Raw genomic sequence first — 57,671 nt, forward strand, 5'->3', positions numbered from 1 at the left:
TCAGGTTTCATCGCATAAGCGAGTGCTTTAGCTTCAAGTGTATGTTCAGGTAAATAACCCGATGCGCCACGATGGGCAATAACAAGCGGATTTGCAATCACCCCTGCTGATAAACTAAGTGCTAAAAAAGTTAAGCCTGCTGAGATTTTTTTCATCTTATATCCTTGATAAATAGTGAGGGGCCATCCACCCCTCAATACGGTTATTGTGCTAATGCTGCTTTTTCTTTTGCTTTACGTTCATGCATTGCTCGTTCACCTAATAGTGCATAAATAAAGCACACAATAGATGTCACACAAGAACCAACCAGAATAATAAAGCCACCATCCCAACCATAAAGATCAACGGTATAACCAAGTACAGCGTTTGCCGCAACCGCACCACCAAGATAACCAAATAGACCCGTTAAACCTGCCGCAGTACCTGCTGCTTTCTTAGGAGCAAGCTCAAGCGCATATAAACCAATTAACATCACTGGCCCATAAATTAAAAAGCCAATAGCAATAAGCGCTAACATATCAATGGTTGGATTACCCGCAGGGTTAAACCAGTAAACCAATACCGCCAGCGTTACTAGGACCATAAACAAAATACCGGCAGGTGCACGACGTCCTTTAAATAACTTATCGGAAATCCAACCACACAATAAGGTGCCAGGAATACCTGCCCACTCATATAAGAAGTAAGCCCATGATGTTTTATCAACAGAAAAACCTTTCGCTTCTTTTAGATATACTGGCGCCCAATCTAGCACTCCGTAGCGGATCAGATAAACAAAGGCATTAGCAATCGCAATAGACCAAAGTAGCTTGTTATTAAAGATATACTTAAAGAAAATTTCTTTCGCCGTCATTTCCGTTTCGAACGACTTATCGTAACCATCAGGGTAATCATCTTTATATTCTTCGATTGGTGGTAAACCACATGACTGAGGCGTATCACGCACGGTTAACCAAACAAAAAATGCGACTAGCAGAGCAAAAAGGGCAGGGACATAAAAAGCAGTACGCCAGTCGTCATTAAATGCCCAAAGGCCAAGAATAAACATGGGGCCGATTAAGCCGCCACCCACGTTATGAGCAACATTCCACACCGACACTATTTCGCCGCGTTCTTTACGAGACCACCAATGCACCATGGTACGTCCACACGCAGGCCACCCCATTCCTTGGAACCAACCATTTAGAAATAATAAGATGAACATAGCAGCCACACTACCCGTTGCCCATGGCATAAAGCCAAAGCAGAGCATGACTAACGAAGACATAACCAGTCCAGCCGTTAAAAAGTATCTTGGGTTAGAACGGTCTGAAACATTCCCCATTAAGAACTTCGATAAACCATAAGCAATAGACACCGCAGCCAAAGCAACACCAAGCTCTCCGCGGCTGAAGCCTTCATCAATTAAATATGGCATCGCCAAACTAAAGTTCTTACGGACAAGGTAATAACCTGCATAGCCGAAGAAAATGCCGAAAAATAACTGCCATCGTAGGCGAGAATAGGTGCTATCGACCTTACTATTTGATAAAGGTGCGATATGCGCCTTCGGTTTGAACATTCCAAACATCAGAGCCTCATTGTTATCCATACATCATTAAAAACGAACATTTTCGCTCATAAGCGAAATTTTGGTGAATTCTATGGACATCAAATTAAATTTCTGTGACAAAGGTTTAGTTAGTGTTAATAAATTGAATATCTGACCAGATAAATATACTCAACAGGAACAGAATCACGCTTTCAACAAATAGAGTAATCATAGCTACTCTGTTGATAACGAAAAATATCGCTCATAAAACAATCAAAGGCGTGGGATAGAAGTTGTATTTCAGGAAATAGATGAACAAGAGAAAGAGAAAGAGAAAGAGAAAGAGAAAGAGAAAGAGAAAGAGAAAACGATACGATAGAAATCAGAATAATAAATAAAGTTAGTGTTCACATAATAGAATAAAGCGATAACAGTAAATGTAATTATCGCTTCGTAACATATCAAGACGTAAGTAAATGTTAATAGGCTTTAATATCAAATTTAAGTAGCAATCTTGGCAATACATCATCTAAATTTTGCACATCATCATCCTTCAACTCAATTAAATTAAATTAAAACCATATTTTTATAGAGATCTTGTTTAATTTTCTTTCTATGTGCATATTTCGGATCATCTTCCAATCCCCAAAATTCGATATATACCTTGCCTGTCGGTAAATAGAAATCACAGTACAGATCTTCTTCAATCGGTAATTTACGCTCATAAGCATGAACGATGCCTGCCATATATAACCAATTATCGATCAGCATCTCAGCTTTTGAACGCACATAGTGCCCGTCTGCGGCGCGGTGTTTTGCCTCAAATTTCTGACGAAAATTCGAGACAGAATTATCGGTGCTTTTCGCTTCAGCATTCGCTCATGTAATTTAATTTACGGAATGAATGAGACTCTTATTTTTTAACACGCTATCGTCCCAGACCACATAAGGTACGCCCGTTCGGAAATCTTCTTTTTGAACACCACCAAGACGAAGCCCTGAATTATTGACTTTCCAACCTTTGACTGCTTTATTAATCCAGCCTAACTCATCTAAAATCTGATTAATTTTATCCGAGGTTAAATTGAAATGGATGCTGATTTGTGTCACTGATAACTTTTTTCCTTCAAACTTAAATTGTTCAACAGTCTCTAATGAATCAGGCCACACAATGTATTGTCCAAACTTAGACGATTGTTTGTATTCACCTTGTGCTTTTTTGCCAACTTCTGTTAAATGCCATTCAGCGTTATCTCGAATAATATAGCCAGCATCGGCTAATTGATTAAACAACTATTTTGCGACAATACCACGTGCTTTAGCCAACTGTGAGGTTGGAATTTTAATCGTCATGTAAGGCTCTCTTAGTAACCTGTCACCTGGTGATATTAACTTTATTAACACTAAGTTATATACATAAAAAAGTTAATACAATGCATAAAAACCCTTCACAAAATAAGATGTATCTCTGATTTTATCAACACATAAACAGCAGTATAAAAAGATGAGGGCATCCCTAGTGGCAATGCCGCTGGTGAGGTATATGACAGTTAGGCTTTAGAGTATGCCTAAATTTGAAAAAAACATGAATCACAATTATTTAGGTTGACTGATAATTGAAGATTCATCAAAATGAATTTAGATAAATATTTAGAATGGATACTAGTTTTTCATGCTTAAAAAGTTTATATCTAGCATATTAAATAGAAGGGTAAATAAATTATCATCTATAAATAGCCTTCCAGAAAAACCGAATGTATTTATTAATGCCACATTTCAGATAGGTGATTACTTCGCAATGTCACCTATAATTGAAGCTGTTAAAGCCAAGTGGCCAGAAGCCAATATGGTTGTTTTATGTACGAAGAAAAATGCAGATGTTGTAAAATATGATACTAGGGTTAATTACATTTGCTTACCAAAAGAAAGGGAATGGTATAAATACCCTACGATATTAAAAGAGAAGATCAATTGTAATGTAGATTTACTAATAGAAGTGTCTTCTATAGAAAAACCATACCGGAGTATCGTCGGATTTACATTAAAGCCCGACTTAACTATCGGTCACGATTGTTACAAACATAGTTGTATACAGAACCCACCTATACAATTAGATAACGATAACATAAGTAAGCCTGAATGCTGGTCAAAACTAATGGCTGCATATGGTTTTGCTCAGCCCCCTGCTCTGTTTAAGGTTTTTGATAAAGAAAACGATAAAATGGAAATGCTGATTAATAGTAAAAACCTTAAAGACTATTTGATTTTTAATCCATTTGCTTCTCGTAACAGTAGATCACTAAATATAAAGAAGAGTATAGATATACTTACAAAATTAAAAAACGATGGATTTAATTGTGTATTTATTTTGCCTTCCTATATAAAAAATAAAGATGTATGGGAAAGTCAATTAGCGCCAGTTTCTAGTGTTTGCTGTGTGGATTCTATACAAGATGCTATCTATTTGATTAAAAAATCAAAAGGCGTTATCTCTGTGGATACTGCGATAATTCACATAGCTAGTGCTTATAATATACCAACAATAGGTTTATTTAAGGAGTCACAACTTGAATGTAAGCTGTGGCATCCTCAGAGTTCAAAAAAACATGTAGGAGCATTAACCGGCAATGTTGAAGATATAATTAATAGTCGAATTTTCACTACTAATGAATAATCTAGTTAAGCTATGTATCTCAATATAACATTGTTATAACACATGTAATTTATAAACCGATTAAGCGCTCTCAAGTTATGAATCGGTTTACCATTTCTTCAATACTCATTGAATTTTTCATAAAAAGCGATTCAATCCCATCGTTCAAACCCACGACATATCATCAAAAGACGGCCACATGTCTAAGCAACGTAGCACTCATCAATCGTTTTACTTTAGGGGTCTCATATTTGCTAAAATATAAACATATATTTGACACATATCGCCCATCTCTAATCTTGATTAAGGATGCTACGTGATGAAAAAACTTCTTTTTACTGTACTCTCTTTTTTACTATTTTCAGCTCCATCATTCGCTGCATATACAAACTATACAGTGTTAAACAGTGCGCTAGGTACTGTTGACCTTGTTTTAGAAAAACCATTTTGTGAATAGCACTTTCTCGGCGAGATACAACCTTCTGAATTAAGGCAGGATAACGTAACCAGAGGAATTTGCATGCTTGCAAGGATAAATGGAGCGATCCATATGGATGATAGTGTTGTAGCCCACTTAAAATACAGATCACCTGGTACAACATATGGTCAATTCATTGTTATAACAAAACAAGAAGATGGTAAGTGGAGCGGGAAAATAATGCCGTTCGATGATTTTGATAGGTTTCCAGACCCAAAATAGATCAAATATTAATAACTAAATAATGTTTAATATAGCATCAAAAAATGCAATTAAAGGGCCCACACAAAAGCCAGCATATACCATTTTAAAATTAATAGTTAATTAAGTCGCTCTGAGCTTTCTATCTTCTCTTTCATAAAATCAATAAAGCATCGGATCTTTAATGAAACATAACGATTGTTAGTATAAATAGCATGAAAAGGTAATGGTTGAGTTTTATAAGACGGCATTAACTGTTTTATTCGACCAGCGTTTATTTCATTTTCTACCATCCAAACAGGTAATAACGCAATGCCAACACCATCAAGTACAGAGCGTAAAATAGCATCACAACTATCGCTCTTAAAATTGCCACTTACCGAGACTGATTTTTTGATCTTTTTATTATAAAAATTCCAATTATTCATGGTCGAAGAAAGGGAATAAATAATGCAATTATGTTGATTAAGATCTTCTGGTGTTACGGGCTCTCCGTATTTCGCAATATAAGCGGAAGAGGCAACGAGAATATTAGGGTTATCAAATAAATGTCTCGCTATTAATGAAGAGTCTTCTAATTCTCTGGCTCGAATTGCAACATCAACACCTTCACTAATAATATCGACATGTTTATCACTTAACGTTAAATCCACGCTTATATCAGGATAACGCGCTAAAAACTCAGAAATAATAGGCGCAATAAAAATATTACCGAAGGTAATAGGTGCTGCGATTTTAATTACCCCTTGAGGTAATGCTCGATGTGCTCGCACATTAGATTCCGCCTCATCTAATTCACTGATAATAGCAACACATCGTTCATAATATTCAGCGCCAACCTCAGTTAAAGCAAGGTCTCGACTGCTTCGTGTCAACAATTTACCTTCTAGCTTATGCTCCAACGCAGCTATTTTTTTACTTATTGTTGCTTGAGTTGTATTTTGCTCACGCGCAGTAGCAGAAAAGCTCTCGGTTTGTACAACACGAATAAAGGCTCGCATTGCGCCTAATTGATCCATTGCCTACCCCATGCATTAAACCCTTATTCAAGATAAAGACATAATGGCACATTTCCTGACTCTTTTGCATTCTAAAATGGAATAGATGGTATTCATTTTATCGGTCTGACATTCCATTTTGTGTCGGTATATAGTCACACCCTCACGCAGTAACCACACTAAATCATCACCCAACATAAAACCGATGTGCCTACTGTGAACCATATAAAAGCGAGAAAGGTAACCTGTAATGACACAAGATATTTTATTTAGCCCCTATCAACTTAGTCAGGATCTGATCTTAAAAAATCGTATTGTTATGGCGCCAATGAGCCGATGCGTGGCGACAGACGATTTCATCCCAACACCTGAGATGGCTGACTATTATGCTCGTCGAGCCAGTACGGGATTGATCATTACTGAATGTACAATGATATCGCCAACCGCGCAGGGTTACCCTAATTCGCCCGCTATTTTTAACGAAGAACATGTTGCAGGCTGGAAGCAAGTTACACAAAAAGTGCATGAAAATGGCGGTAAAATATTTGCCCAATTATGGCATACAGGCCGAGTGTCACACCCTATTTACCTAAATGGAAACAAGCCATTAGCCCCTTCATCGGTTGGTCTTACAGGGCGTGTAAAGCGTACTGATAATTTACAGTATGAAGAGCCTAAAGAAATGACACCTTCTGATATTCAGACTGTAATCAACGATTTTGCGAAAGCCGCAAAATATGCCAAAGAAGCAGGGTTTGATGGCGTTGAAATACATGCAGCTAATGGCTATTTATTAGATCAATTTCTACATTGGGATACGAATCGTCGTAACGATAATTGGGGACAAAACCCTGAAAATATGAGCCGTATTTTATTTGATGTCATCAATGCCGTTAAACAGCAAATTCAATTCGTGGGTGTACGCTTATCGCCTGTTGCTTATTTAAATATTGAACATGACGATCGCGATAAACCTGTTTTTGATTATGTATTAGAGCAGTTAAATCAATATGATTTGGCATACGTACATACAGGTATGTTTGATGATAGTTATCAAGATCATTTAAAAAGAACTGTTACACAATATATTCGTCAACATTATCATGGCAGCGTTATTGCCTGCGGCGGCTATAACTCAGAGAGTGCGAGAGAGGCACTATTAAATAACGATGCTGATTTAGTGGCTATCGGTCGCCCATTCATTGCTAACCCTGATTACGTTGAAAAAACACGTCAAAACAATAATCTAACACCGTACGATGCAGGTATGTTAAATGTACTCTTCTGAATAATATCGGCAGCATAGTACACATAAAACACTAAACCGTTCATACCACCAGATTGACGACAAAAACAAAAAAGCCAGCACATAACATGCTGGCTTTTCGTTTATTTAGCTATTGGCAAGCTTATAGCTTACCCATGCTTCAGCCCAATATTGGCTTAAACCCGGTGCGTCGGTCACTGGAATCTCATCCGTATTTTGCTCTTCTAGAATGCAGACTGGTGTTTAGATTCTATTTTCTGAACTATTAAGCGGCTGAACTGTACCTTTTTTAAAGAGTTTCAGGGTTTCTTTAAGCCCCAGTTGCAACGCTAAACAAATAGACGCGGTAACAACAATGGTTGCCCCTGACGGTAGGTTCATCTGGTAAGAGAAAATCAACCCCGTTAACGTAAAGCCAAGACACCATAAAATACTTTGGCACATCATGGATAACATGGATTTTGTATATTGAGCCGCCATATACGCAGGCATAGTTAGCAGCGCCATCACCAGTACAATACCCACCACTTTCACTAAGATCACGCTAGCAATTGCCACCAGCACTAATAATGATAAGTACATGCGTTTTACTTTGACGCCTTTACTCTGCGCAAAATCAGCATCAAAAGACATCAAGACTAGCGAACGATAGTTATAAATCGTGTAGGCACCAATGATCAGGACACTGCCCCCCATTAGGTATAACGTCGAGACTGGAACGGTGAGAATGCTACCAAATAGGTAACTGCTTAAATCTGCGCTATACCCTGGCGTTAACGCCATTAAGATGATGCCGATTGCCATGCCTAACGACCAAATCAGACCGATAAAAATATCTAACTGCTCTAGTTTACGCTGACTTAGCGCCCCTAATAACAAAGCATTAATCGAAGTAAACACCAAGGTTGTTGGCATTACCGCTGTACCTGCATAGAAAGCTAACCCCACACCGCCGTATGCCGTGTGAACAATACCACCAGAGAGAAAGACTAATCGATTGGTTACGACTAATACGCCAATAATGCCGGCAACAATGCTAACAAGCACTGCTGCAATTAATGCGTGTTGAATAAAGTTATATTGTAAGAGCTCGATCATACTAAAGCAGGACTTGGTTCGTTATTGGATGTGGTTGACTGAACAAGATCTTTAATAAAATGGCTGTTCACGCCGTATAAGTGTTGCAACATATCAGACGTTAATGCCTTACTCTGCTGCACTTTCATGGTTTGGTTTAGCCCTAAAATCACATCAATCTGATACTCTAAAATACTCATGTCATGACTCACCACCAATACCGCAACATCTTTGGGCAGCGCTGATAGCAAGGCAAAAAATTGTGCCGTCATGCTTGGATCAACATTACTGGTTGGCTCATCAAGTATTAATAGCTTAGGTTGAGCAATTAACGCTCTAGCTACTAACACACGTTGACGCTGTCCGCCTGAAAGATCTTTAAACAGCGTATTCTCTATATGCTCGATATGCATTTGTTGTAATGCTTGGGTTAATAAGGCTGATAGCAATCTCTTATCTTTTAGCTGCTCAGCATTTGCCCCCATTAATACAACATCTTTTACTGTGACAGGTAATATTGGATTCAATTTATATTGTTGAGGAACATACCCAATAAGCGCTGGATGGCGACCGGGATGGTCGCCAAACAGTGCTAGATTGCCCTGATAACCCGATAATATACCCAGTAGTAGTTTGACTAATGTCGTTTTACCACCGCCATTGGGTCCAAGTAATGCACAACGTTGACCTTCGTAAAGCTCGAAGTTTATATCAATTAATGCTTGATGGTTCTTATAAGCAAAACTGACATTCTGTACATCCACAATCTTTTTCATTTTTTAACTCTTAGTGATTCACGTTAGATTCAAACGCGTTCGCAACAGTTAGCAAGTTATTACCCCAATCTTCTGCAAGTGGGTTAATTGCTACCACTTTGCCGCCAATTGCACTCGCAATAACTTTTGCTTGTTCTTTCGAGAATTGCGGCTCAATAAAGATAACTTTAATGTGCTGTTTCTTAGCTGTATCAATCAGTGATTTTAGACGTTGAGCGCTTGCTTCTTTACCTTCATCTTGAATAGGAAGCTGACGTAAGCCGTAATCTGTCGCGAAGTAACCCCACGCTGGGTGGTAAGTCATAAATTGATTGTGTGCTGCTGGGATCTTTGACGTGATATCAATTAAAGCATCATCAATTTGATTGATCTTTTTAGAGAACTTTAGGTAATTTTCGCGATATTCTTGCTGGTGCTGAGGATCAACGTTAATTAATGCATCACGAATGTTCATTGCTTGAATACGCACAAGTGCTGGTGATAACCAAATGTGTGGGTCTTTAATGCCAGACGTCGCAGGAATACGCTCACCATCGTCGTTGTAAGCCATTGGCATGCGCTCAACACCTTTCTGAGTATCAACAATCGTTAGATCTTTTGCTGAGCTTTTAAATTTGTTTAACCAGCTTTTTTCAAATGGCACACCGATAGAAAAGTAAAGTTTACTCTTGTTAAGTAACACAACTTGGTTTGGTGTTGGCTCGTAGTCATCTGGCTCAGCTCCTGCTGGCACCATTACATTGACATCAACGTTTTGACCGCCAATTTCTTTCACAAAATACTTTTGTGGCGCAATACTTACCGTTACATCAATTGGCGCTTCTGCAGCCATTGCTTTTGATACTGAAAACAAGACGCACAGCGTTGTCATCAATGCTACAAATGAAGACTTCTTTTTCATCGATCTATTCCTAATCATGACATTATTAATCCTGAGTGAATCACTCGGGATTGTTATGTTATAACATTTCCTTATTTTTAAAAGTTCGAATATATCTAAGAGAAGCAGTATTAATTAATTAATGACAATTAATTACCATTAAACATAAAAGCATTAAATAACAGTCAATCTTTCTCTATTTTATTTTTTAATTGAATATCAATTAGATGGTGTTTTAATAAAATTAAAATCACTCACAACACAATTAAAAAATGGAATCTTAATTATCAATATTAACATGCCAGATTACTACTTCGATCTAATTTAGTTATTACTATGCACTATCAAAATAAAAATTAATCAGTACTAAATTAAAACAATATAAAAACACTGCATTTACATTGACAGTAAAAATAATCCACCTTCCTGATATTGATATAACAAATGAAGCAAATTATTCCTATAAAGTAACAACTCATTATTAAATAACTTCAGGATGAGGGGTTGATGAGTTGAAACACTCTAATTTTCACAATGGATATTTATTCCTACTTTTAAGTATATTATTTTTTTCTTTAAGCTCAATTTCAGGTTGTGATCGCTCTGGTAACAGTGAAGATTCAGCTAAAACAAAAGTATTGGAAAAAATAACAGTCGAAACATCAAACAAAACAATATTGAAAGGCATAAACACTAATGAGGAACGTGCTATTCCAATAGGTTATAGCCTAGAAATGACAGCTATTGGGCACTACTCAGATGGAAGTACTCAAGATATTTCAGACCAAGTATCATGGCAATTATCAAACCAAGAAGTTGGGCAATTAAACAAAAATAGTTTTATTTCAAAGCTGCAAGGTTCAATTTTTGTTAAAGCCAATCTAGATGATATAAAGAGCCAAGATTTCAGTATTGAAGTCACTAATGCCCACTTGGAAAACATTGTAGTTTCTCAATCTCAGCCTCGCTCCGGTAAAGCAGATATCACTTTTGCAAAAGGCATAAAAACAGCTTTAATTGCCACGGCCTATTATTCAGATGGAACTGCAATTGATGTCACTCACTTAGTCTCTTGGCATTCAAATAACCCAAATATTGCTGACGTTGAAGATGGTGTATTACAAATTCTTGCTAATTTTGGAGAGGCTTCAATTCACGCTAAACTTGAGAATATTGAAAGTGAAGAATTAAGTGTTGAAGCTACACAAGCTGAACTGCTTAGCGTTAGTATCTCTTCAAAAATAGCAAAAACCGCAAAGTCTGATTTAACTTTAGCTAAAGGCATGCAAGCAAAACTTTTAGCCACTGCTCACTATAGTGATGGATCTTCACCTGATGTCACTGACCAAGTGAAATGGATATCAAGTAATCCAGGAGTTGCCTCATTCAAAGGGCAACTTCTAGAAGCGAATCATTCTGGTAACACAAACGTTATTGCATCTTTTAAAGGTTTAGATAGTCAACCTCTTAGTGTCGAATCAACTGCAGCAACAGTAACAAGCATCAACATTACAGCCAACGCATCTTATACCGGTGATGCCGATTATACTCTCGCCAAAGGTGTCTCTATACCATTTACAGCAACTGCATACTTTTCTGATAATTCAGTTTTAGATGTGACAGATGTCGTTACTTGGGTATCTGATTCTCCAGTCAGCGTAGAGTTCTTCAATAACCAATTAAAAGCTCTATCAGATTCAAGCGAAACCAACGTGCATGCTATATTTAAGGGACTTCAAAGTAATAGTAAGCAGATTAAAACCACATCAGCTGAATTAATTAGCTTGAGTATTAATACAAATACCTCTAATTCGTCCGCAGATGCTGATATCAGCTTGGCAAAAGGACTAAAAGTAAACTTCACAGTGACAGCTCATTACTCAGATAACTCATCATTAGATGTGACTAATCAAGCAGCTTGGAATTCAGACACTCCTGCTGTTGCAAGTTTTACTGAAAATACGATAAAAATTAATTCATCCTCAGGCGTTGCAAATGTTCATGCCTTATATGGTGGATTATCAAGTGATATCAAGACCGTTTTAGCAGCGGACCCCGAACTTATCAGCGTCAGTATTTCTACTGATACACCTAAAAGCAGCAGTGAGAATATCTTGTTGCCTAAAGGGATAACACTTGCGTTTAAGGCCTTTGCTTACTATTCCGATGGCTCATCATCAGATGTCACAAATGAGATAGCATGGAGCTCTAGCACACCAGATGTGGCAGACTTCAATGCTAATATTTTAAAAGCAAATTCAGATATCGGTACGACAATTGTTCATGCAACGTATGCCGGCGTAAAAAGTGATTCAAAAGTCATTGAAACAACAGCTGCAACAATAGAATCGCTGAGTATTTCAGCACAAGCTCCTCATACCAGTAACGCAGATATTACACTACCTAAAGGCGTTAACGTGTCGTTTATTGCCTATGCCCATTATAGCGATGGCTCAAGTAAAGATGTCACTGCTCAATCATCATGGCTATCTGATAAACCAAGTATTGCTAATTTTACAAATAATACTCTCGAGGCGAACTCCAATAGTGGTTCAGCAAAAGTTTATGCTTTTTTTGACGGGATAAGCAGTAACACAAAAAGTATCATTGCGACAAATGCAAAAATAGAAAGTGTCAGTATTAAAACAGAGAAGACACCGAATGCGTTAATACTACCAAAAGGAACTCAAATTTCCTTTGTCGCAACCGCTCACTACAGTGACGGCAGTACACAAAATGTTACTGAATTAGCATCATGGATTTCTAATCAGACTCACGTAGCTAACTTCTCAAGTAACAAACTCGACGCTAAAGCCGATTCAGGTAATGTTGAAATATTTGCTTCATTTGGCAACGTAAAAAGCAATACCAAAACAGTCATGGTTACTGCGGCACAATTAACAAAAATCGTTATCAGTAAGACTGGCGATGGAAATATGTTACCAAATGGAACCAACTCAGAATTTAAAGCTATTGCTCATTATTCAGATGGGACAACAACTGACATTACTAATGATGCTTCATGGACTTCAACAACTCCAGAAGTTGCTAATTTTACCAAAAATATTCTTGAGGCAAAGGCTGAACAAGGAACCACAGAAGTAAGTGCCAATTTTAATGGTGTTCAAAGCAACAAGATAATAATTGAAACCTCTCATGCCTTATTAACGCAAGTCACTATCAGTGCCGATACGACTCAATCACCTCTTCGCCTTCCAAAGGGCATTTCTTTGTCTTTTAAAGCTATTGCACACTACTCTGATGGGGAATCTGTCGATATTACAAATAGTGCATCATGGAGATCAAGTGTCAGTAATATCGCGAACTTTACTAAGAATAGGCTGGAGGCAAAAGCTGATACTGGATCCACTCAAGTTAGCGCGTTGTATGCTGGTATTAAAAGTGAACCCATTAATATTGAAGTTATCAGTGCAATACTAGAAAGTGTTTCGATCGAAACAAATAATCAAGACACCACAATTTCGTTGCCTCATGGAACGTCAATCGCATTCATTGCTACTGCTTATTACTCTGATGGTATGGTTGAAGATGTCACAAGTACTGCATCTTGGACATCAAAAGACGCAAATATTGTTAATTTTAATGATAATATTCTAGAAGCCAAAGCAACGTATGGACAAGCCACAGTTTTTGCTACTTTTAACAATACCGTAAGTAACAATTTTACTGTTTATGCAGATCCAGCAGAGCTTCAACAGCTCAATATTGTAGGTGCTAACAGTCTCCCTGCTTATGATTCTACTGTTAAAGAAGTTTATACTTTAAGTGGTATTTACTCAGATGGGACAACTAAACCCTACAGCGGTGATATTACTTGGAACAATATTATCACACCAAGTAACCTCGCTTCTTTTTCTGAAATTAATCAAGAATTAACAACCCATCCTGAAAATGATGTAGCAGGCAATGTACATTTACACGCATGTACCCCAGCAGGCATTTGTGCCGCACATGATATTTTACTCTATAGTGAGATTATTCAAGTAAACTCCAGTGAAGTTGGGGGGGCAAACAAAACTTGTGAAGATATAGGCCATAAATCGATTACCCAAGATCAATATAAAGAAATTATGAATTCCTCATATAGACCCGTTAAGTGGAGCACCTGGAGTAGAAAATACGTAGCGTGGTCTCATCATAAACTAAAAGCTTATATCTATGGAAGAGTTGGTATTGCAGCTGCATCTGGTTATTTCAACAAGGCGGCATTTATAGTAACTACAAGTACTGGAATTAAAGTAGATATGTTTGATTTTATTGCGGGTACAAAACATGGACCAACCCATTTAATCTGTCAAAAATAATAATGCCTTTAACTAAAGCCCTTTTTTAAGGGCTTTTTATTGCTTTATAACTTTCATTGAAAAACATAGATAATATTAAAAACCTAATATAATAATTACATTAACTTTGCATACAGTTGAAACATCAAGTTACCGTATGGTGAAGCATGACTTCTATGTTAAAAATTACATTCACCGTTATATCCTCCTCGCATGGTTTCATCCCAATCCATCTCAAGAACATGGACTAGGTCTTGACGACACTCGAGGACATGCGCACTGTAATAATATAAAAAGATGAGTATTGAAAAAGGGCTCACCCTAGCGCAGAGTGAGCCCTTGAAGGTTACTTACAATCCGATGAACCGATGTTCACCCATACTGGATCCTGGCCTGGTACAAGCCCTTTACTCCAGTATTGAGACTGCCACATTGCGCCATCGTAGTTCGCTATTGCACCACCACTATAGGCAACGTCTTGGTTCCATGGCATAACAACATCAGTCACTAACTTCCATTGATCGGCAGTTTGGCTAGGTGCGTTATTTTGCGTCCAGTACTTTGCTTCCCAAACAAGGTTATTGTGGCTAACTTTGTCACCTGTGTTATAGATAATTGCCGCGCTCCATGCTGAGTGATTCGCTGCTTCCGGATCGGTTATCACATCGCAACTACCATTGCCATTGTCGTCACCGCCGTTATTATCATCGCCACCATTATTGTTGTCATTGTCAGTATATTTTTTCACTGTCACTTCAGTCGCCGCATGTGCATCAAGCGAACCATCGGAGACTAAGACAGAAATCGTTTCTGTTGTTTGCTCATCCATGATAGGTGCTTTGAGTGTCAGTTCAGACGAGCCTAAACCTGATACCACATCAAAGTTATAAGGAATGCTCCACGAATACGTCAGGGCATCATTATCTTGATCATTGGCGTTTGCGGTTAACGTAAACTGCTCACCACTGTCGACTTTCAGCTTTTTCACCATGGTTACTGTCGGTGCATGGTTTTGATGCTGAACCTTGTTTTCAACCGTAATAGTATCGGTAGCACTCAGACCTTCTGGATCTGTTACTGTTAGTTGGAATTGATAACTGGTATCAACGTCAGTAACAGGAACATCAACGGTTGGCGCGACTGTTTTGTTATTTAAAATACTTACTGTTGGACCACTAATTTGTGTCCATGAATAAGTAATATCTTCACGCTCAGGATCGTAAGATTTGCCAGCATCTAGCTCAACATAAACAGGGCCAACAACTTTTTGATCTGCGCCTGCATTTGCAATCGGTGGACGGTTTACAGGCGGTGTATCACCACCGTGCCCTAAACCTTCATGCACAGCATTTAACAAATCGCCATTATCAGAGTCAATCTCCCATGAGAATAAGCCGCCCAAGTTATGTTGTAAGACATACTGTGCTTTGGCCTTCACTGCGCGTGGCGTGTCGTAGGTGATCAACTCACCGGTAGTAGGGTTCCACTGGTAAGAGGCTTCAGCTTTTGCATCGTAATGGCTTTCCCAACCATTGGTAGAACGGTTATCGACGATATCACGGTAATCAACCACACCGTCTTCCCACGTCCCTTTAACAGGCCCAGTTCCTTTTCCTGTCATGGGATTATTGCCTTGAACGTCATGAACACCTTTCCAACCACGACCATAAAATGGTGTGCCCACGATGATCTTCTTAGGTTCAACGCCTTGGTTTAACAGTGTTTTCACAGCTAAATCAACCGTGTGTTTAATTTCTGGTTGGTGGCTACCGTTATACAGACCAGACTGGTGACCTAGGTTGTCATTGTTCCAAGCACCAAACATGTCATAACTCATCAAGAAGATATGATCCATGTATTGCTGAGCTTGGTTATAGTCAACACGGTTAATCCCTTTTTCTGACGCACCAATCGCTGACGATAGTTCATATTGACGACCTGTTTCCGCCGATAGCTCATCAAGCATTGCGCGTAACTCTTTCATCAAGGTTACATAGGTTTGTCCGTCTTTTTCTGGATTACCTAATGCTGGGTTTGCGCCATCACCGCCAGGGAATTCCCAGTCAATATCAACACCATCAAAGAACTTCCAAGTCTGCAGAAACTCTTTCACTGAGTCGACAAACACTTTACGTTTTGCAGGATCGTCTAAGAAGAAGAAAGGATCTGAAAGCGTCCACCCCCCAACAGAAGGGAGGATCTTCAAATCAGGATGCGCTTTTTTCAATGCCATTAATTGACCAAAGTTACCACGGTAAGGATCTGAGTGTTCACTCACTCCTTGCTGTGGTTTTGATATTGCAGCCCATGGATCATGAATAGATACCTCAAAATCTTTTTGACCAGCACACGCCTTTTGTAACGCGTTAAAGCTGCCAGCAATAGATTTTAAACTGTCATTAATGCCATCCCCACCACAAATAGGAGTAAAGCCATAAAGGATATGGGTAAGGTTTTGCGCTGGAATATCATCAACGGTGAATTTGCGGCCATACACGCCCCATTCGACGAAATAACTCCCCACAACTTTTCCAGTGGTATTCGTATGCGGCCTGTTATTTTCTTTAAACGGCGCATTTAATGGTTTTAAGTGACTACCGTCAGTATCCGCTACCATCAACTGTTTAGGAGCACTGGTACTACAGCCGTCATCGTTACATGCTTGGACTGTCATTTCATACGTTCCACCTTTTGAGAGTTCAAAGGTTGCAGTACTGCCCTGACCTTCCCAAACAACACGACCATCTAGTAATAGCTTAGAGTGCGTAACTTCACCGCTCCATACATCCCAGTTAACCGTTGCATTTATATGATCATGACGGGCTTTAACGATATTTTTATAGCTTGTCGCTTCACTATCAATTTCGGTAAGCATATATTTATACTCACCCCACTCAATAGTTGGCACACCTGGTTTTGCTGCATGGGCAACATTGCTAGAAATTAAACTTCCAATAACTAATGCGATATATGAATTCTTCAATATAAACTCCGTTTTATTTATTATTGAATTAACTTTTATTTTATAAATGTTATTTTCCAAAAACAGAGCAACTTTATACTTTCTATATTAATAAAGCCACAAAGAAAAAATATAAAACCACATATTAATAAAGTGTATAAGTATTATTTATTAAACACTTGTTTAAACTTTAAAATTAATTAAAAAATAACAATCCCAACATATTAATAACTAATTTATTATTAAACAAAGTCAACACATAAATACGAACAAAAGCAACAGTATGAATATGAATTTAGAGTTATAGCTCTTGATGATATTAAATGTATAATATTGCTTCTCTGTCATTATTTAGATTGCGGCTAGTAATTTTTTACTCACACTAAAACTAAAGTTATATTAATGAAATAACCCTTAATATTAAAAATAATGAATAAAAGTTAACCATTATTGACAAAGAGAAAATTAAATTTAGTTTATTTTTTGTGATAAAGCTCAAAAATGTTATTAACGTTGTTATCACCCTTTTAAATGTAAAGGGATAAATATATTTATAATTTATATCTTTTATGTTCAGCTCTTAAATAAAACATTCTTTCATCAATTAAAAAGCAATGTAATAAAATGTATTCATAACGCTTATCCGTAAATAATTTGTGATCCTCAATATAAAACATAGACCTTAAGCGACTGCTTCCTATTATCAAACATGATTTTTATTCATCTTCTTTTTTAATGGCTTTATCTACTCCTTCTTGGACAAAGATTGTCTAAAATTAAAAGGTGTTTATGAATCACGGAAATTTGCACCAAATTTATCTATATTAATATAAGCAAAATGGAGAAAATCATGGAAGATAAGCTTGTTTCTCTAATTAATACTTCTAAATTTTTTGTCGATGGAAAAGACTCTCATCGCGTATTGGATAATGTTAATTTTCAAGTTTCACGTGGCGAAAGTGCCGCTTTAACAGGAACGAGTGGAAGTGGAAAAAGCACGATTCTTAATATTATTGCAGGCTTTGAACCTCTAACGGATGGCGAATTATGGCTCAATAATGAAAATACGGGGGCTTGGAACGATCAACAATGGAGCCATTTTCGCTTTCAAACACTAGGGATTATCTTCCAACAATTTAATTTGCTAACCCCACTTAATGTCAGGCAAAACATTGCATTTCCCCTTTCTTTAAATCGACAGCCTTGGGATAGCTGGTGTGATCATTTAGTCGATGTTCTTCAAATCAGATCGCTACTCGATAGGCATGTTTCTTCCCTCTCTGGAGGTCAGCAACAACGTGTTGCAATAGCGAGAGCACTGGCACACAAACCACAACTGTTATTAGCAGATGAACCAACGGGGAATCTCGATCAAAATGCTGGCATTGAAGTCATGCGATTACTCAATGAGCTAATAGATGAGTGTAATACCGCGCTCATCCTAGTGACACACAGTCAAGAATGCGCTGATTTTATGCAAACTCATTACCATTTATTAAATGGTCAGCTCATCAAGTCCAACAACAAAGACGAGCCTTTCTATGCAACGATTTAATATTCGCCATATTCGCGTGGTATTACATCTATTTCGTGCTCACTATCGGCAAGCGCCACTTCAGGCTGCGGCCATTGTTATCGGTATTGTGCTTGCTGTAACCTTATTTGTGGCCGTCCAAGCTATTAATCTTAATGCCAAACGTAGTTATGCAGAATCAACAGAACAGCTAAGTGCGCAAGCTACTCACCTTATTCTACCTTTATCAGGTCAACGCTATCTTTCCCAATCTTTGTACTTCTTATTAAAACAACATGGACTTAGCGATTCACTGCCAGTTATTGAAGGGCGAGTTAGCGATTCAAAAGGTCGAAGTTTATCGGTTCAGGGTAGTGATCTTATTGCAGCGATTTCCTCAATAGATCGCAATCAAAGTAAGGCTACCAATACGCGAGAGGTTTCAATTTTTAATGATGGCCTTCCCATTGCAGAACTATTAATGGGTAAGCCAATTATTTTAATGAGCCAATCCCAATTCATCCGTATGGGGAGTAGAGCAGAGCTCACACTCAATGACATAAAAACACAGGTTATCCCTTTACCTGATGAGTGGCAGCTTGGTAATCGCCTATTAACAGATATTAGCTTTGCTCAACAGTTACTCAATAAGCATGAGCAGTTAAGTTATATTGCCGTTTTTGAGGGTGCGATAAATCATAAAGATAAATGGATTCAACTTTTGAATGAACGGGCAAAATGGGTCAGCAATAATCAAAGTGCAGATCTTCGTTCGCTTACTGATAGTTTTCATCTCAACTTAACAGCTATGAGTCTACTCGCATTTTTAGTTGGTCTGTTTGTAGTGGCATAGTGAATTTGGTCACTTAGTTAGAGGTGATATCATCACTTCATACGTTAACAGGTGACACTATGACAAATCGTACAAGACGACTATTCAGCGCAGAATTCAAGCTCGAGGCTTCACAGTTAGTGATTGATCAAAATTACTCAGTGGCAGAAGCCGCCCAAGCCATGAATGTGGGTAAATCCACGATGGATAAATGGGTTCGTCAGCTTAAACAAGAACGACAAGGCAAAACGCCAAAAGCTTCGCCTATGACCCCTGAGCAAATAGAAATTCGGGAATTAAAAAAGAAGTTAGCTCGTCTTGAAGAGCATAATGAAATATTAAAAAAAGCCACGGCTCTGTTGATGTCGGACTCACTGAACAATTCTTGATGATCAAGAAACTCAAGCAGAGCTATAGCGTAAAAACATTATGCGAAGTCTTCAATGTTCATCGAAGTAGTTATAACTATTGGCTAAAGCGTCCAACAGCGATTAGGGCGGAAACAGTCAAACTTCGCAGCTTAGTTAGTGAGGCCCACGCAGCAAGCAACGCCTCTGCGGGAGCGAGGACTATTGCAGATATAGTCACAAATCAGGGTTTAAAACTGAGCCGATACCGAGCAACAAAACTCATGAGAGAGCTTGGTTTAGTCAGTTGCCAACAGCCAAAGCATCGATACAGAAAGGCTTCTCAAGAACATGTTGAGGTTCCAAATCACTTGGGCCGACAGTTTGCTGTTACCGCCCCAAATGAAGTTTGGGTTGGTGATGTTACGTATATTTGGACAGGAAATCGCTGGATGTATTTAGCGGTTGTTATTGATCTTTTTGCCCGCAAAGTGATTGGTTGGTCGATGTCTTTATCACCTGATTCCAGTCTGACAGGCAAAGCTCTTTCAATGGCTTATGAGTCGCGTGGTAAGCCGAAAGGCGTCATGTTCCACAGCGATCAAGGTAGCCACTATACAAGTCGAAAGTACCGTCAATTACTGTGGCGTTTTAAGATAAAACAGAGTTTATCTCGCCGAGGAAATTGCTGGGATAATGCACCAATGGAGCGTTTCTTTAGAAGCTTAAAGACCGAATGGGTGCCAACAGTGGGTTATCGTAGTTTTGCTGAAGCTCAACAAGAGATCATCCGCTACATTATCGGGTATTACTGTCAACTCAGGCCGCATCAATATAATGGCGGCCTAACTCCCAACGAATCAGAACGATTATATTGGGAAAACTCTAAAACCGTGGCCAATTTTAGTTGACCACTACACCTCATTGCCTACAACGGAGTAAGGTATAGCTTATTGAAACGTAATCGCCTGCTCGTTCAAATCCAACAAGCAGGTCTGACGCCTTCAAACGTGATTATAGCGTTATTTATAGAGTTAACGTTTTTAGTACTTATTGGAGCAACACTTGGCTTTATATTGGGTATTCAACTCAGCCATTGGTTGCACCCCACTGTGGCACTGACACTAGAGCAACTCTATGGGGCAACGCTTCTTCCTGATACGTGGCAGTGGCAATGGTGGGCTCAAGCTTTACTTCTGACGCTCACTGCTACATTAACTGCGTGCTGGCAGCACTTTAACCAACGTGTACACCAGCCATTATCTTCTCATGGGGGCTTTTACCAAGCACCGTCACCGTCTAATGAAAACGCTCTCTTTTTATATGGTGTCGCTCTCACCACCGTATCGTTACTTGGAATGTGGTTCACCGAGCACCATCGTTTTACTATGTTTTGGCTAGGGATCTTAGTTATTTCGATACCTTTATATCTTCCCAAATCTCTACTAACGTTGGCGAGGTTAAGTGAAAGAAAAACATCCCCTGGGCTAATCAACTACCTCTTTGCAGAACTTCGTGAGCTGATCTCTCCATTATCATTAGCCATGATGGCTTTACTATTAGCCGTTACTGCCAATATTGGTATGAATACTTTAGTGGGTAGTTTTGAATCCACTTTAAAGCGATGGCTAGAACAAAAGCTTCATGCCGATATTTATATTAGTCCGACTCAAGCAGAATTAGCACAACTTGATGGTTCACTTGACCATATTGATCATATTGAAAAAGTTTATAGGCAATATTACGTCAATGAACACCTACAAGGCTTACCTATTATACTAGGAACCAAGGACGAAGATTCATTGGCGCAAACACTGCAACTAAAAGCAGCGATACCTGATTTTTGGCAACACTTTTATGCTGATAAGGTTGCCGCTATCAGTGAGCCAACAGCGATTAAGCTTGGACTTTCTCTGGGCAGTGAATTGAAGCTGGAAGCATTTCAACAACCCATTTTACGTGTCGGGGCTATTTTTTATGACTATGGCTCACCGAATGGAGAAGTACTAATTTCTCCTCAGCTTTGGCAAAATCAAGGATTTACCGATACACCGACCAGCCTTGGCGTAAAAGTCTCTGGCGAGCATGAGGTGGTTTTAAAACAGTTAGAAGATCAACTCAATTTGCACCCTAGTCAGCTCTATGAGCAATCACAAATAAAAACCATTGCATTGAATATCTTTTCACAAACATTCGCCATCACTCGCGCATTAAATGGTGTGACTTTGATGGTCGCTGTAATAGGACTGTTTAGCTCTTGCTTTATGTTGCTCGAAGCACGCAAAGCTTCAATTGCTCGCCTGTATGCCCTTGGAATAAGTCGAAGAAAACTAATGTATATGACCACCGGGCAAATCGTCGCACTGGTAACGTTCACTTTAATGATTGCATTGCCTCTTGGCGCGTTGGTGGGGTATGTGCTAACTGACATTGTGACATTAAGAGCCTTTGGATGGAGTTTGCATTATCTATGGCGTTGGGAAGATGCATTAAGTATTGCGGCGATGACGATTCTTATTGCCGTCATCGCCACCTTACTTCCACTTTGGCGACTAGTGAGTCAGCCAATGGTCTCCAGCTTACAAAGTGAGGTCATGTAATGAAGTTAATGTATTTGTTCTATAGCTTGGTTTTTATATTGTTAATTGGCTGCGATAAACCATCGACAAAAAGCATGGGATTGCTATTAAGTCCAACGGCCAGTGATGAAACGCAATCAGCATTTGCAAAGGTTAAAAAAGGCGTTGATATTGTCTTTCCTGACGATCATAGAGCGCATAATGAATTTCGTCATGAATGGTGGTACCTAACCGCCAATTTAATCGACGATGAAGGACAAGCGTTAGGCATTCAATGGACACAATTCCGTTTCGCAACATCTCCTCCAGCCGCTAACGATCATCAAGCAGCGAGTACTTGGCAAAGTCAACAGATCTATATGGCGCACAGTGCAGTCACGACAACAGTTCAACATTTGGCTGCTGAAAAATGGTCTCGGGATCAATCCGCTTTAGCCGGTATCGAATCACAACCATTTAGAGCCTATCTTGATGATTGGCAGTGGCTTTCTTCAACGAAAGATCTATTCCCAGCAACACTCAATGTTAAGGCCAAGCGCTTTGGATATTCTTTAACCTTAACAACCAATGCTCCTTATCATAAACAAGGAGACAATGGATTTAGCACCAAAAGCCAAGATGGAAAAGTCGCTTCATATTACTACAGCCAGCCTTTTATCAAAGTAACAGGGGAAGTGACTATGGATGGTAAGCAGCATCAGGTATCAGGGACTGGCTGGATTGATAGAGAGTGGAGCTCTCAGTTTCTACTGGACTCTCAACAAGGCTGGGACTGGTTTGCTATAAGGCTATCAAATAATGAAAGCCTGATTGTTTTCCAACTCCGAGACTCCAACACGGGCAAAGCCAGCTACCAGCACGCTAAAATAATGCATCGTAATGGTGAGAACACCATCATTGATTCAGAAGATATACGTTTACGTCCTCGTGCATATACAGAGATTAATGATCGGACCTACCCAACAGAATGGCAACTCGCAATACCAAGCCAAAAGATCGATCTCGTTTTATCTGCCCTTAATCCAAATGCAAAAATGCCATTAACCATCCCCTATTGGGAGGGACCTATCATTATTAAAGGCTCGCATCGTGCTGAAGGCTACATGGAGCTGACAGGCTACATGGAGCTGACAGGCTATTAGTTAAAAGGTGAACCATATCAACATTTAATCAATATAATGAGTTAATATTAGAAATATATAACGTCACATTACCTAAATATTAGATCTAGATCGCTTTCATTATTTTTCAATATTTCTATTAGTAGATATAAATAATATAATAAATCTAGAATAAAAATTAATTCTAAAATCTATAAAGGATTTATAATGGAAATTCGTGAGTTCAAGATAACAGGTATTATTCAACAAGGAACAAACCATAGAGAAATTGATTCTATAATAGACTCAACGACAAGTATAGAAGCTTTCAACACTTTCATCAATGAAAACCCTACAATAAGAAATGGATTCAGACTTGAACGTCACAATAACCATGGTAATACTGATACCGCGATTTACGTTAACGCTTCCGACATGACAAAGCTAACCATCCATACAAGTTAGGTCATTGATTTAATAAAAATAATCACCTTCAAATAGACTGGTGCGCAACTTGGTTTACATGAAATAAATCAAACACCTTATCCCACGTAAGTTTGATTAGATTGCAACCAGTCTGAAATTATTACTTATAATTTTATATTGTACATAACTACAGCTTATACGTTCAGCAATGAATGCTTTTCATTCGTTTTATTAAAAATAAAGATAATACTATCTTAATAAAATTTTAATCGTATATAATAAAAAATTTCATCAATGTCATATCTGAATCTTTTATCTTTAAATAATACCACTAATAATTTTTACAAATCTAAATTAAGAAATAAATATCTTTAAAAAGTAAAAAGATTTTAGCACTTAACCCCTACTTCAATTTAAAAAACTCAGCGTACATAATAAGAAAAAAAGATCTAGAAATTTTTTATCCTCGACTCTCACTGATGATGCTTCGACTACACAAAGCTAAGCCTATACTTCTCTAATCATAGAAGATTAAGTAGAGTGACAAGATGAAAAAAACAGTAGCCTTGCTCACAATATTATTGCTAGTCGTTCCAATGGTGTCTGTTGCCGCAATTCACAAGACATACTACCCCACAGGTGAACTAAGAAGCCTCGATAACTATGTGAACGGGAAGCTCGAAGGGCTACGAAAAGGCTTTTACAAAAATGGTGTGTTAAGAACTGAAGGCTATTTTAAAAATGGTAAGCCCGAAGGCATGATAAAGAGCTATTACGAAAATGGGGCGATTCAACTTGTTGGTTATTTTCGTAACGGCTACCCACAAGGACTCAGTAAAATTTATTATAAAAGTGGCGCATTAAAATACGAAGAAAACTATCTTAATGGGCAAACTCATGGGTTGTTAAAAGCTTACTATGAACATGGTGGGATCAAGCTTGAAGAAAACTATGTTAATGGCAAACCTCGGGGAAGTTTAAAAGGCTATTATGATGACGGTACGCTGGAATTTGAAGAAAATTACCGCAGAGGCAAACTTAATGGTGTAGCAAAAAGCTATTTTAGAAATGGGCAGTTAAAGGTTGAAGAATATTATCTTGATGGCAAAAAAAACGGGCTGGTAAAAATATACAACAAGCAAGGCGAACAAATTGGTCGATTACGTTATAAGAACGATGAATTGATTGACAGCAATACTCCTAATCCATAATTCATAACCGCGTGGTACTATTCTGAAATGCTCACGCTGCTTTAAATCCCAACCGCTGAACCTTGACACAAAAATAGGCAATGGATAGGTGATGCCTATGTCGTTGCTATATTGGTGCGCTTTCTTAATTATATTACGCTCTAATATTCTCTTTCATGTAAGTAATATACGTTCTACAAAGGAGGTTAAGACGTTAACTTATTAGAAGCACAACACTTTCTTTATCAAAAAAATGGACAGAAGCTTAGCTCCTATCCATTTTTAATTAAGACCAAACACATTTATCCAGGGGGGTATCAATAACGTGAAATTATATAAAATATGTTTATCTAGTTGCTCGGCGGAATTAATACGTTATCAATTACATGAATCACACCATTACTAGCTTTTACATCGGTTTTAATTACTTTTGCATTGTTAATCATGACATTGCCGTTATCGACTGTAATTTTCACTTTCTGACCTTCAAGCGTTGTCGCGTCATTTAATTTAACCACATCACCAGCCATAACTTTTTCAGATATAACGTGGTAAGTGAGAATATCAATCAGTTTTTGTTTATTCTCAGGTTTTAGCAAAGTTTCAACAGTACCTGCAGGAAGTTTGCTGAATGCTTCATCTGTTGGCGCTAATACGGTAAATGGTCCCGAGCCCTTGAGCGTATCAACTAGACCCGCTGCTTTTACGGCAGTAACAAGCGTGTTGAATGAGCCATTTGCAACGGCAATATCAACAATATCTTCTTTCTCTCCATGATGCCCAGCATAAGCATTAACACTGACTAAACTTCCGACTAAAATAGATGCTGAAATAAGTACTGTTTTTAACATGGTTAATCCTCTAACGACTAAGAAATTAAATGGTACAATCTCATTTACGTATTCATTTTTTAGAAGGATCAACAACTAGTGAAATAAATTTCACTTCGTAAATAATCTATCACAAGATAGCTATCAATAATTAGATAAAGAAACGTTAATTCATATTTTATGTTCTTAAATCAACTCATTAATATAATAACAAACCTATCAATTACTGTTATTTATAAAAAATATCTCTTTATATTATTTCAATATAACTTAACACTGACGTATTTATACTTAATAGACATTGAACAAATTAAAAATAAAATAATTATTACAATTTTAATTAAATGAAAGTTTACATTACTTTTTTGATCGCTTTTTAATTCTATTTCTTATGTATATTAAATATAACACCGCTTAAAAAACACACAATATAAAAGGGGTTATATATGAGATTAGAAAATAAAGTCGCTATTATTACAGGTGCAGCAAGTGGAATTGGTCGCGCTATTGCATTTGAATATGCTAAAGAAGGCGCTAAAATTATTGTTGCCGATTTAGATATTAATGCAGCAGAAAAAACAGTCGCAGAAATAAAAAATAACGGTTCAGATGCGCTCGCTATTTCAATGAACGTGACCAATGAAGAACAAGTAAATAATGATATTCAAACGGTTATTGATAATTTTGGCCGAATCGATATTTTAGTTTCTAATGCGGGATATCAACATATCGCATCTGTTGAAGAATTAACTTATCAACAGTGGAAAGATTTACTCTCAGTACACTTAGATGGTGCATTCTTAACAACCAAAGCATGTTTAAAACATATGTATAAACAAAAATCGGGCTCAATTATTTATATGGGCTCAGTTCATAGTAAAGAAGCCTCTAAATTAAAAGCCCCTTATGTTACAGCAAAACATGGTCTGATTGGCTTATGTGAAGTTGTTGCAAAAGAAGGCGCTGAATATAACGTGAGAGCTAACGTTATTTGCCCTGGTTACGTTAAAACCCCCTTAGTCGAAAAACAAATACCAGAACAAGCAAAAGAGTTAGGCATCACTGAAGATCAAGTCGTTAAAAATGTGATGTTAAAAGATACAGTTGATGGACAATTTTCAACGATGAAAGACATCGCTCAGGCCGCTGTTGTTTTTGCAAGTTGGGAAACCAATGCCTTAACAGGACAGTCTCTTGTCGTTAGCCATGGCTGGTTTATGCAATAAAAATATTCACTGTTTATTTCACCCTCTGGCTTTGAATCATTATTTAACGGTTCAAAGTCAGTCACACGTATTTAGCCATTTTCTATAAGGCATTATTAATGCAGAATAAAACCAATAAGAAAATTGTTTATGTCTTCCAAGGTGGCGGAGCATTAGGCTCTTATCAATTAGGGGCATTTCAAGCGTTAAATGAAAAAGGCTTTACCCCAGATTCTATTATCGGTATTTCTATTGGTGCGATTAATGCCGCCATTATTGCGGGTAATAAACCAGAAAATAGATTGAAGAATCTTGAGATATTTTGGGAACGAGTAACCTCCTCTATTTCTTTTTCAAATCTATTCTTTAACTTTAATAATGAAATGAAAAACTGGGCAGATGCACAACAAGCAATCTGGCAAGGTCAACCAGGATTTTTTAAACCTAAATTATGGCCAAGCGAATTTGAAACGTATAAAACATCAGAGTTGAGTTACTATGATACCTCACCATTAAAAGAAACGCTCAATGAACTGATCGATTTTGACTATTTAAATCAAAAAGAAGTCAGATTAAGTCTCTGTGCGGTCGACCTTGAAAGCGGTGATTTTAAAACGTTCGACAGTTTTAATGAAACCATTACAGCTGAACATATTATGGCAAGTGGTGCGATGCCACCTGGCTTTCCACCCGTTGAAATTGATGGAAAATATTATATCGATGGTGGGTTATATTCAAATACCCCTATCATGTCGATATTAGAAAGAATATTGAATAATCCTGATGGTCATCAAAATAAGTTGTGTTTCATGGTCGACTTATTTTCAGCCAAAGGTGAACTACCAACCAACATGAATGCATTAGCTGAAAGAGTGAAAGATATTCAATTTTCTTCAAGAACTCGAAGAGCATCTTATCTTTATTCAACCTCTAAAAACCTGTGTTCTGCAATTACTTACTTAACGCAATTTTTATCTGAAGAGGATAAGAAAGATCAGAAAGTTAAAGAAATAATAAAATTAAGTAATACCAATAGCCTTGAGATTGTTTATTTAATTTATAAGTCTCAACAGGCTGAGCTTGAAAGCAAAGATTATAACTTCAGCAAAGCAAATTACTATCGCCATCGAGATAATGGTTACAAAGACACTCTCGCACTTTATCAAAAAGATCATAAACAATGGTTAATCGATGAACATGACAACGATATCCATATTTATACTCTGGATGAAGATCTTATTTAACAATATATAGAGATAATATATGAAAATAGAGCAAATAAAAAATAATGCTTTTTCTATGCCGATCACAACCCCCTCGGCACCTCTCATCGACTATAAATTTAAAGATAGAGAGTATCTGATCATCTCTTATGAAACTGACATCGAATTATTAAAAGAAGTGGTGCCAGAGCCCTTAAAAGTGATCAGTAATGTCGTGCATTTTGAATTTATGAAAATGCCAGATTCCGCTGGGTTTGGGAGCTTTAAAGAATCAGGTCAAGTGATTGAAGTTGAGTACAATGGCAGAATAGGACTTTATAGTCACCTGATGTTTGTCGATGATGTTGCCTCTATTATTGCAGGTAGAGAGATTTGGGGATTTCCTAAAAAATACGGGTTTCCATCACTCGATATCGATGTTGATACTCTCACAGGGCGATTAAAATACAATCAAACCGAAATCGCTATAGGCACAATGGGCTATAAATATTATGAAGGTGATATTGCTTCAACAAAATCAGCACTCGAAACCACACCTAATTATATTTTAAAAGTGATACCCAGTGTGACAGGAAAAGGCACGGACGTTTGCCAATTAATTGAGTATTACATGGCAGATGTTAACGTTAAAGGCGTATGGACAGGTCCTGCAGCGCTTGAGTTGTTCGAACATGCCTTAGCGCCGATAGCTCAACTACCTATCAAAAAAGTCGTTGGTGGTAAGCATCAAATCGTCGATTTTACGCTTTCATACGGTAACGTTTTGTTCGATTATCTAAAATAGTTTTTTTCTAAATTCATTACTATTAATACATTTATCCCTAAGAAAATCATCAGATAATACTAGCGTTATCCTCATGCATCAGAGCGGGAATAACGACATAGCTTATGTGATGATTTTCTCATTTCGCAGATCGTCATTTATCAATGACACTAGCTATTTCATCAACTCTCTATCTCTCTTTGGCTATAAACCAAACCACTTAACCCCCTCTGTAACCACTCATCGCACTATCCTGCCACTCACCTATTAACTAAATGCAGCTAACTAAAAAGGCAAATACCATACACCCTAGCTTCCCCCCTACAATATTAAGGACAATTGCTATGATGTGGTTTCTGACCTGTGTCGCCGCGCTTATCGGTGGCTATTTTATTTACGGTGCTTTCGTAGAGAAAGTATTCGGCATAAAAGAACACCGTAAAACCCCTGCACATACCAAAACAGATGGTGTCGACTTTGTTCCTATGTCGACAAAACGTGTCTACCTCGTTCAGCTACTCAACATCGCCGGTGTCGGTCCTATATTTGGTCCTATTATGGGTGCGCTGTATGGCCCAGCTGCCATGCTCTGGATTGTGGTTGGCTGTATTTTCGCAGGTGCCGTTCACGATTACTTCTCTGGTATGTTGTCTATCCGTAATGGTGGCGCATCAGTACCGAGCATTACAGGTCGTTACTTAGGCAATGGCGCAAAACACTTTATGAACCTTTTTGCCATTGTTCTACTCTTACTTGTTGGTGTGGTCTTTGTTTCTGCTCCTGCCGATATGATCACTAATCTTATCAACGACCAAACCAGCCTAAGCGTTAACGTAACCACCATGGTTGTGCTTATTTTTGGCTACTACATTCTGGCAACGATTGTGCCTGTCGATAAGATCATTGGTCGCTTCTACCCATTATTTGGTGCACTTCTAATTTTCATGTCTGTGGGCTTAATGGCAGCCATTGCTTTCTCTAGTGAACATACCGTAATGGGTGATTTCAAAGTGAGCGAAATGTTCACTAACTTAAACCCGAATGACATGCCGCTATGGCCTGCATTGTTCATTACGATCGCTTGTGGTGCTATCTCTGGTTTCCATGCGACACAATCGCCATTAATGGCGCGCTGTATGCACAATGAGAAAAATGGCCGCTTCGTATTCTACGGTGCCATGATCGGTGAAGGTGTGATTGCACTAATTTGGTGTGCTATTGCCCTATCTTTCTTCGGCTCGCTTGAGTCACTTTCTGAAGCAGTGAAAAATGGTGGCCCAGGTAACGTAGTTTACAGTGCATCCTTTGGTTTACTGGGTACCTTTGGTGGCATCTTGGCGTTCTTAGGTGTTGTGATTCTGCCTATTACCTCTGGTGATACTGCGTTTCGTTCAAGCCGTTTGATCCTAGCTGAGTACTTCAGCGTTGAACAAAAAACACTGCGTAATCGTCTACTAATGGCTATTCCATTGTTTGTAATAGGTGGCATTTTAACCCAAGTCGATTTCGGGATTATTTGGCGTTACTTCGGATTTGCTAACCAAACCACGGCTGTAATGATGTTGTGGACGGCTTCTGCTTACTTACTACGCCATAATAAGTTGCACTGGATCACGACAGTTCCAGCCATCTTTATGACCACAGTGTGTGTAACCTTCATTCTAAATAACAGCACATTAGGTTTCGGCTTACCAATGCAGATCTCAACCATCGTCGGTATTGTATTCTCACTATTCGTAACAGGTTATGTAATAAAAATCTCGAAAGGAAAAGGTGATACCGACTTTGCTGATGAGGAAGAAATTAAAACAACGTCAGAAACGGCATAATCACACACATAAATGTGCTTGATTCCTCAATCTAAGAGCCTGCGCACCGCAGGCTTTTTTTGTTTGCCTTACAATCGCGCATTATTTTTATCATGAGCGCCAATATGGAATTGATTGTCTCTTTGCTACAGCAAATGTGTGTTTACTTAGTACTGGCTTATATGCTGAGTAAAACCCCCATTATTTTACCTTTGTTGAGCATTTCTTCTCGTTTAAGCCATAAGCTGATTTGTTACGTGCTGTTTTCTGGTTTTTGTATTCTCGGTACCTACTTCGGCTTACATATCGACGATGCAATTGCGAACACCCGTGCTATTGGTGCCGTTATGGGGGGGCTTTTTGGCGGTCCTGTGGTGGGTTTTGCTGTTGGTCTAACGGGCGGTATTCATCGTTATACTCTTGGTGGCTTTACCGACCTTGCCTGTACCATTTCGACCACTGCTGAAGGCTTAATTGGAGGTTTACTCCATGTTTACCTGCTTAAACGTAACAAAGGCGCATTGTTATTTAACCCTTGCATGGTGTTTGGTGTCACCTTTGTTGCTGAAGTCGTGCAGATGATCATCTTAATCACTGTCGCCAAACCTTTTGACCAAACCTATGAGCTCGTTTCTACCATTGCAGTTCCAATGATCATAGCCAATTCCGTAGGTGCGGCACTGTTTATGAGTATTCTGCAAGATCGTAAAACAATCTTTGAAAAATACTCTGCGGCCTTTTCTCGCCGTGCTTTAACCATTGCAGATCGCTCGGTCGGTATTCTTAGTACTGGCTTTAACAGTGACAATGCCAATAAGATCGCCCGTATTATTTATGAAGAAACCAAGGTCGGTGCCGTTGCGATCACAGACCAAGAAAAACTCTTAGCTTTTGTGGGGATCGGGGATGATCACCATAAGCCAGATACCCCTATCTCTTCACAAAGCACTTTAGATTCGATTGAACAAAATGACATCATCTACCTTGATGGCCGTGAATCCCCTTATCAATGCTCTCTCGCCCATGACTGTAAACTTGGTTCGGCACTGATCATTCCACTACGCGCAGGCAATCAAGTTGTCGGCACTATTAAGTTGTATGAGCCAAAACGTAAACTGTTTTCAACCGCTAACATGTCAATGGCAGAAGGTATTGCGCAGCTACTATCAAGCCAAATTCTTTACGGTGACTACTTGCAGCAACAAACCTTATTATCACAAGCCGAAATTAAACTGCTACATGCGCAAGTAAATCCTCACTTCTTGTTTAATGCACTTAATACCATCAGTGCTATCACAAGGCGCGATCCAGATAAAGCCCGAGAGCTTATTCAAAACTTATCGCAATTTTTCCGTAGTAACTTAAAGCAAAACATTAATACCGTGACGTTACGAGAAGAGTTGGAACACGTAAACGCCTATCTCACTATAGAAAAAGCCCGTTTTACTGATCGCCTTGACGTTGAAATCAATATTCAACATGAATTACTTGATACCAAACTGCCCAGTTTTACACTTCAACCTCTGGTAGAGAACGCTATCAAACATGGTATTTCTACTCTGTTAAAAGGTGGAATAGTGAAGATTTATAGCCAACCTCACCCATTGGGCTACGAAATCACGGTTGAAGATAATGCAGGAAGTTATCAGCCACCAGCAGATAGCCATGTCGGATTGGGAATGGAGATAGTCGATAAACGCCTATCCAATCAATTTGGTCGTGATTCAGCGCTAAAAATCACATGCACACAGCACCAATTTACCCAAATAAGTTTTATTATCCCAAAGGCACAATAAGTACTGCAAAGCACATAAAAGGTAAGGATGGATGTTAACTGCTCTTGTCATTGATGATGAACAATTTGCCCGTGAAGAGCTGGCAGAATTATTGGAAGAAACAGGCTATGTTACAGTGATTGGTGAAGCGCCAAACGCTATTATTGGGCTGAAGAAAATCAATGAGCTAAAGCCAGATATTGTCTTTGTTGATATTCAAATGCCACAAGTAACAGGTATTGAACTATTAAGCATGCTCGACCCTGAAACTATGCCCTATGTGGTGTTTGTAACCGCTTACGATCACTATGCTATTCAAGCGTTTGAAGAAAATGCTTTTGATTATTTATTGAAGCCTGTTAATCCAAGTCGTTTAACCAAAACAGTGAGTCGTTTACATAAAGTGATACAACAATCAACGCCTCAGCAAGCCATCTCCGCTATTGCACCGAATAAGCTCGATCAAATCCCCTGTATCGGTCATAACCGTATTGTGATTCTTACCACCGACACAGTGGAATGTGCCTATAGCGATATCAGTGGTGTACAAGTACGTTCCAATAATCAAACCACCAGCACACAGCTCACCTTAAAAACATTGGAAGAAAAAACACCGTTAGTGCGTTGTCATCGTCAGTATCTAGTGAATATCAAGATGATCAGTGAAATTAGGTTATTAGAAAATGGATTAGCTGAAATTATCACAAAAACAGGGTATGAACTTCCAGTTAGCCGTCGCTATCTTTCAATACTTAAAAAGCTGCTCGGTATTTTGTAAAAAGCACATTGCTTTAGTTTGATAAACGGCCTTTTAAACAAGTCAATTTGCATATAGGACTATTTTTCTACATTGATACAATGAAAAATTTAATAAAAAATAGTTGTAGCGATATCAACTGCTAGATTTGAATAAGAAAGACGTATCAAAGGAATGAGCCATGAAAACAATAGCAGCTATATTACTTGTTTGTATCTCTCTATCTGCATATTCAAGCCAATACAACGCAATAGAAATTGCGAATAACTTTCAAATCCCTTGGGGAGTGGAATTTGTTAATGAAAAACAAGCTATCGTAAATGAAAAAAATGGCACTGTTTTATTACTCGATATTACCTCTGGTAATAAACAGTTCCTCTTCAAGGTTCCAGACGTTGATAGTCATGGCCAAGGTGGTTTGTTGGATGTTGCGCTTGCGCCAAATTCAGATGTAAATCACCCAATACTCTTCTTTACCTATAGTAAATCGACTCCAAAAGGCACCACTGTCGCACTTGCCACAGCAACATTACAAAATAATAAACTAGAGGGCTGGAAAGATGTTTTCGTTGCCGATGCCATGACCAGCACTGGTCGTCACTTTGGTAGCCGTATTGCATTTGTTGACGATAAGGTTTACTTCTCAATTGGTGATCGCGGTGTGCGTGACAATGGACAAGATCTTCAAACTCATGCTGGTTCTATCATTCGCTTGAATCTCGATGGTTCCATTCCTGCAGATAATCCCTTTAAAACAAGTAAAGAAAAACCTGAAATCTGGAGTTACGGACACAGGAATCCTCAAGGCCTGTTTTATGACAAATCAACAAAACAACTCTGGTCAATTGAGCATGGGCCTCGTGGCGGTGATGAAATTAATTTGATTAAAAAAGGGGCTAACTACGGCTGGGCAAAGGTGTCTCATGGCGAAGAATATTGGGGACCAATCGCAGTAGGTGAAGCAACCTCATTACCTAAGATGAAAGATCCGAAACTGGTCTATATTCCTTCAATAGCACCAAGCAACATGTTGATCTATATGGGAAATAAGTATCCTTCCTTGAAGGGTAAAATCTTAGCGGGTGCGCTTAAATTGGCTCACATTAATGTGGTATCAATTAAAGACGGTAAGCTGACTGAATCTTCTCGATTAATGAGAGAACTCGGTGAACGTATCAGAGATATCACGATTAGCCCTGATGGCTATCTCTATTTTTCGACAGACAGCGGTAAGATTTTCAAGCTGGAAGAAAAATAATCAATAGAATGACGATTCATCGGCTCTTTTTACTTTTTGAAAGTGCGATAACAAACATATGGGGAACCGTTAGCGAAGCGAGCCCCCAAAACAATGTTTGTAACGATTTATCTTCAATCGGGTAGACTGACTCTATAGATAGAAACAATCCAATGAGTAGTATATAAGTCATTATTAATAACAAAGATAAAAATCGGATAGAAAAATCTTGTCTGGTGACGATACTTGGCAAATATTCAGCATAATGACGATAGCTATGAAGTAGGCAAAAGTAACAAGCGAAATAAATAAACGGCGATGCCGCAGCACTAATAATAACTAACAGTAGACCTTCAACAACATTGGCTTTATTTGGCCTACACAACAATAATATGGTACCGGCTAAACACCACACCACAAATAACCACATTACGTCAGAGAAGTCATACCCTGTCAGTAATAAAAAAAGTCTCATGGTTTCTGAAGGATGGAAAATAACTGGCAGAGCGATAATGATGCCCCCCAAACCAATACATTGAAACCTTGACCTCGCTCGCTGTTCTCCCCAGTCGGCGCCAAAATGGTACGCCGATACCAACAAAAACAGAATAAAAGAAAGCAATGGTGAGATAACCCACCCTAAATAAACCACCATAGACAATACTAAATAGCCAAGCAAAAACAGCCATGTCGACGTCTTTTTAAATGACACGCTTTTTAAAGTAATCCATGGGTCAAGCAAACCGTGTGGCAGACCGATGAACAAAACCATTAACATCACAGGCCAAAACATCGCCCAATGCTCAACAAGTAAAACCAGTGGAAGTGCACACAGCAAAAAACACACAGGTTTCTGCTTTATCACACTGCTCCAATCCGCTTTAACCACCGGCCATGACCTCTTTAATAAACGGCCATTTAGGTAAAGCACTGATCACTTTCATCCATTCTTTCATACCCGCGTCATCACTCATAAATGCTGAAAATTGGTCACCATTTAACTGGCTTGCCATACGAATGAAAAAGTCTGGTCCATCCACAGGGTTATGCTTAATGACGTTTAAAAACAAGTGATCCATTCTAGCCTGCAGATGATGCTGCTGATGAGAAAACGCTTTTTCTTTGGTAATAATAGATTGCGCACAAGCCAATGCCCATGCTTGGATCCGCAAAAAGCCATAGCCAGAGCTGGCCCGTAACGCACCACCGGCAATCCCCCCTTTGACCAATATAGATCCTTCTAAATGTGTCTGCCCCATTGGCAAAATAGCTGATTCACGGCGGAGGATAGATTCAATTTCAATGTTTTCTGACCGCAGCGCAGATTGAAGATCATCTTTCAACAAATCTGGATTGAGAGGGGAGCGATGAAAAACCGTAGGCTCAATCAATATGTGCCAAGGAGAAAATGGAAGAATGTAATAAAAACGCATGCATTGATTATCGCCATGCATATTACACATTAGCCTTACAGTATCAGGCGCAAATATAGGACGGGATAACGTGACCTCATAACCTAAAAATGACTGATATAGTATTGCTTCAGAAGGTCGAGGGCGAGTATCAATGACAATGTCAGCTTCTAAATGACCGGATGTTGTCTCCACTAACCAAGATTGGGAGTGAGTTGGCAAAACAGAGACGACTTCAACTTCCATTTTTAGCGATACATTCGCCGAATCCAATTGTTGTAAGCAAAAGTCGTAGTAATTTTCAGCAGGGAGACAACAATATGAGGTCGAATCATAATAATGAATGTGTTGTTTATCATTTAACGATGAAAACAAGCATTGTTGCCAACGATATTGAGCCATTTTATGCCACTGACAATTAGGTTGGGCCCAATAACACCATGTTCTGTCATTTTCGTAGCACTGTCTTGATTCCAGTAATAATACCGATCCAGAAAATCCCTGTTCCGTTAAGCAACGAGCAAGAGCTAAGCCCGCACAACCCGCACCAAGAATTGCAACATTGACTTTCATTATTCACTCTCCCAGAGTCTAGATCCCCAAGACATTGACGATATTAGTGTGCAAACATTTATCATGAGGACGATGCCAACGTTTGGTTCCATTACTCAATAAAAAATGAAGCATACAATTTGCCGTCAACGCGCACTTTTTAATCATAGAGACCGTTGATCTTACGGTAAAATCAGGCTCTCTTTCTATTTGGAACCCAATCGCTTGGTAACATTTTGCAGCAATATAAATGGATAACCTTGATTGTTTAGGCAAATAAGATAAACCTGACATACCACTGCTGTAGTATTGCTCCGCTAACAATAAGAGCTTTCTCCTCGCATGAAAGATGTCGCAATGGTGTGAAGGCGCCTGCTCAATTTCTAAAGGGGTTATACCATGTAACCAAGTAGAGGGAACATATCTCCTACCTAGCTGCGCATCTTCAAAAACATCTCTAGCGATATTCGTTAACTGCATCGCGATACCAAGGTCGACGGCATATTTGAATGCCGCTCTATCATCAACCTCTAAAGCGTGACACATCATAATGCCAACAGTGCCAGCGACTCGGTAACAATATGTAAGCAATTCACTCTTCGAATCAATAACAGGTTCGTTTTGATCAAACAAGAAGCCATCAATCAAATCCAAAATGGGATTAATAGGAAGCTCAAATGATTCTGTGAGAAACACCGTATCGCGTTCAGTTTTATTTTCAATAAGGCGTTGCCGAAACTGGTTTAATTTAGAAGAGGAGTTCCCTTGATTATCAGCTAAATCATCAAGGTATCGGCAGAATTGGTACAAACAATAGCTTCGCTCCGCATGACGTTTTCCCATAAATAGCGAAGCAAAATAGAATGTCTTACCATGCTTTGCCGTCACTTTATGACCACCTTGCAAAAAGGCAACTGACAACTGTGAGATGATAGTAGATTGGGAAAACTCTGTCATTGACTTCCCCCCACCTTGCCATACTTTTGCTTTAACAACGATTCGACAACTTTTGCTGAACTTAATACTCCTGGTAATCCAGCTCCAGGATGTGTTCCCGCACCTGCTAAAGACAAGTTATTTAAGCCTTCACCATTATTATGGTATCGAAACCACGCTGATTGATAAAAGTGCGGTGAAATTGAAAAACCAGCACCAGAAGGGCTTAAATAATCATCTTTGAAATCCTCAGGGGTCATGTAAAAAGCCGACTGAATATGGCTCTCTAAATCTGGTAATAGCGTTTGAGATAGACGCTCAATCACCCGCTGTTTTAATTTCTCACCAACCTCTTTCCAGTTTTGACCGCCATCTAAATTTGGTACAGGTACGAGAGCATAAAAACTGTCATGTCCTTTTGGAGCAAAAGAAGGGTCGGTTGCAGTAGGACGGTGAAGATAAAGAGAAAAATCTTCAGTAAGCACTTTATGTTTAAAAATATCGTCTAATAACCCTTTAAAACGTTTACCAAGTAGAATCGTATGATGCTCTACAGCTGAATATTGTTTATTAGTGCCAAAAAATAAGACAAACAAGCCCATCGATTTACGAGCCAATTTTGTTCTTACCGTAGCTACTACGCTGCTTTCTTTTTTTAATAATTTTCCATACAGGTAAGCAGGATCGATATTTGATATCAAATGATCACAAGGTAAATCAGTACCGTCTTGTAAGGTAAGGCTCTTAACATAGTTATCTTTCGTTTCAATCAGTTCAACAGCGTTATTGGTAATAATTTCAATACCTTGCTCAATCATTAACTTTTCTAACGCCTTTACCAGAGCACCTGTTCCCCCCATAGCGAAATGAATACCGAACTTTCTTTCTAAAAAATGAATTAAGTTATAGATACTGGTCGTATCAAAGGGATTACCTCCAACCAGTAGAGGCTGGATAGAAAATGCTTGTCTCAGTTTTTCATTTTGCATGTGGCTACTAACGAGCTGCCATACTGAACGATAGCTTTTTAACTTGATCATCGCGGGTAGCAATTTCATCATGTCAGTCATTCGATGAAATGGTTTATCTGCTAACCGTTCAAAACCAACATGGTAAATCGACTTAGACTCTTGCAATAAACTTCTATAATGCTGGACGTCACTCGGATCAATATTGCCTATTGCGGTTTCAATATCATGTTGACTGCCACCGTAATCGAATGTACTGAGATCATCAAAGACAAATCGGTACCATACTTTCAATGGTGTGAATTCGATGTAGTCGACACGTTCACGATTAAATAGTGCGAATAATTCATCAAACAAGAAAGGAGCAGTAATCACTGTGGGGCCAGCATCATGACGATAACCATCGACATTAAAGACTTGAGCTCTACCACCAATCTGTTGATTTTTTTCGACTAAAACAACATCAAAGCCCAGTGCTCTTGCCCTTAATGCAGAGGCGATGCCTCCAAATCCTGCTCCCATTACGACAACCTTCATAAGTTATCCCTCTATACGTGTTTTTAGTCCCTTGATCGTTTGCTGCAAGATAACGGTGACTTCTATTGGTAATGAAACCAATGAAGAGGTTGCTTGATCTAAGAGTATTAATATTTTTCTTTTAATATCATCCTTAGCGGTACCAATGTCTTCATCGCTTGCGTTAAGACTTCCAACTAATTCGTGAATTCGTATGTTGACGATATTGGGCTCTTGATTTATCGCATCTTGTGCTTGGTCACAAAGATCATCATAGAATTGATAGGCAAGCGCGAAGGAACTTGCAGCATTAGATAGGGCTTTAGCTAGTGACGGTTCTCCTGCCAATAGAGCTGGTAATTCAACAGATAGACTGAGCAGTGGTGCTGCTTTATTGGTCGCAATAAGCGTATATGATTGTTCAGTTAATGGTAGTTGAGGTGATAGATCCTCCATTTGTCCTCTAATGGTTTCCATGACACGACGACACACGGTGGCCTGAAGATGGCTGTTTGCAGGCGTGTTTATTTTTGAAAGCGCATGATAGGCCGCAATAATGAGGGTATCACCTAAACAGATTGCTTCTTCCACAGAAGCTTTGACCCACAACGCATCTTGACCTCGTCTTTGTCGGTCTTTGTCTTGTACATCGTCATGAATTAAAGAAGCGTTGTGTAATAGCTCAACGGTTACCGCTAACAATTTTGCAGTATTAGTATTTAAACCTAAAGAAACCGCAGTAATATAACAAATTTTCGCACGACGCTGGCTTCCACCAGATTGCTGATGATAACGTAAGTAAGAAAGTGTTACTGGGCCAGAGTGCTTGCATAATTCAAACATCAACTGATTGATTTCTTGTGAAAAATTATCAGGTATAACGACTTTTAAGTCTTCATCAGTTTTCGAGATCTTATACATAATATCCTCCATAGTAAGAGGACAAATGTCCTCTCACTAAAATGAAGATGAATTAAGCTTTTGTGTTGTCTGCATCTCTTGTTGCTGCCGCCCAAATAACAACACCAAATGCAATCTTGTTAACAAAGTCAGCAAGGTTATAAATGAGATTGAGCATTGCTACGTTTCCGCCATCCCCAAAGTAACCAACGAGATAACCAATAGGATAAATTGCCCAACCAATAGTTACTATAAGCCGTAATGCTTTGAAAGCACTTTGACTGGCCTCATTGCCACTATTAGCATTAATAGTGCTCGCTTCACCAATGAAAATTTCATAGATGATGTAGAGCCAACCAATCATACCTATAACAAAACCAACCATTGGACTTAAGGTACCCACCTCGCCAAGGTAACCACCTATAAGCATAACAATACTCGCAATGAGTAAACGCCAGAATAAAGAGGTAGGAACAACAGCAATGACGACAAGAATTAGGAAGAATTCGATGATTTGGAGCGGAACAGTGAGGAGCCAATCTACATATCTAAATACTGTTGGGCTTTGCCCTGTTTCAACCCAAATTCCTCGCATGTAGAAATAGTGAAGGCAAGCAATACCCGTTACCATTGCCGCGACAGAGAGGGATGTTTTCCATTTACCTACAACCCTATCTCGCTCTACCCAAAAAAAGAATGTGGCAGCCATCATGGCCGCTGACATCAACCAAAAGCTGACTCCTACAAAGTCACTAGGATTAAGCATAACCATTTCCTTAAATTTTGATAAAAGTGTTTATCGGTTTAGGGATATTTGAAATAAAAATTTCAAACACTAATACACTCTATTAAGTGAAGTACGAATAGTTTTTTAATTTGATCACTATATAAACCAACTTTATTTTTCTTCTAACAACTGAGTGAAAATTTAAAGCCCTTTGAGAACAAATAATAATATATCTTATTTAATATAGACAAGAAATTGAATTAAAATTCATACTTTCTTACTTTTGAGATTATTTTTTAATAATGAGGAATTATTAAAAACAACATTAAAAACATATACTTAATGTAAAGTTGCGATTTATATAAAAGTTATACACACAAAACATAAACCTTAAACTAAATTGTTATAAGTTAACAACAATAACAAAAAAAGATTGTTGTTTAATTTGAAAATTTCTTTTTAAATTTTCAAATTGCGAATTAATTTGAATATTAATCCTCCTTAAATTAATATTAGCAAAAAAGATACCATTATTTAATTTAGAAAATCTATCACTAGAAATGACACCTAATTATATTTTAAAAGAGACATCCAGTGTGAAAGGAAAAGGTACTGACGTTTGTCAATAATTGAGTATTGTTACCCCTGCTGAAGTGAAGACTAGTGAGTAGAATAAATTTTCCCAACTATCAACTGGAATGTCGAAGTGCCGATAATAGCCACCGAACTTAAAGTGATGTCGAGGATATTACTGGTTTTTGGGTAACCAATATTTATGGTGACTAAAGAGCTTAATGGATGTTGCTCAAACATCGGTGGATAACGTCAGTTCTTCTATAACAGTTTCCATTTTGCTAGCAAGAACATCCCGAACCTAGGGCTTTCTAAGTATGAAGTTTCAGACTATGTGCTGTGAGGTAATAATATGGATCAACAGAGCTGATCTTAGAACAGGGTTGATAAATAAAAAGGCCGCTATTTCTAGCGGCCTCTAAGGGAACTCACATTGTTTGAACTCATTTGTTCGTTTAGGTATATATTGAATATATACCCTAATTATCATTATTAACCCAAGCATTATTTTCTTTTGTCGCTAATAATTTTCCGACAATATCTCTCAATTCAATTTTAACAGTAAAAAACGGAGCGAAAGAAGAAGATGATACCTTTGCACCTCTTAAACATTTCATAAAAACAGTTTCAGATTTTATTATTTTATCTAAATCATTAATGTACATAATATTATATACTGACATTTATATTTCCTATTAATTTTTAATTTATTACCATTATTCTATTTAATAATTATCTATATTTCATATGAAAATAATAGAATCATGATAAAAACAATATTTTAGTGTTCGATAATAAGTAGCAATAAAATACTACCATTTAGAAAGTCTTATAAAGCAACGACATTTGCAGCTTGAAGACCCTTTTGACCTTGCTCAACATCAAAAGAAACCTTTTGACCATCCATCAATGTCTTAAAACCTTCAGAAACGATAGCTTGAAAATGTACAAATACATCTGCGCCGTCATTATCTTGAATAATAAAACCAAAGCCTTTATCTTCGTTAAACCATTTAACTAAACCAGTATTTTATTAGACATAATGTGTCCCTTAAATAAATTCATAAATATCGTAAATGCAAAGTACTAAGAGTCTGAATTATCGATGTGACTAAGAAGTTAAGGGAAACACAGAAGATGGCAACAATAACGAAGATATTCTGAGGATTTGACTTTTACTTGATGTTTCATTAATAACTCTGAACAACAGAGCGTTCACAGTAGAGCACTAAATCGATAGGCTGTATATGTTTATTTCATCAAAACCAAAAAATAAAATTCAAGCACATGAATTAAAACACCTTTATTGCTTAAAATTATTTTTATATCTATTATTTAAATAACCTGTAAAATAGCTCCGGCAAAACAACGATTAATTAAATATACCATCAAAAGCTTCTCTGTTTCTCTTCCATTTAATTCATCACATCTATTCTGCAATATCTTTTATTCATTACTGATTTAGATGATTGTCTTTGCACTACACCTCTAATATAGCGAGATTATGATGCGTAAATCTGGAAAAAAACCTGGAAAAAAAATAAGAAAAAATGCTTTTGAAGATCGATTTGCTCTTATCGTTGAAGACTACCATAAAGCCAAAGAAGTGCTGGATTCCTTAATAGCAGGAACAGCTGAACATAACAAACAACAGACGATATGTAATAATCTTTTTGCAAGCGCAGAGCGCTGTATAAAATCAGGATCATAATAAAAATTAACTGTCCTTTATTATTACTATCTTTTACAACAATTGATTTCCTATCCACTCCCTTACAGCGATGCAACATTAAACTGATTTTTACTTTTGAGTGCCGACACCATGAAAATAATGACTTTTCGATCTGAATGTATTTGCGGTACAGCGACTATCCCGGCCCTTTTGTCAAAGCTTGGTGTCAAAATTCACAAAGTAGAAATAGTTAATGGACCTTCAAAAATGGTTAAACAGCGTATGGATGAAAAAGATGTTTACACGATAGAAGTACAAGATAACCACACGCTAGAAAGCTTACGAGAGCTAATGACGAAAGAGATTGAGCAGGAAGGTATGTTTTTAAATCTACACAAATGCTACCAGACATTAAATCTTGGTATGTCGCCAGATGAAAGAAATTTCACCAGATAGTGCGAAATTTGCCTCTTAAACATTACCCACTCAATCAAGCAAATCTCTGCGTATATTCATATTCCAAAGTTACTTTTGGGCTTTTTTATTAGGGTTTACTCTAATGTGCCAGCCAAAAAACGTATAAATTTTAAGGACAACTAATGATCACTATTAACCTTCGCCTACCGCATGGCAGCACTGAAGACTATACCCAACAATTTATCGCTTACACGAAATCTGGTGCTTTTCTTCAAGATCTTGATGGTATGAACAAAGTCACCATACCCGCCTATAGCATACTGTCCGTTATCCTAAAAGACGGTGCTTTCAGTACATCAATGAAAAAAGATTTGAAATTAACAGAGCCAACAAAATTTGGCGATTACAAAGACTCGATGAAATTAATGGAAACACTCGAGAAAAACAGTAAAGAACAATAATATCGACAATATCAATCATTGAGATTAACCAATGGCAACCACCAGGCAACCATTGGTCATCCATGCCTACTCCACCGCCACTAAATAACCAATATCCCCCTTACCGGCAGGGTACATAATTACAACTTGCAACGGATACGGATAGTCTCCTTTTATTATAACTGTACAGAATACATGTCCGTTGTTTGCTTCAGCACAAGATATAATGTAAATATCATATAACCGCCAACGTATATTTACTGCCACGACTAGATGAATGAAGCGCTTCAGTATATAAAGAGATCATCGTGATATTCATTCTATGCGGTGGCGCAAAATAACATATCGAGATCGTAGTTATCATGCTTTAAATTCATTTTTAGCCGTTCCAAAGATTTCATCTGCAACTGTCTTACTCGCTCTCGGGTTAATCCAAGCGCAGATGCAACTTCTTGTAATGTTTGAGGTTCATACCCCATCATCCCAAACCTACGACACAGAATCTCTCGCTCTCTGGGCTTTATTTTGTTTAATAGGCCCTCGGCCAAATTAACCATACTGTTTTCTTCTACAATATGAGACGGTGACGGTATTTGTTCATCAACCACGAGGCTCGCGATGGTACCTTTACTTTCATCATCCCCAATGGTTTGATCTAATGAAACGATGTTTAGTTCATAAGATAACAATGTCGAGATGTCCTGAGTTTCCTTGTTGAGTTGTAGAGCTATATCTTCATGCGTTGGTTCATGGTTTTGTTTTTTCATTAAATCACGGTGTGTACGAAGCAAGGCATTAATTTCTTTAGACACATGAACGGGTAAGCGAATGGCTCTATTTTGATTATGTATAGCACGTTCAATGTTTTGTTTAATCCACCATGTGGCATAAGTAGAAAAGCGGAAACCTTTTTCTGGATCAAACTTTTCTACTGCAGTAATTAACCCCAAGTTACCTTCATCAATCATATCACCTAATAATAAATGTGCTGCTCGATACTTTTTGGCAATACTCACCACTAACCTTAAATTCGATTCAATTAACTTTTCTTTGGCTTTATTATCACCACGCAAGTATTTCCGACTGTAATGAATTTCATCCATTTTAGTGAGTAGTGGTTTACTGGATATATCCTTCATGTATAAACCGATCATATCGATCTCGGTGTTTCTCATATAGTCTCCTTACTAATATAAACATCATATATAGCTGCACATTATTATAAATTATTAAATCTAGATACCAGAATAACATTCGATAAAAGCGCCTAATCATTCTTAAATCACATTACTATTATAATTTTCTTCCTTAGTCATAAAAAGTAATGCTAACTTGGAATATAAGAGCACATTCTCAGAAAATATTTCAATTAAATAAGTGCATTTGTGATTTTGATGCTAATAAGAAAATATAAAAAAATAAAACCATGAATAATATTAAATTGTACATTTATATTGCGACAAAAATCACGACACATAAATAACGTGCCACAAATAAAAGTAACAACAGAAAAGCTTTATTAGAAAATTCATCACCTGTAATAGAGACTTGAATGGTTTTAGAATCTACTTTGTCATAAAAACTTGTGACAGTAAGATTTACATCAAATGTAAATTAAGGCTTATTTAGTAACGTATTAAAAGTAATATCTGGCTGATGTTTTTTCATTTTATATACTACTGTATTTTTAACGATAGAACCGTCCTTATCAAGACGGTATACAGGTAAAAAGAGTGAAAGAAGAGCAATTTTGAAGAATCTTAAAGATTTTGAAACAATAATTATGAGAGATCAAAAAATTAATCTTAAGCGTTTTTTATCGTTATCTTTTATAGCGGTTTACCGAAAAATAACTGGCAGTGAAGAACAATATTAAGAATATAATTTATTAAAATCAGCCAATAAAAAGAGATGAAAGTTCGCTTCTAAAATTATAGGTTAACTATAACCAGCTTCTCATGCTAATCGAGTTCTCTATCCTTATTGATAAAAAAAGGCCATTCACAATGAATGACCCTTAGGGTTTTTATAGTCTTAACATTTAACTTGGTGTCGCTTCTAATACCATTGTCTGTAACGGTTTTAGTGTCACGACAACAGGATGAGAGTAAGTTAACGGAATTGACTTATTTTCACCATAAGCTGTTGTTAACTTAAATTGATCACTTACACCATTAGGTAACTCTAGGTCATGCTTAAGATCTAAGTAATAAGATTGACTATGATTAGATGGGTTTCTCAACGTCACTATCGACTTATCTTTTGACCAGGCCGCCCAACCATAAACATCAAGGTTTGTTGGATCGTTTCCAATCCAGTGGCTGTCAAATAACACATCTGTATTGTTTTTTGCCCAATTAGCAGCTGTTGCCAATACATCCCAGTTATTTTTCGTCAATAAGTCTGGGGTTATATATAACTCTTGAAGCTGCGTCCCTGTCGCAAAGTAACTCCAAACTTGATCATTAAAGTCTTGTGCTGATTGCTTATCAAGATGTTTGGCATTTTTCGCATATACAATACCATGTAGCATCAACGAATTAAGTGGGAATAATGGGCCTTTCTTAACAATAGAGCGGTAAGTTTCGGCGTCACGATAGGTGATCCATTTTTGAACATCACTTCCCTCCCCATAAAAGTTAATATCATCACCTTGGCGCCAGATAGAATCAGCATAGAAGAGCCACGACGGCGAAGCATTGGTACCTGTGGTTAAATTAATGAATAAGTCTTTATTGGCTTCCGACATATCATTTATTAAATGAATGGCAGCATCAAAGTCACTGGTAAACTGACTCCCTTCTATTACATTACTCGCATTTCCAGTGCCATCTAACTTAAACATACTGACATTTTGTTTGGAAATTAAATCAATAATTTTATGGTGGAAGTTCTCGAAATAATTAGGGCCAGATAAAGCAAACTTACCATTAATGGTTTCTAGTTTATTTTCTTTTGCATGCGAAACACGCTCTTTAAGTGGGGTGTTATATCCTCCCCATGGTGATAACCAAACACCTAATTCAGCATTATACTTATGTGCCTTATCTTTAATTTTTGTAAAACCATGAGGAAAGTTTTGACTAAAGTTCCATAACCCTGAGCGATCATCCCAGCCATCGTCCAGCAAGAAACCACTCATAGCTACATGGCGCTTTTCTATTAGTTCATGACCAAATTTTTCAATACGATCAAGAGCGTCAGCTTCATTATAATGCGTGAAAAAGCCTATATCTAACCATGAGTTATAATGCAGATACTGAGCATATGGACGCTTTCGCGTTAGATTAAGAAACTCGTTAAAGTTTCTTCTCAATTGTCCTTGTTCAAAAGTACTGATATAGGTTCGGCTTTGTAATGAAACATCCGTCCTGATAGGTAGTTTAGTAACGAGGTTTTGCGTCACCCCTCCTTCATAAGCTCTTGTTGTCACCAATGGATTCTGAGGCGTAATAACGAAATGATCACTGATTATTGGTGAGCTCTCAATGGCACCATCAACAAATGGTGCTTGAGTATGAAAAGGCAATAGAGTAATAGAATCAATTTTTTGAGGTGTAGACTTAGCTTTTATACTGAAATCATATGTTAAATATTTACCCTCGTGAAGTGCGAGTATATTCGTGACTTCAAAATTCTTACTCGACATTGATATAGTAATCTGATCACTCTTTTGAGTGATTTGATCAACAGTAAAATCGCTTGAATTTAGTATATTATTGTCACTAATTTGAAGATAAAATAGGTTGTCAGTAGTAATCGTATCTTTTGTTTGTAAGTTTTCTATTTTTACATCCGTAAAATTCGTCTTATCTCCAGATACCACAACATTTAAATTATCACTATGAAGCGTGAAGTCTTCGGCATAACTCATTTGACTACTTAACAATAATGCCGTTGTTATAGTAGATAAAATAAATTTTTTATTATTCATTATATTACCCTAATTATATTTTTATCAAACCACATGAATTTTTTAAGATGATTAACTTCAATTAAATACAGCTATAATTAATGAAAATAAATAATAGCTGCATTTTATATAAATTAGCCTTTCGCTTTAATCGCCTCATCTTTGTTATTTGTCATTACAAACTTCAATTCACCACCAGCTTTAAATTGAGAATGTTTAAAGAACAAACCGTTTGTAAGAGGCTTACCATTTATTTCAACAGACTTAATATATAAGTTTTTCTGATTATTATTCTCAGCAATGACTGTAAAGAGTCCCCCCTCTACAGGGATAATAACTTTATCAAACAGAGGGCGCCCAACTGTATAGGTTGCACTTCCGGGAGTGACTTCATAGAATCCCATTGCACTCATAACATACCATGCAGACATAGCACCGACGTCTTCATTACCAATGATACCGTCAGGCTTTGAGGTATAAAATTCATGAAGTATTTTGTCGACGTATTCCTGCGTTTTCCAAGGTTCTGAAGTAAAGTTATATAGATAAACCACATGGTGGTCAGGCTCATTACCATGAATATACTGACCTATATAGCCCGTCATATCAGCGGTACCACCCGAAGATTTAGCATTAAATAAAGCATTTAGGTTTTGTAAAAATGCTTCTTCTCCACCCATTAAAGATTTTAAGCCCTGAATATCATGAGGTACAAACCATGTCCATTGCCATGCGTTTCCTTCCGTATAATCTCCAGTCTGATGCACTGCATCATAAGGTTCAAAAGGATCTTTCCATGCTCCATTAGTCAGCTTTGGACGCATAAAGCCGGTGGTGCCATATTGCTCATACTCATTAGGGTTATAATCAAAATACTTTTTGTAACCTTTGGAGCGAGCCATATAGTTTTGATAAGTTTGCTCCTCACCTGCTAGTTTTGCAATTTGAGCGATGCACCAATCGTAATAACTATTTTCTAATCCATATGAGACAGATTCTGTTGTTCCATTTATTACTACTCCATTGTCATCATATACAACAGCAGGAGCCCAACCAAGAATATCGTTAATATATTTCATATGTGGAGTTAGAATTTTATCCAATAGATTTTTATTCCAATAAGTAAAATCTTCAGGATGGTAATTTGAACTCTGTATTGCCGCTTCAAGTGCTTGCAGCTTTTCTTGTTGACTAAAAGCATTTGGATATTTAACGAGTGCATCAGCAATAACGGAAACAGCAGGATAACCCACCATAGTCCCCGTATAATCGCCATGTAACTCCCATTTGGGTAACAATCCTCCTTGTTGCTGCTTTCTTATTAGGTCTTTTGCATATTTAACGGCAAGCTTTGGATCAACAATCGTTTTAAGTGGATGCAAAGAACGAAAAGTGTCCCAGAGCGAGTAAACAGAATAATTATCATTGCTTTTCGCAGTATATATATTAACTTCATCACCATGAGCCATACCACGATATTCACCACTAGTATCTTGATATACCATTGGAGCTATATCAGTATGATAGAGAGCAGTGTAGAAGATTGTTTTCTCTTCTTCCGTACCTCCCTTCACCGATATTTTATCTAACGCATTTGACCACTTTTCAGTGGCCATTTTTCTTGCTTGATTAAAGTCAATATCATTTTCTGCCGCTAAATTATTTTCGGCACCATCAAGGCTCACAGCTGAAATACCAACTTTCGCTAGTAAAGGTTGAGTACTTTTTTCAAATTCTATATAAGCGGTTACATCTGCATTATTACTGTCATCTGAAGCTGTATTTCCCTCTATATTTTTTCCTTTAATCGTAAGTTGTGATGAAATAATTTTATGGTTGAATCGAACATAAAAAAATGTTCTCTGATGTTTTGCCATTCCACCAAAACTCTTACTGTCTCTTTCACCGACTATTGTATAATCATCTATTACAGTAAGTTCATTAACATCGCTGCTGCTTCCCCAGTCAGGGTTAAGTGTTGAGTTTAAGTCTATTTTTAATCTCTGATCTTGACCTTTTGGAAATGTATATCGATGATAGCCAACTCGCTCTGACGCAGTAAGTTCAGCAATAATACCAGAATCATCTAACGTCACTTCATAATAACCAGGAGACGTTTTTTCATTATCCTTCGAAAAAGTCGCCATTTCAGACTGAGGAGGAAATTTTTTTGCATTATTATCACTATACGGTAAAAATAAAATATCGCCTAAACCACCAATACCAGTGCCAGAAAGGTGCGTATGGCTAAAACCATAAAGTGGGATATCTTTAGTAATTATCTCTCCTTTTTTATAATCACTATCATCATGATAACCAGAAGATGAATGCCAACCAGTTAATTGTGTATCAGGAGAAAGCTGAACCATTCCAGATGGAACGACGACACCGGGAAAAGTATGTCCAGCATCAGCAGATCCGATTAAAGTATTAACGTATTGGATACTCTTTTTTTCTTTTTTATCATCTTTATTATCAGAGTTACACCCTTGCATAAAAATAGAAAGAGCAATACAAGTTGAAATTAATGATAGCTTATTCATCATTTATCCTTTTTATATTTTTATAAAAGATAAATATCAGTCACTTAATTTAAGTAGCCATTACTATCTTCGTATAAACATTATGTTTTATTTTTATATGGACATATTTAATCAATTATTTTAAAAGAAAAATGAAATTAAGATCACAATTGTAAACGTTTAACCTTATCAAGAAAAAGTGTCCATTCAATCGAAAGTGAAAGCCTTTTTTATGTATTTACATTAGGAAACACACTGAAATTAATAAATATTTTAAAATAATGAAAGGTCTTTAAATATAAATACTCGTTATACTTTCGATTTATGTCCGGTTTAACATCACACTTTTAATTTTTATTATCAAAATAGGGAGCAATATAAGCTCCCTAAATGACTATTATTAGTTAATCAACAATCCGGACGTCAATACCTTGGGTAGTAAGCTCGTTATAATAATCCTGCGGGATTCCACTATCCGTAATTAGCATATTCAATTGTTTTGGATGCGCTATCATACAAAAGCTCTGTCGGTTAAACTTCGATGAATCAGTTACAGCAATAACATTTTGAGCAGCTTCGATCATTTTTCGGTTTATATTAGCTTCAGCTTGATGGGGTGTTGTTATACCAAGAGATTTATCAAAACCATCAACCCCTAGGAAGAATGTATTATAGTGATACTCAGACAATAATTCTTCTCCAATCGAACCAAAAACGGAGTAAGAGTTAGATCGCATAAGTCCACCGGTAAGCATAACGGATAAATTGTTTTTATTTGCAAGGTGATAAGCGATATTTATACCGTTCGTCATAACGACTAAATCGTTTTTATCATCTAAATTTAAAGCAACTTGCTCAAGCGTAGAGCCAGAATCAAGAATAATTTTATCACCATTATTAATAAATGATGCCGCATATTCACCTAGCTTAGCTTTGATTTTACATTGAATTTGTTTTTTTTCACCAAACGGGCGCTCAAAAGCAAATTGACGATTTAATCGTGCCCCACCATAGCAACGCGTCAAACAACCTTTTCTTTCTAGTCTATTAAGATCATTGCGAATCGTCACTTCAGATACCTTGTACTGCTGTGCAAAGTAGCTAACTTCTCCTCTTTGATTACTCTGAATATATTCTAAAATTTTTCTACGTCTTAGGTTAGTAATAGATTTCATACCAAGCAACAACCGATAACTTATAGTTTCATTTACCCACGGCTTAATATAGGCGTGGTCTGATATCGCTCATTATGAAAAAGCTAAAAATAAAAGTATTTATTTGCTACAAACGATATAATTTGACACACTTTTCGCCTATATTAAACATGCACCTTAAATACAGTTCCCTATCTTTGGATATCTTTTTCTACCTGTATTCTATGTATTATTACATCATTAAGAAGAGCTAGTATGGTTAGATAAACTTATAAATAATTTTATTGTTTCAAATCAAAAAAGACATAAGAAAATAGTGACTCCTATTCCATCACGGTTATTTAATTCAATCAAAAAATAACATCAAATATTATTGTTATTTATAATATAAAACTGAGTTTGATATTGGTTCAAAATTATCACAATTAATATTATGATATATATCATTGTGATCCTTATTCAAATTCATATGTTTTTTATCCATTAGTCTTTAATAAGAAAAAACAAAAGGACTAATAATAATGCACCTTAGAAAAAAGATACTTTCACTTTCACTATTAATGTCATTAGGAATATATACTAATCCACTATTTGCAGCAGATATATCCAGCTCATCATTAACAAATAATAAATGTAATAAGATAGAGTCACCAAAAGTAATACCTAGTTTCTCGACATGGCAATGCCATAAAGGCGTGTTTAAGTTAACCCATAATTCTAACATTGTTGTTGATGCTAAATACGCTAAAAAATTATTATTAACAAGTGAGGTTTTACAAAAAGATATACTTGACTTGTTTAGCAAATCACTAAATGTTGTGATTTCAGAAAAACCCAACAAGGGTGATATCTTTTTAACCATTTCAAAACAAGAAACATCACTCAGCAATGAAGGATATCAACTCGATATTGCTGATCACCTAACTATTAAGGCTTTACATGATAATGGTGTTTTATGGGGCACACGATCATTACTTCAGTTACTTCAATTAGATCCCGCTCATAGCCATATTCAACATGCATCTGTTACAGATAATCCTAAATGGGAGCATCGCGGTTTATTACTGGATGTTGGTAGAATGTACCTTCCCACCGATTTCTTAAAAAATATGATCAAACAGCTTTCATATTTTAAGATGAACGAATTACAACTTCATTTAAATGATAACGTTATTAAGATTGATGAAGATAACTGGTTAAATGCAGAATCAGGATTTCGACTAGAAAGCACTTCCCATCCTGACATTACCTCACAACAACACTATACAAAAAAAGAATATAAAGAACTGATCCAATTTGCTCAGTCTTATGGTGTGAAAATTATTAGTGAAATTGATGCCCCTGCTCACTCTTTGGCATTCACGCAAGCATATCCATCTCTTAGATTAAAAGGTGAAGGTGTCAGCCCTGATCATTTAGATCTCGCCAACCCAGAAAGCACCCAGTTACTGGAAGATCTTTGGCAAGAATATGCACCAATCTTTACCGATGTGCACATCGGTACAGATGAATATCGACATGGAAATCCAGATGATATAAAAAGTTTTGTAAATCACTTTGACAAGTTCCTTCATAAACTTGGAAAAAAAGAAGTACGAATGTGGGGTAGCCAAGCGAGCTATGGTGGAGCGAAAGGCGTTAAAAGAGATCTATTGGTAGATTTATGGTACCCAGGTTACTACGATCCTAAACAAGCCATTGATGATGGTTACGACATTATTAACAGCCAAGACGATATACTATATATGGTTCCTTTTGCTGGGTATTATCAAGATTATCTCAATACCCGATGGCTCTATAACCATTGGACACCGAATGTCTTCACTGGAAAAGATGTAGCGCACTTTGATGTCAATAACCCTCATATCAAAGGCGGTATGATCAGTGTTTGGAACGATGCCTTTGCTGCAGGAACCTATTACGAACCAAGCGATATTCAAGATCGCGTAGAGCCTGCTTTAAAAACGGTTTCACAAAAGTTATGGGCAGCAAAAGCAACCACTACTTATGCTGAATTTAAGGACATGATGGAAGAGCTTCACCCCGCTATTTAATCAGTAAAAAGTAATACATGAATTAAAAAAAAATAAAAAAGGTTGCTTAAATTAGCGACCTTTTTTGATATAAAACTTCGGTGCTTTACTTATAAGGATATTTTATTTCTTTGCCAAGCCCTGAGCACAGTCACAAAGCTTCACTTACCTTTATGTCATTAAGTCACAGCTTTAGCCATGAAAATCAAATTCGTAAACCTCGAGCATTGAGCCGCTTTATTTAATTTATAACGATACATTTCCGCTCCCCATTGATTCACAACTAAAGCCATCAATAATCGATAAAAGATCATCTATTTGAAATCGCTATCAAAGATTCAATTTCAGTGATTTGAGACCATATATCTAACAACAACATATGTTCAAATGGTCGCCAACGGACTTCTGCTGATGATAAAACATGACTAAGAGATTCATTGATTTCTATCCAGTATTGATCCCCTAAGTAAGTCTCTTCAGGTACCGGCTGAGTTAAGTAGTATCTGTGTGTATCTCCTTGATAAAGCGCCCAGTTAAACGAAGTATTTCGCTTATGCCAATATGGCAAACCTTGAACCCATGATTGATTGGAATAATATAAGTAGGATTTATCTAAAAATGCGTTAAATAAAACACCATGAGGTTGAGAAGGCCACACAGCCTGTTGCCACTGTAAAGGTAAAAAGTTAATCGATTGGTGCTGACGCTGCTCATATTGAAATCGAAAAATAAAATCACCAAGTTTCGCCCAAGCAACTTGGATATCCTCTTTAAACATGCGCGATTGAATGAGTCTAAATAAATGAGGCTTCGCCTGCTGTGCCGATAAATGCACAGGGATCTGCTCTAAAATCTCAATTAAGTCAGGCATATCACGTCTAATCACAGCCAATGAGGGATTACCTTTGTATGGTAGTGCTGAAAACCCTATATCTTGCCTTTTTTGCCACTGTATCCAGAGATTAAGGTAAGGCTCATCAAGTTCATCATTTGTCCAACCGTGACTGATTCGCTCCGAGATATAATGATGCATATCCTTAGTGAACAATGGCTCAGATAGCTGTTGTAGCAAAGGATCTGAAGATTCGTCAAAGAAGACTTCTTTACCGTCATAATACTGGCAAGTGTAAAGCCCGCAGATAAGATCACCAGCACCAACAAGAAAACGTCCTGTTTGCTGCTCTTCTTCAGTGGCTTCTCTTTGTAAAATTGATAACGCAAAATTATTAATCGCAATACGACGCGCACGCTGATAAAGATATTGCTGATAGAGACCGATATTTTCATTATTCAAACTATCATCAATAATCTTCTCAATACTGCTATTTTTGAGTTCAAGCAGTTTGCTGCGCCACTGAATAATATGTGTCAGCGCATTGTCGACAATTTTCTGCTTATGAGAAAAAACCGTTTCACGAATTTGTTCTATGTGTCGATATTTACCAATACCATATAGGCTTCCAACATTGCCCATTAACATTTGGTAGCTACATTTCCTTAGCGCATGGCGAGTTTCGATAGACGAGATCCCCAAGCGTTCTAGTTCAGATTTCAACGACTGCTTTTCATTAATACAAGCGACATCACCAAACTTGTTAACCACGTGAGAAGGGCGATTGTATTGCTCAAACATGATGTTTACGTGGTCTATATCAATAGCAGACATTGTTCTGTTCAGTACTGTCTGCAATTCTAATACTTTGGCACTGTAAGTTGCATCGTAATGAAGTAAATGTATAGAGGCGAGCCTCTCCACTAACTCATTAACATGCTGCTTTAATTGCTGATGTTGTTGCTCAATAGCTTGCGCTGAAGCCGTGTTTATCCTAAATAAAACAGAATCTTGACCATAGCTATAGTGACCATTCTCCAGCCATTGATTAAAGCGCTTTTCAGGACTATCTAACGTTGAAAGGTAATCATAATAACCAATAGCAAAACCAATAAATGGGATAGGCTCTGCGGTTACACTCAGTCGATGTAGATCGCTGGCAGAGTCATCCCACATAGTACGGGTTAATTTCTCAATCCAAGGCGCAAATAAGACAATATCAAACACCGCAGATAATGCACGTCCCCCATTTTTTGCGGCCTGCCATAATGCTTGACGCTCAAAGACATGCTCTAATTGAGACATTCTTTTGGCACTTAAAGGCTGATCTTCTTTATTGTTTACAGCCTCCCAAAGCCCTTCCCAATGCTCAGGTACAAATGTTTGCTCACTGATAGGAAGAATTAAACTTGGTATTTTATTTAATGCCGCAATTTCTCTAACATCATTAAGTTCACTGTTAAACTCTCTATCTAATCTTGAAAGCCAATCATGCTCTTCTTCTAGGGTATTTTCCCCTAACTGGCACATATTTGTTGCCTGTACATTAAAGCAAATAAAGAGACACCAAAATATTGTTAGGCATTTCATCTTCATTACAGGCTCCAACATTTTTTTGATTTAGGTAATGCGGAGTTAGCCACAAGTGTCACATTGTCTTGTTCTGCAAGCGTCGACCAACGTAAGCGATTTGGATAAAGCAAACTTTCAGAGGGAAGTATTGAACGTGAAATACGGTTAACGACCAGTCTTTTTCCTCCAGCAGATATGTATTCAGATATCGCCAACGAAGAAAGATCATGGTGCGTAGAAAGAAGAATAATTTGATTAGCCTTGGTCACTATTTCTAGCTCTGTACCAATGATCTCACTAGCATTCATTTCAATAACAGTTAACGCATATTGATTTTTTCTTATACTCACTAGCGCTTTTTCTATAGTTATTATTGTTAACTGTTGCTCAAATTCTGATAAGGCAGAAAATTCATCACCCTTCACTAAGACAACATGTTGCTCTGATTTAGCTGCCAACTCTAAAGCTGTTCGCAACACCTTATCTAATTTTGGAAAACCGTTTTTTCTCTCGATGAGGCTCGTACTTATCAACATTGGTGACTGAGGCGAGCGACTGAGCACATCACTAATGATTGCGGTATTCAATGATGAACGACTCAATGAATATGAACTTTGCTTTGCTTGTTTCAGCGTAATATTTGTCGGCGTTGAAGTGTAGCTGATCATCGAACCGGGCCAATACATATCACGAGCATGAGCACCTAACTCCATTGATAAATGATATTCAGAGACTGGCACCTCTAATTTTAAGAGTTGAATATTAGTTTTAATACGGCTGTATTCAGCTTTAGAAACACGATGTTCTTTAATAGCTTGTTCCCACACACTGATGATGCTTTGCCTTCTATCAATGGCTGCTTCTCGTGTTGTGGTGAGTGTTTTTAAACTCGTACTCCCCTTTTGATATGCCACTACAGTTGCCTCGATTTCACGTCGCATTAAGTTAAACTCAACCACCTCCCCTTCTGCAAACTCCTCACCTTGGTGATTCATACCAGCAATGGGAGCTCGATGACGAACGGGTTGTGTTCCAACAGGTAAACCACCGGTTAATTAATCACGGGCATGGATTAGTTCATGACCAAGTGCAATAGTAGGATCAATCGCAATATCAAGACCTGGGAGCATTACTGTGTTTTCAATGTCAAAGTAAATTGCAGCAGGAACCTCGAGACCATTTGATTGATGCCCCATAAAATGCGATGACGTGATCAATGGTTCAGTAACAAACTGCTTTCCGCTCTGAGATGGCCTAATAACTACATGTATCTTCTCCATTGTCGCTGCATTTTGTCCAATTGATATAAATGCTAACGCTCGCTCTCCTTGGGGTAAGGAAAGTGGATGATAATGCGAAACTTGTTTGATGATCGCTTTCCCTGTTCGGGTATGCTTTAAGTTTTCAAATAGCGTTGAAATACCGAGAAGAAAATCTTCCGAGTCCGTTTGAATATAAATTCCTTTTTCAACTTTAAATAAATAGCCACCTTGATCAGCAACATCAATAATATTTTCACCATCAGGAGGGCCAAAATAGAGTGATGCCTGAGCGCAAGTAGCTAAGCAAAGTAAAACTATTGCTGATAATATTTTCATAGTTATTTTTTATAATAGAAGTAAGCGACTTCTTAAATGAGAGATAACGAAAAGGGAAAAAGCACTCACTAGTGAACTGTTACTCATTACAGCTCACTCGACAAATGAGTGCGATTTATACTCGTTGAAAAATGATGATTAAAATGAACATCGACTGGCATAAATGGCGTTAATCCATTGAGGATTATCGATAAAAGGGTTTCTATTACCCTGCCACATTAC

42 protein-coding genes and 4 pseudogenes (1 of these 46 only partly in view) are annotated in these 57,671 nt (G+C 37.5%); 21 read left to right on the forward strand and 25 right to left on the reverse strand.

Features of this window, described 5'->3' with window-relative positions:
- The 3 genes and pseudogenes from SKA34_RS23105 to SKA34_RS04565 form a co-directional block, all read right to left on the reverse strand.
- Positions 1–155: pseudogene (locus SKA34_RS23105) on the reverse strand (glycerophosphodiester phosphodiesterase); the annotation flags it as partial.
- A gap of 47 nt (positions 156–202) precedes the next feature.
- Complete coding sequence (glpT, locus tag SKA34_RS04560) at positions 203–1,570, reverse strand: glycerol-3-phosphate transporter (protein ID WP_006644336.1); 1,368 nt, start codon at positions 1,568–1,570, stop codon at positions 203–205.
- Positions 1,571–2,010: 440 nt separating this feature from the next.
- A pseudogene (locus tag SKA34_RS04565) lies at positions 2,011–2,824 on the reverse strand (glycerol kinase).
- A gap of 379 nt (positions 2,825–3,203) precedes the next feature.
- On the opposite strand from SKA34_RS04565, the gene SKA34_RS04570 reads away from it, so the two are divergent.
- A complete protein-coding gene (locus tag SKA34_RS04570; RefSeq protein ID WP_006644339.1) occupies positions 3,204–4,205 on the forward strand; it encodes a glycosyltransferase family 9 protein in 1,002 nt (333 codons plus the stop codon).
- Between the two features lie 777 nt (positions 4,206–4,982).
- Here the strand turns inward: SKA34_RS04570 and SKA34_RS04580 are convergent.
- Positions 4,983–5,882, reverse strand: a complete 900-nt coding sequence (locus SKA34_RS04580; RefSeq protein WP_006644342.1) for a LysR family transcriptional regulator — start codon at positions 5,880–5,882, stop codon at positions 4,983–4,985.
- A gap of 229 nt (positions 5,883–6,111) precedes the next feature.
- Between SKA34_RS04580 and SKA34_RS04585 the strand changes: the two genes are divergently transcribed.
- Entirely contained in the window at positions 6,112–7,149 is a 1,038-nt protein-coding gene (locus tag SKA34_RS04585; RefSeq protein ID WP_006644343.1) for an alkene reductase, read from the forward strand.
- A gap of 222 nt (positions 7,150–7,371) precedes the next feature.
- Here SKA34_RS04585 and SKA34_RS04590 read toward each other — a convergent pair whose 3' ends face one another.
- Genes SKA34_RS04590 through SKA34_RS04600 form a run of 3 tightly spaced genes read right to left on the reverse strand, consistent with a single transcriptional unit; the run spans position 7,372 to position 9,882 of the window.
- Positions 7,372–8,226, reverse strand: a complete 855-nt coding sequence (locus SKA34_RS04590; RefSeq protein ID WP_006644344.1) for a metal ABC transporter permease — start codon at positions 8,224–8,226, stop codon at positions 7,372–7,374.
- Positions 8,223–8,981, reverse strand: coding sequence for a metal ABC transporter ATP-binding protein (locus SKA34_RS04595; RefSeq protein WP_006644345.1), 759 nt, complete (start codon positions 8,979–8,981; stop codon positions 8,223–8,225). Before SKA34_RS04595 ends, SKA34_RS04590 begins: the two co-directional genes overlap by 4 nt.
- Positions 8,982–8,991: 10 nt before the next feature.
- Positions 8,992–9,882, reverse strand: coding sequence for a metal ABC transporter solute-binding protein, Zn/Mn family (locus SKA34_RS04600; RefSeq protein WP_006644346.1), 891 nt, complete (start codon positions 9,880–9,882; stop codon positions 8,992–8,994).
- A 491-nt stretch (positions 9,883–10,373) separates the two neighbouring features.
- On the opposite strand from SKA34_RS04600, the gene SKA34_RS04605 reads away from it, so the two are divergent.
- Positions 10,374–14,186: a hypothetical protein gene (locus SKA34_RS04605; protein WP_006644347.1), complete on the forward strand. Its 3,813-nt coding sequence runs from the start codon at positions 10,374–10,376 to the stop codon at positions 14,184–14,186.
- Positions 14,187–14,511: 325 nt separating this feature from the next.
- Here SKA34_RS04605 and SKA34_RS04610 read toward each other — a convergent pair whose 3' ends face one another.
- Complete coding sequence (locus SKA34_RS04610; RefSeq protein ID WP_006644348.1) at positions 14,512–17,148, reverse strand: glycosyl hydrolase family 18 protein; 2,637 nt, start codon at positions 17,146–17,148, stop codon at positions 14,512–14,514.
- Positions 17,149–17,977: 829 nt separating this feature from the next.
- Here SKA34_RS04610 and SKA34_RS04615 point away from each other — a divergent pair.
- The 7 genes and pseudogenes from SKA34_RS04615 to SKA34_RS04650 all read left to right on the forward strand — a co-directional run bounded on the left by SKA34_RS04615 (position 17,978) and on the right by SKA34_RS04650 (position 25,135).
- Positions 17,978–18,682 carry an ABC transporter ATP-binding protein gene (locus SKA34_RS04615; RefSeq protein WP_006644349.1) on the forward strand — a complete coding sequence of 235 codons (705 nt, stop codon included), beginning with the start codon at positions 17,978–17,980 and terminating at the stop codon, positions 18,680–18,682.
- Positions 18,669–19,484: pseudogene (locus SKA34_RS04620) on the forward strand (ABC transporter permease); the annotation flags it as partial. The gene SKA34_RS04615 and the pseudogene SKA34_RS04620, both read left to right, overlap by 14 nt.
- 68 nt (positions 19,485–19,552) lie before the next feature.
- A protein-coding gene (locus SKA34_RS04630) for an IS3 family transposase (protein WP_086004105.1) occupies positions 19,553–20,730 on the forward strand; the annotation gives its coding sequence in 2 pieces (ribosomal slippage) (positions 19,553–19,811 and positions 19,811–20,730; 1,179 coding nt in all).
- A gap of 12 nt (positions 20,731–20,742) precedes the next feature.
- Positions 20,743–22,419: pseudogene (locus SKA34_RS04635) on the forward strand (ABC transporter permease); the annotation flags it as partial.
- Positions 22,419–23,540: a lipocalin-like domain-containing protein gene (locus SKA34_RS04640; RefSeq protein WP_006644352.1), complete on the forward strand. Its 1,122-nt coding sequence runs from the start codon at positions 22,419–22,421 to the stop codon at positions 23,538–23,540. The pseudogene SKA34_RS04635 and the gene SKA34_RS04640, both read left to right, overlap by 1 nt.
- 186 nt (positions 23,541–23,726) lie before the next feature.
- Positions 23,727–23,963, forward strand: coding sequence for a hypothetical protein (locus SKA34_RS04645; RefSeq protein WP_006644353.1), 237 nt, complete (start codon positions 23,727–23,729; stop codon positions 23,961–23,963).
- A gap of 509 nt (positions 23,964–24,472) precedes the next feature.
- Entirely contained in the window at positions 24,473–25,135 is a 663-nt protein-coding gene (locus SKA34_RS04650) for a toxin-antitoxin system YwqK family antitoxin (RefSeq protein ID WP_006644354.1), read from the forward strand.
- 329 nt (positions 25,136–25,464) lie between these two features.
- Here SKA34_RS04650 and SKA34_RS04655 read toward each other — a convergent pair whose 3' ends face one another.
- The gene (locus SKA34_RS04655) at positions 25,465–25,965 is read right to left on the reverse strand and encodes a fasciclin domain-containing protein (protein WP_006644355.1); all 501 of its coding nucleotides are present in this window, start codon (positions 25,963–25,965) and stop codon (positions 25,465–25,467) included.
- A 425-nt stretch (positions 25,966–26,390) separates the two neighbouring features.
- On the opposite strand from SKA34_RS04655, the gene SKA34_RS04660 reads away from it, so the two are divergent.
- The 7 genes from SKA34_RS04660 to SKA34_RS04690 all read left to right on the forward strand — a co-directional run bounded on the left by SKA34_RS04660 (position 26,391) and on the right by SKA34_RS04690 (position 34,733).
- On the forward strand, positions 26,391–27,170 hold the full coding sequence (locus tag SKA34_RS04660) for a 3-hydroxybutyrate dehydrogenase (protein ID WP_006644356.1): 780 nt from the start codon (positions 26,391–26,393) through the stop codon (positions 27,168–27,170).
- Between the two features lie 98 nt (positions 27,171–27,268).
- Positions 27,269–28,393 (forward strand): patatin-like phospholipase family protein, encoded by a 1,125-nt coding sequence (locus SKA34_RS04665; RefSeq protein WP_006644357.1) that lies wholly within the window; start codon positions 27,269–27,271, stop codon positions 28,391–28,393.
- Positions 28,394–28,412: 19 nt separating this feature from the next.
- Positions 28,413–29,156 (forward strand): acetoacetate decarboxylase, encoded by a 744-nt coding sequence (locus SKA34_RS04670; RefSeq protein WP_006644358.1) that lies wholly within the window; start codon positions 28,413–28,415, stop codon positions 29,154–29,156.
- 323 nt (positions 29,157–29,479) lie between these two features.
- Positions 29,480–30,964: a carbon starvation protein A gene (locus tag SKA34_RS04675; RefSeq protein WP_006644359.1), complete on the forward strand. Its 1,485-nt coding sequence runs from the start codon at positions 29,480–29,482 to the stop codon at positions 30,962–30,964.
- 104 nt (positions 30,965–31,068) lie between these two features.
- Entirely contained in the window at positions 31,069–32,739 is a 1,671-nt protein-coding gene (locus SKA34_RS04680) for a sensor histidine kinase (RefSeq protein WP_006644360.1), read from the forward strand.
- A 31-nt stretch (positions 32,740–32,770) separates the two neighbouring features.
- On the forward strand, positions 32,771–33,496 hold the full coding sequence (gene btsR / locus SKA34_RS04685) for a two-component system response regulator BtsR (protein WP_006644361.1): 726 nt from the start codon (positions 32,771–32,773) through the stop codon (positions 33,494–33,496).
- A gap of 160 nt (positions 33,497–33,656) precedes the next feature.
- Entirely contained in the window at positions 33,657–34,733 is a 1,077-nt protein-coding gene (locus tag SKA34_RS04690; protein WP_006644362.1) for a PQQ-dependent sugar dehydrogenase, read from the forward strand.
- Positions 34,734–34,749: 16 nt separating this feature from the next.
- Here the strand turns inward: SKA34_RS04690 and SKA34_RS04695 are convergent, their stop codons facing one another.
- From SKA34_RS04695 to SKA34_RS22775, 8 genes are all read right to left on the reverse strand, one after another.
- Entirely contained in the window at positions 34,750–35,577 is an 828-nt protein-coding gene (locus tag SKA34_RS04695; RefSeq protein ID WP_232284214.1) for a Brp/Blh family beta-carotene 15,15'-dioxygenase, read from the reverse strand.
- A gap of 16 nt (positions 35,578–35,593) precedes the next feature.
- Complete coding sequence (locus SKA34_RS04700) at positions 35,594–36,697, reverse strand: lycopene cyclase family protein (protein ID WP_006644364.1); 1,104 nt, start codon at positions 36,695–36,697, stop codon at positions 35,594–35,596.
- Between the two features lie 18 nt (positions 36,698–36,715).
- Complete coding sequence (locus SKA34_RS04705; protein WP_006644365.1) at positions 36,716–37,633, reverse strand: phytoene/squalene synthase family protein; 918 nt, start codon at positions 37,631–37,633, stop codon at positions 36,716–36,718.
- Entirely contained in the window at positions 37,630–39,117 is a 1,488-nt protein-coding gene (gene crtI / locus SKA34_RS04710) for a phytoene desaturase family protein (RefSeq protein ID WP_039859708.1), read from the reverse strand. The genes SKA34_RS04705 and crtI overlap by 4 nt, the downstream gene beginning before the upstream one ends.
- Positions 39,118–39,120: 3 nt before the next feature.
- Entirely contained in the window at positions 39,121–40,017 is an 897-nt protein-coding gene (locus SKA34_RS04715; RefSeq protein ID WP_006644367.1) for a polyprenyl synthetase family protein, read from the reverse strand.
- Between the two features lie 52 nt (positions 40,018–40,069).
- Positions 40,070–40,762, reverse strand: coding sequence for a bacteriorhodopsin-like (locus SKA34_RS04720; protein WP_006644368.1), 693 nt, complete (start codon positions 40,760–40,762; stop codon positions 40,070–40,072).
- 1,013 nt (positions 40,763–41,775) lie between these two features.
- Positions 41,776–41,979 carry a hypothetical protein gene (locus tag SKA34_RS04725; RefSeq protein ID WP_006644369.1) on the reverse strand — a complete coding sequence of 68 codons (204 nt, stop codon included), beginning with the start codon at positions 41,977–41,979 and terminating at the stop codon, positions 41,776–41,778.
- 146 nt (positions 41,980–42,125) lie between these two features.
- Complete coding sequence (locus tag SKA34_RS22775; RefSeq protein WP_083784338.1) at positions 42,126–42,278, reverse strand: cold shock domain-containing protein; 153 nt, start codon at positions 42,276–42,278, stop codon at positions 42,126–42,128.
- Between the two features lie 522 nt (positions 42,279–42,800).
- Between SKA34_RS22775 and SKA34_RS04735 the strand changes: the two genes are divergently transcribed.
- The 3 genes from SKA34_RS04735 to SKA34_RS04745 all read left to right on the forward strand — a co-directional run bounded on the left by SKA34_RS04735 (position 42,801) and on the right by SKA34_RS04745 (position 43,846).
- Positions 42,801–43,007 (forward strand): hypothetical protein, encoded by a 207-nt coding sequence (locus tag SKA34_RS04735; RefSeq protein WP_369750658.1) that lies wholly within the window; start codon positions 42,801–42,803, stop codon positions 43,005–43,007.
- Between the two features lie 228 nt (positions 43,008–43,235).
- The gene (locus SKA34_RS23475) at positions 43,236–43,424 is read left to right on the forward strand and encodes a hypothetical protein (RefSeq protein ID WP_232284215.1); all 189 of its coding nucleotides are present in this window, start codon (positions 43,236–43,238) and stop codon (positions 43,422–43,424) included.
- A gap of 143 nt (positions 43,425–43,567) precedes the next feature.
- Positions 43,568–43,846 (forward strand): hypothetical protein, encoded by a 279-nt coding sequence (locus tag SKA34_RS04745; protein ID WP_006644373.1) that lies wholly within the window; start codon positions 43,568–43,570, stop codon positions 43,844–43,846.
- Between the two features lie 299 nt (positions 43,847–44,145).
- On the opposite strand, the gene SKA34_RS04750 is transcribed toward SKA34_RS04745, so the two are convergent.
- The 4 genes from SKA34_RS04750 to agaR form a co-directional block, all read right to left on the reverse strand.
- Positions 44,146–45,000, reverse strand: a complete 855-nt coding sequence (locus SKA34_RS04750; RefSeq protein ID WP_006644374.1) for a sigma-70 family RNA polymerase sigma factor — start codon at positions 44,998–45,000, stop codon at positions 44,146–44,148.
- 866 nt (positions 45,001–45,866) lie between these two features.
- Positions 45,867–47,759: a hypothetical protein gene (locus SKA34_RS04755; RefSeq protein WP_006644375.1), complete on the reverse strand. Its 1,893-nt coding sequence runs from the start codon at positions 47,757–47,759 to the stop codon at positions 45,867–45,869.
- 113 nt (positions 47,760–47,872) lie between these two features.
- A complete protein-coding gene (locus SKA34_RS04760) occupies positions 47,873–50,284 on the reverse strand; it encodes a GH92 family glycosyl hydrolase (RefSeq protein ID WP_369750659.1) in 2,412 nt (803 codons plus the stop codon).
- A 380-nt stretch (positions 50,285–50,664) separates the two neighbouring features.
- Positions 50,665–51,435, reverse strand: a complete 771-nt coding sequence (gene agaR, locus SKA34_RS04765; RefSeq protein ID WP_039859712.1) for a transcriptional repressor AgaR — start codon at positions 51,433–51,435, stop codon at positions 50,665–50,667.
- A gap of 500 nt (positions 51,436–51,935) precedes the next feature.
- Here agaR and SKA34_RS04770 point away from each other — a divergent pair, with 500 nt between their 5' ends.
- Positions 51,936–53,468, forward strand: coding sequence for a glycoside hydrolase family 20 protein (locus SKA34_RS04770; protein ID WP_006644378.1), 1,533 nt, complete (start codon positions 51,936–51,938; stop codon positions 53,466–53,468).
- Positions 53,469–53,757: 289 nt separating this feature from the next.
- On the opposite strand, the gene SKA34_RS04775 is transcribed toward SKA34_RS04770, so the two are convergent.
- The 4 genes from SKA34_RS04775 to SKA34_RS04785 form a co-directional block, all read right to left on the reverse strand.
- Entirely contained in the window at positions 53,758–55,875 is a 2,118-nt protein-coding gene (locus tag SKA34_RS04775) for a hypothetical protein (RefSeq protein WP_039859714.1), read from the reverse strand.
- Complete coding sequence (locus SKA34_RS23480) at positions 55,875–56,846, reverse strand: hypothetical protein (RefSeq protein WP_006644380.1); 972 nt, start codon at positions 56,844–56,846, stop codon at positions 55,875–55,877. Before SKA34_RS23480 ends, SKA34_RS04775 begins: the two co-directional genes overlap by 1 nt.
- A 60-nt stretch (positions 56,847–56,906) precedes the next feature.
- Positions 56,907–57,449 carry a hypothetical protein gene (locus SKA34_RS23485; protein ID WP_006644381.1) on the reverse strand — a complete coding sequence of 181 codons (543 nt, stop codon included), beginning with the start codon at positions 57,447–57,449 and terminating at the stop codon, positions 56,907–56,909.
- Positions 57,450–57,587: 138 nt separating this feature from the next.
- Positions 57,588–57,671: the end of an endonuclease I family protein gene (locus tag SKA34_RS04785; protein WP_006644382.1), read on the reverse strand. Its footprint extends 726 nt past the window's final position; the window shows 84 of its 810 coding nt (coding positions 727–810); its start codon lies off the right edge, out of view; its stop codon occupies positions 57,588–57,590.

It is taken from the genome of Photobacterium sp. SKA34 (assembly GCF_000153325.1).
In the GTDB taxonomy this organism is placed as follows: Bacteria; Pseudomonadota; Gammaproteobacteria; order Enterobacterales; family Vibrionaceae; genus Photobacterium.

Excerpts from the sequence above, each read along its gene's own strand:
- glpT (WP_006644336.1), bottom strand. The coding sequence starts at position 1,570 with ATGTTTGGAATGTTCAAACCGAAGGCGCATATCGCACCTTTATCAAAT.
- SKA34_RS04570 (WP_006644339.1), top strand. The coding sequence starts at position 3,204 with ATGCTTAAAAAGTTTATATCTAGCATATTAAATAGAAGGGTAAATAAA.
- SKA34_RS04580 (WP_006644342.1), bottom strand. The coding sequence starts at position 5,882 with ATGGATCAATTAGGCGCAATGCGAGCCTTTATTCGTGTTGTACAAACC.
- SKA34_RS04585 (WP_006644343.1), top strand. The coding sequence starts at position 6,112 with ATGACACAAGATATTTTATTTAGCCCCTATCAACTTAGTCAGGATCTG.
- SKA34_RS04590 (WP_006644344.1), bottom strand. The coding sequence starts at position 8,226 with ATGATCGAGCTCTTACAATATAACTTTATTCAACACGCATTAATTGCA.
- SKA34_RS04595 (WP_006644345.1), bottom strand. The coding sequence starts at position 8,981 with ATGAAAAAGATTGTGGATGTACAGAATGTCAGTTTTGCTTATAAGAAC.
- SKA34_RS04600 (WP_006644346.1), bottom strand. The coding sequence starts at position 9,882 with ATGAAAAAGAAGTCTTCATTTGTAGCATTGATGACAACGCTGTGCGTC.
- SKA34_RS04615 (WP_006644349.1), top strand. The coding sequence starts at position 17,978 with ATGGAAGATAAGCTTGTTTCTCTAATTAATACTTCTAAATTTTTTGTC.
- SKA34_RS04640 (WP_006644352.1), top strand. The coding sequence starts at position 22,419 with ATGAAGTTAATGTATTTGTTCTATAGCTTGGTTTTTATATTGTTAATT.
- SKA34_RS04645 (WP_006644353.1), top strand. The coding sequence starts at position 23,727 with ATGGAAATTCGTGAGTTCAAGATAACAGGTATTATTCAACAAGGAACA.
- SKA34_RS04650 (WP_006644354.1), top strand. The coding sequence starts at position 24,473 with ATGAAAAAAACAGTAGCCTTGCTCACAATATTATTGCTAGTCGTTCCA.
- SKA34_RS04655 (WP_006644355.1), bottom strand. The coding sequence starts at position 25,965 with ATGTTAAAAACAGTACTTATTTCAGCATCTATTTTAGTCGGAAGTTTA.
- SKA34_RS04660 (WP_006644356.1), top strand. The coding sequence starts at position 26,391 with ATGAGATTAGAAAATAAAGTCGCTATTATTACAGGTGCAGCAAGTGGA.
- SKA34_RS04665 (WP_006644357.1), top strand. The coding sequence starts at position 27,269 with ATGCAGAATAAAACCAATAAGAAAATTGTTTATGTCTTCCAAGGTGGC.
- SKA34_RS04670 (WP_006644358.1), top strand. The coding sequence starts at position 28,413 with ATGAAAATAGAGCAAATAAAAAATAATGCTTTTTCTATGCCGATCACA.
- SKA34_RS04675 (WP_006644359.1), top strand. The coding sequence starts at position 29,480 with ATGATGTGGTTTCTGACCTGTGTCGCCGCGCTTATCGGTGGCTATTTT.
- SKA34_RS04680 (WP_006644360.1), top strand. The coding sequence starts at position 31,069 with ATGGAATTGATTGTCTCTTTGCTACAGCAAATGTGTGTTTACTTAGTA.
- btsR (WP_006644361.1), top strand. The coding sequence starts at position 32,771 with ATGTTAACTGCTCTTGTCATTGATGATGAACAATTTGCCCGTGAAGAG.
- SKA34_RS04690 (WP_006644362.1), top strand. The coding sequence starts at position 33,657 with ATGAAAACAATAGCAGCTATATTACTTGTTTGTATCTCTCTATCTGCA.
- SKA34_RS04700 (WP_006644364.1), bottom strand. The coding sequence starts at position 36,697 with ATGAAAGTCAATGTTGCAATTCTTGGTGCGGGTTGTGCGGGCTTAGCT.
- SKA34_RS04705 (WP_006644365.1), bottom strand. The coding sequence starts at position 37,633 with ATGACAGAGTTTTCCCAATCTACTATCATCTCACAGTTGTCAGTTGCC.
- crtI (WP_039859708.1), bottom strand. The coding sequence starts at position 39,117 with ATGAAGGTTGTCGTAATGGGAGCAGGATTTGGAGGCATCGCCTCTGCA.
- SKA34_RS04715 (WP_006644367.1), bottom strand. The coding sequence starts at position 40,017 with ATGTATAAGATCTCGAAAACTGATGAAGACTTAAAAGTCGTTATACCT.
- SKA34_RS04720 (WP_006644368.1), bottom strand. The coding sequence starts at position 40,762 with ATGCTTAATCCTAGTGACTTTGTAGGAGTCAGCTTTTGGTTGATGTCA.
- SKA34_RS04725 (WP_006644369.1), bottom strand. The coding sequence starts at position 41,979 with ATGTCAGTATATAATATTATGTACATTAATGATTTAGATAAAATAATA.
- SKA34_RS04735 (WP_369750658.1), top strand. The coding sequence starts at position 42,801 with ATGATGCGTAAATCTGGAAAAAAACCTGGAAAAAAAATAAGAAAAAAT.
- SKA34_RS23475 (WP_232284215.1), top strand. The coding sequence starts at position 43,236 with ATGGTTAAACAGCGTATGGATGAAAAAGATGTTTACACGATAGAAGTA.
- SKA34_RS04745 (WP_006644373.1), top strand. The coding sequence starts at position 43,568 with ATGATCACTATTAACCTTCGCCTACCGCATGGCAGCACTGAAGACTAT.
- SKA34_RS04750 (WP_006644374.1), bottom strand. The coding sequence starts at position 45,000 with ATGAGAAACACCGAGATCGATATGATCGGTTTATACATGAAGGATATA.
- SKA34_RS04755 (WP_006644375.1), bottom strand. The coding sequence starts at position 47,759 with ATGAATAATAAAAAATTTATTTTATCTACTATAACAACGGCATTATTG.
- SKA34_RS04760 (WP_369750659.1), bottom strand. The coding sequence starts at position 50,284 with ATGATGAATAAGCTATCATTAATTTCAACTTGTATTGCTCTTTCTATT.
- agaR (WP_039859712.1), bottom strand. The coding sequence starts at position 51,435 with ATGAAATCTATTACTAACCTAAGACGTAGAAAAATTTTAGAATATATT.
- SKA34_RS04770 (WP_006644378.1), top strand. The coding sequence starts at position 51,936 with ATGCACCTTAGAAAAAAGATACTTTCACTTTCACTATTAATGTCATTA.
- SKA34_RS04775 (WP_039859714.1), bottom strand. The coding sequence starts at position 55,875 with ATGAAGATGAAATGCCTAACAATATTTTGGTGTCTCTTTATTTGCTTT.
- SKA34_RS23480 (WP_006644380.1), bottom strand. The coding sequence starts at position 56,846 with ATGAATCACCAAGGTGAGGAGTTTGCAGAAGGGGAGGTGGTTGAGTTT.
- SKA34_RS23485 (WP_006644381.1), bottom strand. The coding sequence starts at position 57,449 with ATGAAAATATTATCAGCAATAGTTTTACTTTGCTTAGCTACTTGCGCT.